The following is a 54981-nucleotide window of genomic DNA, read 5'->3' as shown; positions in this document are numbered from 1 at the left end:
CCGATGGCGGGGTAGCCGCGGGGCTCGTGCCGTCAAACACCCGGACGCCAACCAGCATCGCGCCGTTGCTGGCGGTGGTGATGCTGGCCGTTGAGACATTCGCAGTCGTTGAACCGCGGACGGTTATCCCGATGAGATGCGCCGACGCTGGGCGTCCTCGATGACCGGTGTTCCGCGGCCGGACCTGAGAGCCTCGAAGCATTCAATCATGATGCAACGATTAACCTTTGCCTGTAGGCAAAAATGCCTGATCCAACCGGCATTTTCCGTTGATATGCCCAATTCCCTGTGCCAGAATGAGCGTGGTCTCGCTTGTCCACGATTAGCTCTACCTAATTCGGATAAGAAATATAGCTCACCGTCTGGCCGCGCCTGATCCATCACAACGCGGCCAGTACCGTCCCCGGAATGTTGGGGACGTGCAGGGTTGAGGGAGGCAGCTCGGCATTCACGCGCAGCAACGCCGCTGCGCGTGATCCTGAATAAGGCGCATCAGTAATTGGAACCGGCAGTGGTGCCGTTCCAATAACGATGGGGGCTGAGGATATGACCGGTTGGTTCGTCCGCTGGAGTCTTAAGTTTCGTTTGATCGTTTTGGCCGCTGCGGCCGGCATTCTAGGGCTCGGGTTGACGAGCCTGCCGTCCATGCCAATGGATAGTCTTCCCGAATTTTCTCCACCGCATGTGGAAATTCAAACCGAGGCGTTGGGCCTCTCCGCCGTCGAAGTCGAGCAGCTCATCACGTCTCCTATGGAGGCCGACCTGCTCAACGGGGTCGCCTGGCTCGATGAAATCCGTTCCGTGTCCGTGCCGGGCCTGTCATCCATTGAGATGGTCTTTGAGCCGGGAACAGACATACTGCGTGCCCGGCAGCTCGTCGCCGAGCGCCTGACGCAGGCGTTTGCCCTGCCGAATGTGTCCACCCCACCGGTCCTGATGCAGCCGCTGTCCTCGACGAGCCGGGTGATGATGGTCCAGATGTCTTCCGAGGACGTCTCCCCGATCGACATGTCGGTGCTGGCCCGCTGGGACATCAAACCGGCGCTCATGGGCGTTCCAGGGGTAGCCAACGTTTCCATTTACGGCCAGCGTGAGCAGCAGCTGCAGGTCCAGGTCGACCCCGCGAAGCTCCGTGCGCAGAAAGTGACCCTAAACGATGTTGTGGAGACGGCGGGCAACGCTGTCTGGGTTTCACCGCTGAGCTTCCTCGAGGCATCAACCCCGGGTACCGGCGGGTTCCTGGAATCGGCGAACCAGCGCATCGGCATCCAGCACGTTCTTCCCATCCGAACTCCGGCGGACCTGGGGAAGGTCAGCGTCGAGGGAAGCACCAACAAGTCCCTGAAGCTGTCCGACGTGAGCACCCTGGTAGAGGATCACCAGCCGCTGATCGGTGACGCAGTGACCGGAAAGTCTCCGGGCCTGCTTTTGGTGATCGAGAAATTCCCGGACACCAGCGTCGCGGAGGTGACCGCAGGAGTTGAGGAAGTTCTCGACGGTCTGCGCCCTGGCCTGTCAGGCATTACGGTGGATTCCACCGTTTTCCGTCCGGCGTCCTTCCTGGAGTCGGCTGCAAGCGGGCTGGGCCTGGCTTTGCTCGTGAGCCTGCTGGTGGTGACTGCCGCGGTCGGGCTGGCCTTCCGGTCCTGGCGCTACGCGTTGCTGGCATTTGTCGCCATTTCCGTGGCCGCCATGGCTGCGGCACTGGTGCTGCAGTTCCAAGGGGCCGTCCTTAACACTATGGCCTTCGCCGGCCTGATCCTGGCGCTAGTGGTAGTCATTGGCGACATCATCACGGATCTGCACAGTTTCCGCAGGGACGCAACGGACGAGAAGATGTCCCGGGAAGATCTGCTCGCTCACGGGCTGCAGCGTTCGCGGGTTCCTGTGCTGTTTGCCGGTCTTGTGGCGTTGTTGGCGCTGGCGCCGGCGTTGTTTGTTCCCGGTGTTGACGGAGCCTTCCTGAAGCCCCTGGTGTTGTCGTATCTACTCGCAACGGCGGTGGCAATGCTGGTGGCACTGACGGTGACGCCGGCGCTGGGGAGCCTGCTGCTGCGGACTAGCCAGCGGCCACGGCGGACCACGCCTCTGGCGCAGAAGCTGGGACAGGGCTACGGCCGATCCACGGGATCCTTTGCCAAGAAGAGCTCCGTTCTGGGCGCTTCCGTCGCGGCGATACTGGCCATTGTTGCCGTGGCGCTCGTGCCGGGATTGACAAGGGACCTGCCACTCGTGGGCGCCATTCCTGACCGCACGTTGCTCGTTGAGTTGGATGCGGCGGCAGGAACGGGACCGGACGTCATGAACCGCCTAATGACCAAAGCGGGTGAGGAACTCAGCACTGTAGAAGGCGTGGCGAAAGTCGGCGGCCATACGGGCCGGGCCGTCACCTCTGACCAATCCTCCAATGTGAGTGCCGGAGAACTCTGGGTCACCATGGACGAGGGCGCCAACATCGGCGACGTCCGGGCTAACGTCCAGGAGATCGTGGCGGGCTACCCGGGGCTGAACGCAAACGTCACCACCTACCCGGAGCAGCAGGTCGCCGCGGCCAAGGCTCTTGATGAGCGTCCGTTCCGGGTCCGTGTGTACGGCGTTGACTTGGCCATCCTGCGGGAGAAAGCCAACGAAATCCGCGACATCCTGTCCCGCACGGGAGGCGTCGCCAACCCGACCGTGGAAGTCACGGCCGATCAGCCCGTGGCCGAGATCGAGGTAGACCTTGCGAAGGCTCAAAAGGAAGGGGTCAAGCCCGGCGACGTACGCCGTGCCGCCGCTACTGTTCTGCAGGGCATCGAGGTCGGGTACCTGTTTGAGCAGCAGAAGGTCTTCCAAGTCGTCGTCAAGGGCACGGCGGAAACACGCAACAGCCTGACCAGCGTCCAGAACATGCTGGTCGACAAGCCCGGAGGCGGTCAGGTCCGCCTCGGTGAGGTTGCCAGCGTCAGGCTGAGCCCCAACCAAACGGTCATCCACCACGACGACACGTCCCGGCGCATCGATGTTGTGGCTGACATCCAGGGCCGGAGCCTGGCGGACGTAACGTCCGACGTTCAGGCGGCCATCAAGGGAATGCAGTTCCCGGTCGAATACCACGCCGAGATTCCCAAGCAGTATGGCGAGCAGCAGGCAGCCGGCTCACTGATCTGGTGGCTTGCGGCGGCGGCAGCGGCGGGCATCCTGGTGCTGCTGCTGACGGTCCTCGGCAGTTGGCGGCTCGCAGGACTCGTGTTCGTGCTCCTGCCGGTGGCATTGCTGGGAGGCATCATTGCAGCCTGGCTGACGGGGGGCTTCGGATCCCAGTACGTCCTCGTGGCCCTCGCAGCCGTACTTGCTTTCGCCGTCAGAGACGCCGTCATATTGATGGGAACCTACCAGTCCCTGCAACGGGAGGCGCCAACGGAGGCTCCGGGAGTGCTGATGAAACAGGCAGCTTCGGAGCGTCTTCAGCCGACGGTGCTGTCGGCAGTTATAACGGGCCTGGCGCTGGTGCCGCTGGTGCTGCTCGGCGGGGCTGTCGGCTCCGGCATGCTGCTGCCCCTGGCGCTGATCGTGTGGGGCGGTCTGATCACGTCGGCCCTGCTCACCCTGTATGTCCTGCCGGTTCTCTTCCTGCGTTTTGGTCCGGCTGCCAACACGGACTGGGGAAGCTCATTGGTTAATAACGGACGGGTTCTGCCAGAGAGGTCGGAATTGTCATGAAAAGCAATAGTGGTTTTGGGGGCTGGCGTTCTGTTCTCGTGCTGGCCTGCGCAGCATCAATTGGCCTCTCCGGATGTGCGGCAGTGAAACCTGCCGCTGTTCCCACCGGGGAAGCTCCAGCCAGCATGGAGAAGGTAGGGGACCTGAACCGCCTGACTCTGACGGACAAGGCAGTCGAAAGGCTCGGGCTGACCACGGAGAAGGTCACCAAAGGCAGTGCCCTGGAAGTCCCCTACGGGGCACTCATATATGACGGCGCCGGCAAGACCTGGGTTTACACCAACCCCGAGCCAAAGACTTACATCCGGGCCGCGGTGATAGTGGACAAGATCACGGGCAGCAAGGTCCAGCTCCGGTCCGGTCCGCCGGCCGGAACCGACGTTGTTACCGTGGGTGCTGCGGAACTGTTCGGCGCTGAGTTCGGCACGAAGGGGCATTGACATGCGCCGGATTGTCGGGTTCAGCCTGAAATTCCGCGCCTTGGTGGTGGCCATCGCGGTGGCAATAATGGCGTTCGGCGGCGTCCAGCTCAGCACGGCTTCAGTGGATGTCTTTCCCGAGTTTGCGCCCCCGAAGGTAGAGATCCAGACCATCGCCATCGGTCTGACCGCTGCCGAAGTGGAGCAGTTGGTGAGCGTTCCGCTCGAAGACGCGCTCAACGGCGTCGAGGGCTTGGACGAGATTCGCTCCAAATCCGTGGAGCAGCTGTCCTCTATCGTGCTGATTTTCGAACCGGGAGCGGACCTGCTCAAGGCCCGCCAGCTCGTCTCGGAACGCATCGCCACCGTCACGCCGTCGTTGCCCACCTGGGCGGCACCGCCGATGATGCTGCAGCCGCTTTCGTCCACCAGCCGGGTCATGAAGATTGGGCTGAGTTCGGATGAACGCTCGCTCATGGAAATGTCCATGATCACCTACTGGAAGATCCGCGCCCACCTGCTGCGTGTCCCTGGTGTGGCCAACGTCGCCATCTGGGGTGAGCGCCTGCAGATGCTTCAGGTCCAGGCCATCCCGGACAAGATGAAGGCCCACGATGTCACCCTGAACCAGGTCATGGATGTCACAGCCAATGCTTTGGACGCAGGCCTGTTGCAGTATTCGCCGGGTTCCGTCATTGGCACAGGCGGCCACATTGAGACGCCGAACCAGAGGCTCAGCATCCAGCACGTGCTGCCGATCACCACGCCTAAAGACCTCGCGGAAGTCGTCATCGAGGAGAAGAACGGGAAGCCGCTCCGCCTCGGTGACGTGGCCAAAGTAGTGGAAGACCACCAGCCGCTCATTGGCGACGCTGTGATCAACCAGGGCCCGGGACTGATGCTCATCGTTGAGAAACTTCCATGGGGCAACACCCTGGAAGTCACCAGGGGTGTGGAGGCAGCGCTGGAGCAGATGAAGCCGGGACTCAGCGGCATCTCCATTGATACGGAGATTTTCCGTCCGGCGACCTTCATAGAGGAGTCCCTGGACAACCTCAGCCGCGCGCTCCTGCTCGGCTGCATCCTCGTCGTAATGGTGCTGGGAGCGTTCCTCTTCCAGTGGCGGACGGCGCTCATCAGCCTGATCGCCATCCCGCTCTCGCTGGTGACGGCGGCGTCCGTCCTTTATCTCACGGGCACTTCGGTCAATACCATGGTCCTGGCCGGGCTCGTGATCGCCGTCGGGGTGGTGGTGGATGACGCCATCATCGATATTGAAAACATCATCCGAAGACTCAGGCAGCACCGGGCGGAGGGCGGAACCCGCTCCACCGCTTCAGTGGTGCTGGAGGCATCCCTGGAGGTCCGCGGACCGATTATCTACGCCACACTGATCATCATCGCCGCGGCTGTGCCGATCTTCTTCCTTCAGGGACTCACGGGCGCTTTCTTCAGACCGCTGGCCATTTCCTACACACTGGCGGTGCTGGCATCAATGGCTGTGGCCCTGACAGTGACCCCGGCCCTAGCGCTGATCTTCATGCGTAAGGTCCCGTTAAAGGAGCAGGAACCACCCCTGGTCCGGGTGCTCAAGCGCGGCTATCACAAGGTCCTGAGCAAGGTCGTCCGGCGTCCAGCGGCAGGTTACGTGACCTTCGGCGCGATGGCGGCCGTGGGCGCCCTCACCGCACCGCTGTTGGGGCAGTCGTTGCTGCCTGACTTCAAGGAACGCGACTTCCTGATGCACTGGCTGACCCAGCCGGGCACGTCCGTGCAGGAGGAGTACCGCGTCAGCCAGAAGGCCTGCGAAGAACTGTTGACCATCCCAGGGGTCCAGAATTGTGGATCCCATATCGGGCAGGCTTTCAACGCGGACGAAGTGGTGGGGGTGTATTTCGGAGAGAACTGGATCAGCATCGATCCTGCTGTGGACTATGACAAGACGTTGGCCGCAATCCATGAAGTTGTGGATGGTTATCCCGGGATCGTGCGCGACGTCCAAACCTACTTGAAGGAGAGGATCCGCGAGGTTCTGACCGGCGCCAGCAACGCCGTCGTCGTGAGGCTCTACGGGGACGACCTGGGGCTCCTGCGTTCAAAGGCAGCCGAAATCCATGCGATCTTTGAAGCGACCGAAGGAGCCGTCGGCACCAACACGGCGCTGCAAAAGGACATTCCCCAACTCAATATCGAGGTCGACCTGGAAAAGGCCCAGAAACATGGGCTGAAGCCGGGCGATGTCAGGCGGGCTGCGGCGTGGCTGGTCGCCGGTGAGGAAGCTGGCGACGTCTACCGGGGCGGCAAGGCGTATGACGTCCAGGTCTGGAGCCCGCCGGAGGTCCGCTCCGATGTCACCGCCATCAGGAACCTTCCCATTGATACCCCCAGCGGAGAGAAGATCCTGTTGTCCGATGTCGCAAGCGTGCAGGTCAAGCCCACCCCGAACGTCATCCAGCGTGATGCCCACTCAAGGCGTATCGATATCCAGGCCAACGTGAAGGAAGGTCAACTGGGCGCAGTGGTTGCAGCGATGGAGGAAGGGCTCAAGAAAGTGGAGCTTCCGCCGGGCTTCCGTACGCAAATCCTGGGCGAGTTCCAGGAACGCCAAGCGGCAACTAACACGCTGCTGACCCTGGCCATCGGGGCCCTGGCTGTGATTTACCTGCTCCTGCAGGTAGCCTTCGCAAGCTGGCGCTTGGCCACACTGGTCATCCTCACGCTGCCAATCGCGCTCGTCGGCGGTGTCTTCGCCGCCTTCCTCGGCGGTGGTGTCCTGTCACTGGGCTCGATTGTCGGCTTCTTGACAGTCATGGGCATCGCGGCCAGGAACGGCATTCTGCTCATCAATCACTGCCAGCACCTGGAGAAATATGAGGGCATGAAGTTCGGGCCCGAACTGGTGCTGCGCGGTGCAGGTGAGCGGCTCTCACCGATCCTGATGACCACCCTTGCTACCGGGTTGGCCCTCGTTCCGCTGGTGGTCCTGGGTAACATTCCGGGCCACGAGATCGAGCACCCCATGGCACTGGTCATTCTCGGCGGGCTGGTGACATCCACGCTGCTTAACCTCTTCGTGGTTCCATCGCTCTACCTGAGGTTCGCCAAGTCCCGGAAGCAGCGGGAGGAGGCGCCGCCCCGGGAACCGGAGCTCGCCAGCGCCTGATTAACCGTCCATACAGTAGCTAAGCCCACCGCCGCCCACGCCCCGCCAAAAGCGGGAACGTGGGCGGCGGTGGTGCCGGCACGGTGTGGCTTTCACTTCCGGCACGGCGGCGGCGCAATTCCAGTGCGAGGCTTTGCTGGCCCCGGGCCATGGCCCACCTGTGGTTGGCTGAGAACGCGGGCTTCAGCAGCCAGCCCAGGCGGCGGAGCAGCGGCTTGCTGGCGCTGACCTGCCAGTCATATGTGATGACGGTTTCCGGGCCGTCCTGTTTGAAAATCCAGCGGCCCGTGCCGTTGAGATCCCCGGTGGCCCGAATCGTGAAACCCTTATTCGTGATGGGTGAGGTGACGGTCAACGTCCAGCGGAGGGTGTAGGGGAACCACCCTTTGGTGTGCAGCCTGGCCATCCGCCCCACCCCATTTTCCCTGCCCGCATGGAGGGGTTCCACCGACAGGTAGACGGACGGCCACCAGTCCGACAGCGTCGAGGCGTCGCCCAGGATGGTTGCCACCTCGTCCGGTGTCCCGGCCACGCGCCACACGGTCCGGAAGGCGTAGTCGGTACTCTTGGTGCGCTCGGTCCGCCGTGATTCCACAGGTTCCTCCTCATGGGTGCCGGTCTGAAGTCCATTCAAGCGCCGTTGGCCGCCGGGCTCAATGCCCGGTCTACGACCTTGTGCGGGGCGGCCTGTACTGGCTTAACACCCCGCCATAGACTGCTGACGTACGTCGCTCTCTAATGCAAGGAGAAGTCATGAACTACGCTGGGACCGGCAACGAGAAAGCCGTGGCGGCCACCGATCTCAACAGGACGCATGTCGGGCTGACAGTCAGCTTCCAGCCAGACGACGCCACCCTGGTGTTTGGCCGCATCGGGGCCATCGTGCGCAAAGACACCGGAGTGGTCATCGCCCTGGAGGGAGTGGATGGCACGGCAGGGCTGCAGACGAATTACAGCGTGTCCCCGACCCAGAACGTGTACGTGCAGCCGGACATGCTGACCAACACCGAGTCCACCATCAAGGATCTGTTTGGCAAGGTGCAGGAGAACCTCCGCGGCCACAAGGGGGACCACCGGCCCGACGCCACGTAGCGCCGGTGGTTGAACCAAGAAAAGCGGAAAAGCATGGCCTTGGTTCCCTTCAAACAGGGAACCGGGGCCTTCCTCTTTGGAGACGGGCTAAGCGCTGACTTAGCACGCTGAGTCTTCACAACCGGATGTGGTGTGGCTGGCGGACTCTCCATTGAGGCCTCGCCATCAAGCAGCCCAGGGACTGTAGCGGGTTCGGCGTCACCGGCCATCGAAAAATGGGGCTGATGACGGCCGGCCGCGGCTGCTTCACGACCGGCCGCGGATTCCGCCAACGCTGGGATGGCGGAATCCATATCCACCCGGAAAACTTGCGAGATCGTCGGTGAATACATCTGTCCGGTGCCGGTACGGCCCCTTGCCCGAACAACGGTATGACCCCTGAACCGGCCAATCGTGACGCAGCCAGTCGCAGTACGCCCCGGCAGGGCATCAAGCTGCCGGGCGTGCTGGTCAGTTTGGACTGTGGCCGTCGCAGCCTTGGATCGGGTCCCGGATAGGTATCGTGCAGTGCGCTTCCACTTCCTTGGGGAGTCGTTTGGCGCATAGGCGTACCGACTTGTGCTAGCGGATCGTGGCTTCAGTGATGGCTGATGCTCCCAGACCCCAATAGTCCAGCGACTTCTTGTATTCCGGGGTTTCCAGAACGGACTGGATGGCCTTCTGCAGGGCCGGCGTCAAAGGTGATCCCTTCTTCAGACCCATGGCGGCGTTGGTGTTCGTGCGGGTATCCACCTGTGGAGTCAGAACCGTGAAGGAGTTGGGCTGCTGGATCTGTGCCCAGGCCAGAGCACCGGCGTCGTAGAAGACACCGTCGACCCGCTTGGAGTGCAGCTGGGTCAGGGCATCCTGGACGTTGGGAAGGGTCACGCCGTTGATGGCCGGCTTGCCTTGGGAGGTGCAGGTCCACTTCGAGACGTTCGGCAGGTACTCCAGTTGCTGCGCGGAGCCCTTGGTCACGGCAATATTTTTGCCGCACAGCGTGTCGTTGGTCAGATTGAGCGGATTTCCTGCGGCTACCAACACGGATGAGCCGTCCTTAAGGTAGTCGATCATGTCCAGGACCTTCAGCCGCTCGGGCGTGGCCCACATGGTGGTGGCGGTGAAGTCGTACCGGCCGCCGTCGATTCCGGGAACGATTGTGTCGAACGCCGTGTTCTCGAACTTCAGCTTCAGGCCCAGTTTCTTGGCCACCAGGCGGGCGAGGTCCGGGTTAACGCCAATCGGCGTGACGTTGTCCTCGGCAAGGAACGTGGTCGGCGGGGAGCTCAGATCCATCGCCACGGTCAATTCACCCTTGTCCTTGAATGACTGCGGCAGCAGTGCCACCGCGGCGGGATCCGGCTGGATGCCCTCTGAGATGTCACGGGTGTTCTGTGTCTTGGGGATTTCCGTCGCTTGAGTACCCGCTGCCGTGCCGCCGCAAGCGGTCAGGGCCAGGAGGACAGCAACCCCCGCAGCGGCGGTCTGGATCTTGTATCTGGTCTTCATGGTGCTTCCTTTCAAATGGTTTCAGCTGGAGTGGTCCGGCCATATGCCGCTGGGACCAGCCGCCGGAGGAGATGATGGCGTGCTCGAAGGTCCGGGACTTCTCGCCGGAGGTGATGACGACGCTGTCGCTGGTTTCGTTGATGCTGTCGATGGGTGTGTTGGTGTGGACGGTTGCGCCGTTGGGCCTGGGTGGCGGCTGCAACTGCCTGGTCGGTGCGCAGAGCACCGTCCTGTGGGTCATAGACGGCGATGACGTCGAGGCGGAGGGTGCGCTGGGGGTAGCGTTCGGCCATTTCCTCATCGCCGAGGATTACGTGCTTGGCCCCGTTGGTGCCGATGGTGTCCAGGGGGCTGGGGATGTAGGGGTTGTTGGCTGTGCGGATGGAGAGTCCGCCGCTGCGGGTGAGGAGTTCTGTCCGGTTTCGGCTTTGAGTTCGGACCAGAGGCTGCGGGAACGTTCCAGGATGGGTAGGAGTCGGGGGTGCCGGGGTTAGATCATGCGGATGTGGGCGGGTGTTCCCGCCCACGGCGCTACGGCCGTGGGCGGGAGACGCGGCTTCGAACCCGGTGACGGAGCCGGACAGGCGCGATGCCTGCCACAGGACCGGTTAGAGGCCGAGGTGCTCGTTGACCTCGTCCAAGGACTTCAGGGTGGTGTAGTCGTAGCCTTCAGTGATGGGGTCAAAGCCACGGTCCAGCATCACCAGGTCCCTGAAGCCCATGTCGTGCATCGGCATGTGGTCGTACCGGCTGTGTGAGGAGATGTGCAGGAAGTCCTCCGGGGAGGCGTTCAGGCTATCGAGCATGTACTCGAAGGCCTGGTAGCGCGGCTTGTAGGCCTGGGCCTGCTCGGCAGTGTAGACGGCGTGGAAGTCAGCGCCGAGCTTGGGAACGCTGACGTCCAGGAAGCTGGTGTCTGCATTGGACAGGATCACCAGCTGGTAGTTGTCGCCCATGAGCTTCAGCGGGGCCGCACGTCATCGTGGGCACCCCAACCGCGTACAGCCTCAGCGAATTGTGCGCCGGCACCTTCGGTAGGCCCAATGCCAAACCGCTTGCACGCCCGGTCAAAGGAGTCCTGAAGGATCTGCTCGTAGGGCTTGTAGTCGCCGCATACCTCGTCGTACCGGTACCCCCAGAACACCTTCTCGAAGGCAGGCCACTGCTCGTCTGAGATGCGGCCATCAAGCAGCCGACGTGTGGTGGGATCGATGTCGAAGTCGATGAGCGTGCCGTAGCAGTCAAAGGAGATGTACTTCGGCCGGAAGTTCGTTGTTGCCATTATTCGTCCGTTCGTTGAGATTTTGTGCGAGGCCGGGAATGTTGGCCAATCAGCTATCGGTCGTTTGAGCTGTCGGATCTTGATTCGCCAATGAATCTGAATGCCTGAGGGGCTGGCTTCACTCTAGGCGCGGGAATTGTTGACTGTCTACGATTTTTTCCAACTATTTTAAACGAGAATCATTTGCTACGATTCGCCTTCGCTCGTCGCTTTCGTCCAGCGTCGCCTTCCCGCCACGGGTTCCGCACCGCCCTCAATTCCGCCCCCGAGGGCTACTGACGGATCTCAATTTCGACGGGGCACTGGCCGCAGGGGAAGCCTGCGAGGACGGGATCCTGCACGAAATGCACGCCAGCGCCAGGGATCTGCACCAGAGCTGTGACATGTTTGTTTGGCCCGAGCTCCTGGAAAGCCGGTCCCCGGACCGAATGGCGCGCCCAGGGGAATGGTGCGCCCAGCCCGGGTGGAGAGGCCGGTCAGGGATGCCTGTCAGCTGGAGTTTGCAGTGACCGGATGGCGCTGAATCTGAGCAGGGCTCCGTCGCACCAGGACACGCGATCTTCGGCTGACAACTCGGCCCGCATCACCGCACGCTCCCTTTTGGCTTACCGCACGCAGGCGGATCCCGCGGGCTGCTGCAGTTCCTCTCGACCAGCCTAAGATTCCGCACCGGGCGATCCAGCCGATCCGGCTTGGTGACGACCAGCGTGTCTCCGGGTCCCGGACATACTCGAGACCTGGTCATCGCGGGCCGCAGCGCAAGGACATGCAACGCGTGAAAACCGAGAACTTCAATTAAGTCAGATGTAAACAAAACAAAAAATGAAAACTGTTGACACTTTATTCAGGCCGGAACTATTGTGTTTGAAGACACACAAGCATGTGATTCAACACATAGGGTTCGACTAGACGAGGTGGGCGATTAGCGTGGTAGCTCCAATGAAGGTAGCTGTGGTGGGAGTTGGCACGATGGGCGCCCAGGTCCTGTGGCAGTTGAGCAAGCGTGGCGTGGACGTGACCGGATTCGAAACGTATGCTCCGGGCCACTCCCGCGGGGCCGCCGGTGGGGAGAACCGCCTCTTCCGCAATATCGAACTGGAAGAGCCCGGCTACAGCCCGATCGTCGCCCGGGCGGACCGCATTTGGGATGAACTCCAAAAGGAATCCGGCCGCGAGTTGCGGACCCTCACGGGCACCCTCGTCATGGGATCGCCGCAGCACGAACAGATGCAGACAGCATTGCGCAATGCCTTGGAAACGGGCATTGACCACGAAGTCCTGGATGCGGACGCATTGGCCCGCCGTTTTCCGCAGTACGGGCTCGACGACGGCGATCTCGCAATTCTGGATGTCCGCAGCGGCTTCGTCCGGCCCGAGCTCACCGTGTCAACAGCTGCCCGGCTCGCCGAGGCGCGTGGCGCCTCAGTTGTCAGTGACACCACGGTGATCGCCGTGAAGGGAACGCGAAGCGGCGCCGTGGTGACCACCACCGAGGGGGACCACCATTTCGACCGTGTCATTGTGAGCGCGGGTGGATGGACGACCAAACTTCTGCCCGAGTTCCGCGAAATAATAGAAACAAGGAGGCTGATTTCCAGCTGGCATTTTGCGGCAGACCCAAATTATGTTCCCGGAATTCTTCCTTTTATCCGGACCGAACCGACATATTGCTATGGAATTCCCACCGTCGATTACACGGCAATGAAAATAGGGCTTGGATATTCCTCCCATCTTGAGGTCGATGACCCTGACAAGGTGGAGCGGGTCGTCCGTCCCGACGAACTAGCGCCTTTCCAGGAGATTATCTCGCGTTACCTGCCCGGCCTTGACCTCCACTCGATGCGGACCGAGACGTATCTGGAAACCTACACGGCGTCGCGGCGGGAATGGATGGGCCCCCATCCGGACATGGACAACGTCATCGTCCTCTCAGGTTTCTCCGGCCACGGCTTCAAGATGTGCCCTGCCATCGGTGAAATCGGCGCCAATCTGGTTCTTGGCGAACCTTCACCTGTGGACCTGGGCTTCCTCCAAAAACTTAATACCGAAGGGCCGGTTCTTACTGAGCCGGCCTCCCGGTCATAAATTCGCGCAACGACGCGCGTCTAACCAACCCCAACTGCACCCAAAGATTTGAGGTGACGAACCATCATGACCAGTTACGAGGCACTACCCCCCATTCCACCACCCCTACAAAATATCAGCCGCCGCAGCCTGCTGAAGGCAGCCGGGTTGGCCGGCGCCACTGCTCTGTCCCTGTCCGGCTGCGCAGCACTGGGCACTCAGCGCGAAAACGCCGTCGTTTTCGTGTCCGATGGCGGCGAATACCAGGCCGCCCAGCGCAAAGCCTGGCTCACTCCCTTCCAGCAACAGAACCCTGACCTTCGTCTTGTGGAAGACGTCCCCAAGAATTACGCGAAGCTGAAGGCCATGGTCACCAGCGGCAATGTGCAATGGGACCTGATGACAGCCACCGGGGACTTCGGATACGGCAGTGACCGGGCAGTTTTGCAGGACTGGACCGACTTGGGTCTCCCAACCAACCAGCTGTTTCCCCAGTACGTCCACGATTCCGTCGTCGGCCACACGATCTTCTCCAATGTCATCGCCTACCGCACCGACCGCATCAAGGGCCCAGGCCCGCAGAGCTGGGCGGACTTCTTCGACCTGGATAAGTTTCCCGGCAAGCGAGCCTTGCGCAACCTATCGAATGGGGCGGTTCTGGAAATCGCCCTGATCGCCGATGGCGTGGCGCCCGAGGACCTGTACCCGATCGACTTCAAGCGGGCCTTCGCCAAACTCGACACCATCCGGAAGCAGACTATTTTCTGGACCACAGGCGCCCAGTCAGCCCAACTCCTGGCCGACGGCGAAGTGTCCATGGCCCAAGTCTGGAACGGGCGCGTCTACAACCTGCAGAAAACCGGCGCCCCGATCGACATCCAGTGGAACCAGCATTTCATCCAGGCCGACACCTTGGTCATTCCCCGAGGAGCCAACGTCGAATACGCCGCGAAACTGGCCAAATACATGCTCTCAGCAGAAAACAACGCCAAACTCTCCCAGTACATCCCCTACGGGCCGACAAACCAGGAGTCCCTGGCGCTTGTGGACAAGAAAATGAAGGAGCACCTTCCAACGAGCCACCTGGACATCGGCATCAACCCAAACAATGAATGGCTCAACGCCAACCGTGCAGACGTCAGCTCACGGTGGCAGAAGTGGGTGACATCTGCATGATCGAGGAAATGACGCCCCCGACAAAAACCTTGCCTGCGCCTTCCCGACGGTCGCCTTCGCGGTCCCCCTGGACTGCACTGATCTGGCCCGGCCTGGTATTTATGGCACTGCTTTTCATCCTCCCGTTCATTCAAACAGCAGTGCGGGCCCTCACGGACCCAGGTCCCCAGAACTTTGCCATCTTCTTCACCGATCCGGTCTACTCCCGTTCGCTGATCACAACATTCGTCACGGCACTTTTCGTGGCGGTTGTCGCACTCGCCATCGCCTACCCCTACGCCTACATCATGTACGCCGCTCCCAAGGCGATGACGGCGGTGATGATGGTCCTGGTCCTCCTGCCGTTCTTCACAAGCCTGCTCGTACGGACCTACGCCTGGACGGTGTGGCTGCAGGAGACAGGGATCATCAACTCGGCACTCCTGAACTTGGGAGTCATCGAGGAACCGCTCCAGCTGATGCGCAACACCCTCGGAGTCACCATCGGCATGACGCACGCACTGCTTCCTTTCATGGTCTTCCCGATCTATTCATCGATGCTGCGGATCCAACCAGACCTGGTCCCGGCAGCCCGCACCCTGGGTGCGACGCCCGCCTTGGCCTTCCGGACCGTGTTCCTGCCCCTGTCACTTCCCGGCGTCATGTCAGGATTCCTGATCGTTTTCGTGATGTCTCTGGGCTACTACGTGACCCCGGCACTGCTGGGATCACCCAGGGATTCGATGATGTCCGAGCTCGTTGTCAACCAGATCGAGCAGCAGATCCAATTCGGAACCGGCAGCGCGATCGGAATCGTATTGCTCGTGCTGACCCTCGCAATCCTCTTCGCGGGTACCCGAATCATCAGCTTCAAAGACATTGTCACGGGAGGCCGGCCATGACCAGAAACATCCCCCTGGGGCTGAAAATTTTTGGAGGCGTCGTCGGCATGCTGCTGATCATGCCAACCCTCGTGGTCATCCCCATGTCGTTCTCCGCCAGCCCCTTGCTCAAATTCCCGCCCGAGGGATTCAGCCTGCACTGGTACGGCGTCTTCTTCACCGATCCGCTCTGGAGTTCCGCGGCGCTGCGCAGCATCCAGATCGCGGCACTGACCACCGTGTTGTCACTCCTCCTGGGCACGGGCACGGCCCTGGCCATGATCCGCGGCCGCTTCCGGGGCAAGTCCCCGATCCAGGTGCTCATCCTCAGCCCCATCATCATGCCCATCGTGGTGCTGGCGGTCGGACTCTACTTCGTCTACAGCGATTGGAAGATCCTGGGATCCGTTGGCGGGCTGGTCCTGGCCCACACAGTTATCGCCTACCCGCTGGTCTACATCTCGCTGTCCACCGCCCTCAAAGCCTTGGACAGCAAGCTGGAAGACGCCTCGGCCAGCCTTGGCGCCTCGAAGGCCTACACCTTCCGACGCATCACCCTACCGCTCATCACACCCGGCCTGCTCACCGGAGCACTGTTCGCCTTCACGATGAGCTGGGATGAACTAATCCTCTCCATTTTCCTCACCGGCCCCACAGTCAAGACCCTCCCCGTGGTCATGTGGGACCAAGTACAGACCGAACTGTCCCCAACACTGGCCGTCGCCGCGACCATAGTCATGCTCGTCACCATCGTGCTGATCATGTGCGCACTACTGATCGGCACGCGCAGGAAGGCACTGAAACCATGACACAAACACAGCTCCGGCAGCCCCTCACCATGACCGCCACCGGCGGGGAACTGCGCATTGCAAACGTGCGCAAATCCTACGGAAACAGCCGCGGCGTCGAATCCGTCTCCATCGACGTCAGGCCCGGTGAGTTCCTGACGATGCTCGGACCGTCAGGATCGGGCAAGACCACTACCCTGAACCTGGTGGCCGGCTTCCTCGACCCGGACGAGGGCTCCATCACCTTGGACGGCAAGGAACTCTCCGGTGTCCCGCCACACCTACGCGGAATCGGCATGGTCTTCCAGCAATACGCCTTGTTCCCCCACATGACCATCGAGGAAAACGTGGACTACCCACTCAGGGTAAGGAAGATCCACCGGGCCGAACGGAAAAGCCTCGTGGCGGCAGCACTGGAACTGGTGCAACTCACAGACTACGCGAAGCGCAAACCCTCCGAACTCTCCGGCGGCCAGCAACAGCGCGTCGCCCTGGCACGTGCCTTCGTCTTCAAGCCCCGTCTTCTGCTGATGGACGAGCCCCTCGGCGCGCTGGACAAGAAACTGCGCGAAGCGATGCAGATCGAAATAACCCGAATCTGCAGGGAACTCGGCGCGACGGTCGTCTACGTCACCCACGACCAGGAAGAAGCCCTGGCCATGAGTGACCGCATCGCCATCTACAACGCCGGCCGGATCGAACAGCTCGGCACAGCCGAAGACCTCTACAAACGCCCCGAAACACTGTTCGTGGCCGACTTCGTGGGCGAATCCACCGTGATCAAGGGCAGCTACGCAAAGGGCGCCTTGGTCCACCACGGCCGAAGCCTCTCCACCCAAGGCGCCCACGGCTCAGTCGCCGAGGGATCCGCGGCCGCCGTCGTAATCCGCCCGGAAGACCTGACGGTCGTACCCGCGACCCAAACTGCCGCGATTCCGGAGGCCCTCAACACCCTAGAGGCAACTGTCACCAAATGCGTCTATCTCGGCCAGTCCCGGAAATGCCTGCTCACAACGGCCACCGGCCTGGTCATCAATGCCAGGATCCCCTTGCATGCCCCACCCGAGCTCTTCAATCCCGGGGACAGCGCGACCGTCACATGGGACCCTGCAAACTCGGTGCTCGTCCCCTCCGACTAGTTCCCAAGAACACCCAATTCCCAACCAAATTCCCTATCGAACAAGGAGAAAAGCAAGCATGACTACCAAACCCGTCGTCACGTTCGACTGCTATCGAACACTGGTTGACTTCGACCTCAACCGCGCCACCCTGCCCATAATCAAGGACCGGCTGGACTTGGTCGGCGTCGATCACGAGGAATTCCTGGATAACCTCCGCGTCATGCGGTTCCAAGGTGTCGCAAACCCGTACCAGCGCTACACAGACATCGTGAAGCAGACCCTGGAGACCTGCATGCTCCTGCACGGGGTGCCATTCAAGGATGAGGACCATGAGCAGCTCATGGAGGAAGCCAAGAAATTCGCCGCATTCCCGGAGGTGCCGGAAGCGTTGGAGCGGCTCAAGGCCGGCGGTTATGAAATCGCTATCATCACCAACAGCGACAACGACCTGATTCCCTACCATGTCGCCAACATCGGCGTGGAGTTCGATTATGTCGTGACCGCCGAGCAGGCCGGCGCCTACAAGCCCCGGGAGCAGGCGTTCGAATACCTCTTTAGCGTGCTCCCGCAGAAGATGGACCAGATCACTCACGCTGCCCAGGGCTGGGAGTACGACATCATGCCGACCAAGAAGTACGGCATCCGGCGCGTGTGGATCAACCGCTACAACCGCAAGGGCAGTGATTTTTACCAGCCGTACGACGAGCTGCCCGACCTGTCCGGACTGCCCGCACTGCTGGGCGTCTGAACGTTTGAGTATGGCTGTCCCTAACGCCGCAGTGCCTGCTGCGGCTCAGGGTCATGGTCCCTCCGGACCTCCACCGGTCTTAGTCCGGTTGAGGTCCGGAGGGCGGCCGTATGCTGGACCGTATTGCGAGCGAGTGCCTCGACTGGCAAGCTGCACTTTTGGACCTGGTGCTCGTATCGGTCGCTGCCGGTCATGGCAGTGAATAAGTGAATATGGCAGGCGTGTCCGGGGTTTCGATATTGATCGAAATATCAATGGCATGCTGAAGAGCGGAAGGGGAAGACGCCATGAGCCTTATCAACGGCACGGTCACGTTCCAACGGAAAGTGACCGCCGATCTCATCGCGGAATATTTGCGTGCCCGGATCCTCGACGGGACCTTCGCTCCGTCAACGAGTATCAATGAGGTCCAGCTGGCCGCGCAGCTCGAGATCAGCCGCGGACCGGTCCGTGAAGCAGTTCAACGGCTGGTGCAGGAGGGGTTGCTCGTCAGCACACGCAACCGCGGGACATCAGTGGTGGAGCTTGGGCCCGAGGACATCGAGGACGTCTACACGGCTCGCGCCGCCATTGAACGGGAAGCAGGCCGGCTCGTGCTCCAGGGTGACACGACCGAGCTGACCGGACAGCTTGATGCGCTCCTGGCCCGCATGTTCCACGCTTTGGAAAACGACAAGTGGCAGGACGTTGCCACGGCGGACCTGAAATTCCATCAAACCATCGTGCAGGCAACAGGCAGCCCCAGGCTGGAAAGAATGTTCTCGACGCTGGCCGCCGAAACGCTTCTCTGCCTACGGGAATTCCAGAACGTGTTTGAACGGAAGGAGACCATCCTGGAACAGCACCGGCGGCTCCGTGACTTTATCCAGGCCCGGGACGAGGACGGCTATCTCGCCGAAATTGAGTGGCACCTCAAGAACTCTGTCGTGACGCTGGAAGCCGCACGTAAACAGCGCGACTCCTGATCCGGCCGCCGAACGGCCGGATCTCAGACACACCCGGCCTACTTTCCGCTGCCTGGGCAATTGGCCGCACCCTAGGTGCCTTTGGTGGCCCTCCAAGAGGCCATCCCATTCCGTGCTGGTGTCGCATCACCACGGAAATGAGCCCGTCGGTCCCGCATCGGCGGGCTTTCTTCGCGCCACGCCCACGGCGAATCCTGAAAACAGTCAACCGCAGAACGCTCACCTTGCGGGTGGTCACATTTCCTTGGAACCGGGACACTCGTGGTGCGGCTAGTTCTCACAAGTCCGGCTTCCCACAAGCTTTGCTGCCCTATGCCAGGGCTGGTTCCCAGATGTCTTGGTTCTGAAGGACGTACTCAGCAGCAGCACGTCAGTGCTCGCCGTGGCCATTGATATACACATCTGCCCAAGGCCGGAGACCGGTCTCGTGCGACGTGTCGGTGAGGGTGTGGACAGTGCGCCGTTTCTTGTGGTTGGCCGATGCGGTCAGGCTTGCTTTGTGGTCAGCCATGCACTGACGCGGCCCATGGCCAGGGGGCCGGAGGTGGAGGCGACGTCCTGAACCAGATCGGCGATCGAGATAGCGCGCAGCGCTTCTCGCCAGGCCGTGTCCGCTTCGATCATGACGCGGGCGATGGGGCAGGGAGCTGTGCAGGACTCGGGCGGGGTGGCCAGCGGGCCCCGCTGGCGGATTTCCGTGCAGGTGAACGCCCGGCCAGGGCCATCGACCGCTTCGACCACATCGAGCACCGTAATCGAGGCGGGTTCCCGGGTGAGTATGTAGCCACCCGCTTTGCCCTCGGCTGAGCGCACGAGCCCGGCCCGGGATAGCGCCTGCAACTGTTTGGCCAGATAGCTCGACGAGACGTCGTGCAGTTCGGCCAGCTTGGCCGAGGAGATGGGCTCCTCGACCGACGTGAGCACAACGCAGCAATGTAGGGCCCACTCGACTCCGCCTGACATCTTCACTTGACTACTCTAAATCAGACCCCTTGACTCGGACAAGAAGTGTCCATGTATAGTTACTAGGACAGAATGTGTCCGAGTTTCACATATGCCACCAAGACGGTTCATATGCCAGAGAGCGGACATCCTCCCAACGAAAGGCATGTCATGAAGTTCGCAGTCATCGGCGGCACCGGGCTGATCGGGTCCCAGGTCGTCAAGAATCTGAACGCCGCGGGACACCAGGCGGTCCCTCACTCGCAGTCCACCGGCATCGATGTCATCAGCGGCCAGGGACTGGATGAGGCGGTGGCGGGAGCCGACGTCGTCATCAACCTGACGAATTCCCCGACCTTCGACGAAGCCTCCCCGGCCTTCTTCCAGACCTCGATGGACAACCTTCTGGCCGCGGCCCAGAAGGCGGGCGTCGGCCACTTCGTCATCCTCTCGATTGTCGGCACCGACCAGGTGCCGGAACTGGATTACTACCGGGCCAAGCTGCTCCAGGAGGACATCCTCGCAGCCGGGCCAATCCGCTACTCAATCGTCCGGGCGACGCAGTTCATGGAGTTCATCGACCCTGTCCTATCCTGGACCGCCGACGGCGACACCGTCCGGTTGCCCGCCACGCCGATCCAGCCGATCGCCTCCAAGGACGTGGCCGGTGCGGTGGCGGAGGTCGCCGCGGGCGATCCACTCAATGGCATTCGCAACATCGCCGGCCCCGAGATCTTCACCCTGGACGAGCTGGGCCGGATCACCCTGTCCCACACGGGTGACAAGCGGACCATCATCACCGACCCCACCGCCGGCATGTTCGCCGTTGTCAAGGGCGACGTCCTCACCGACAAGGACGCTCACCTCGCCCCCACCCGCTACGCCGACTGGCTCTCCTGACTCGCTCCGCCGGAGAGGGCCAAGCCCTGGTCCGTCGTGGATGATGGCAAGAATCCGACACGGCGGCCAGGGCGACCTGTGCCAGACAACAGCCAGATCGCACAGAAGACATTGGCGATCGTCTGACCCTAATGTCACAGAACTCGCGGCAAGGACGTCTTGAACCCCACAAGATGGGCAAGACAGCCGCGGTCACCCAGACGCAGACCGTTCATTTCGCCACTTCGTAGCAAGGGCGTCGATCGTGGGCTTGTTGACGTCCAGAATCTCTGCGACTTGATCAATGGTCAGGAACTTCGAGAACCGGTGTGACGGAGTGGCCCGCATTGCTTCATCGTCTTCGGCCGCTGTGCCATGGCTTCATCGTCCTCTTTCTGGTGTTCCACTTCCTTAGAACCGGGACACTCGGTGAGCATCCGTGCATGGATGCATATTTGCAGGCTGACTAGAGTCTCCTGTGTGGAGCATTTTGCATGACGCGCACGCGTCGCTGAGGAACAACGGCCCGTTGCCGGTTTGGCCGCAGGTGGCTGAAACATTGCCCTGTTTCCTCGATCAAAGGCCCACCCAATGCTTATCCGCCCTTTGCCGCTCAAGACGAGCAGCCAATTCTCGACCTAACTCTTGCTACCTTCGAGCCCTTTTATGAGGAATCCTTCCGCCCGTTGATGGGCGAGGTAATCTTCGCCGTCCAGCATTCTGACTGGCGTGAAAACTATGCCAAAGAAGTACCCTCTTACATCAGCCCGAAGCCGGCAAATACGTCGATGTCGCCGAAATCGACGGGGCCGTCGCAGGATACGTCAGCTGGCAGGTCAACGTCGGCAGGGAGCATGGGGCGATCAGTATCTTGCGGTAGCCACACACCAGCGTCGTGTACAGCTAGGCCGTCATCTGTGCGAGCACGCCATGGCCAGGATGCAGACGCTCGGCGCCAGAATCGTAGAGATCAGTACGCCGGTCCCGCTCGGGCAGGGTCATCTCGGTGCGCAGCCGTCCGAGTTTCGGTCAGCATGAGGGCCTGGGCAGGTATGTGCCTCGGCTCGGAGCCCGAGCACGTACACCCCAGGCAGAGCAGGAACGACCCCGTGTACGGCCGCCCCTCTGAATGCTTGGGTGCGGGGGTCGCTTCCCCGGCCACCCGGCAGGCTAACTGCCGGCAGGAGGCCCGGCCTCTGGCGGGGCCTCCTGAGTGTCTTGGCTCACGCGTCTGCCCGGTAGTTCACGTGAACGGTGGCCGGAGGTGGTGCTTGGAGCATTTCCGGCGTGATGCCATGTATCTCGGCTAATTTCTCACGGAGCCATTCATCGAAGGGGTCTTCGGAGTTGGCGACGATGCTGAAGGCCTTCCCAATGTCATTGCCTTCCTGGAAGATGCAGGCGAAATCCCCCTGCGGCGTGGCCATGTGGCTGACGACCTCCCGGGAAATGCCCATCCTTTGCCGGGATTGCTGATATTGATCGCGCCGGGGCCCCTGGGTCTCTGCGGCGAGCCGCTTGAAGGCTTCCAGTTTGCCGGGGAGGATGGGTGCAAACCATGTTAGGGATTCCATGACAGTTTCTCGTTTCACGTTGTGTCGGAGATGGGGCGCCATCCCCGGCCTGTAACAGGCAGAATCCTAGTCCCGCGCGGGGCGTCCCCCAACCCTTTACCGGGAAGGCCGTCTCTTCAGTCCGCGTCCCCTTCAGGAGAGGCAAGGGCCACGCGGCGACCGACCCGCCAGGATCGTCGCTGTGCGTAGCGGGACACATAGTCCGGCAGGAAATCCAGCATCGAGTACCGTCGCAGGCGGAGCAAGGGCTAAGACCGTCGTTGCCCAGCTGGGAAGCAGCCGCTTACTTGGAGCAGACATGCCGAGCACCGGCGGACCGACGTCCACCAGCAGCAACCGAACAGGAATCCCAGCCGCGACAGTGTGCGTGCATTATCGGGAGCGTAAGGAGGTCGTTGAAAACGCGGAACTCCGCGGCAGATAGTAGTCAGGCCAGCGGCCGGCAGGGTCCCCGGACCTGCCCGGCGGCGAGGTGCAGGCCCAGGTAGGCGCAGTACATCAGGGCGAAGGCGAACACCCATGAACGAGATAAAGCGGCGTACCGCTCATATCCACTGGTGCCGGGCTCACCCCATTCAACGCCGGCTGTGGCAATGACAAGAACCAGCCAGCCAAGGGAGGCCGCGCTGTGAAGTGCTCCCCTTTTTCCCTAGCGGAGGAAACCTCTACTGTATGTCCGGTTTGATCGGGGGGACAGTGGTCCCAGGCAGGCCTACAGGGACCCGCCCACGGACGGGGTACGGAGACAGCAGCACGGTCTTTGTTCCGGGGTTTTCATAGGGTCCACCAGTGACACTGGGAGTGGCCGGCGATGGCTTGAGCCCTCTGAGACCGGAGCTTATCCCCCCACCCGTCGCCGGCCACCAAGGCTCTACCGACCCAGAGCGGATGGCTGCAGGCGATGACGAAGACGTCTCCGCAGCTCAGAGCAAAGCATGTCCATGAAGCCAAAGGCGGGACTGCCCCCGGTTTTGTTGCCTCTGCACGGTAACGGTCGCTATCGACTTCTATGATCCAGAGCATCGAACGAGTCCGCACCGGTCAACATCCCGCCGACCACACAGCCGGTCTTCCGGTCGCGTGGGCGAGTCGACACCCAACTGCTCGACGAGAAGGTCGTACAGCCCAGCTGTCGTAACTTCGATTCTCCCGCCCAGCAAGGGCATTCCCGTTCTACGCGACGCTCACCCCCACCGACGTCACCGGTGGATCAGGTTCTGAGCTGCGCGCCGCCCGAAGGCCGAGCACGATGAGCCAAGCGAGCAGGCTCAGCTTGAATGATCCGGCCAGGAAGCTCAGGTCAGCGAAGATCCCCGACGATGCGGCAGCGAATCCGAGCACGCCGGTGAACACGCCCCAATAGCCGAACCATGCTGGTGCATCCAAGTCGCGCAGGAATCCCATTCCTGCCATAAGCGCGCTGAGCCCCAACACACCGAAGGCGAGCACCGACGAGGACGAGGCCACAGCCCAGAGTGCGTCGCCAGCGGCACTGTCCGATCCGCCCGAAGCGGCCATCGGCCGGATGATGCCGTCCTGGAGGCAGATCGCGAACAGGTTCTCCACTAGATGGATCGTGGCCGCCAGCGCCAGCTCGCCTGCGCCGACGGCGACCAGCGCCGAGCGGTGACCGTACCGAGCCACCAGCCACCAGGAGAATCCGGCGAGGATGACCATTGCCAGAATGAGGACCCAAGCTCCCGCAATGGCGCGATCGATGCTCACTACCCGTTCGGCCAGATCCGCCGCAGAGTGGTGGGCTTCGGGCATCTCCGCTCCGGTGAACCGGAGAGCGAGGCCGACAATAGCCGCGGCAGCGAAGCCGATTGCGGTGAGGCCGCCCCAACGCGCGACCCCTGCGGACGTCATGCCCGCATGTTACGGCAGCCCCCGCGACCGACACCAGATTCGGATCATCGAACTGGGCCGGATCGCATGAGAGGCTTTCATCTTATGAGGTGTCTCGCTGATCCGGGGCGGTGAAGGCTGCTGCCGGGGGTCGATGGCTGGCCCTGGTCAGCTGTTCCGAATGGATCGTTTCCCCTCCGATTTAGAGCGGCACTGCCCTGGTCGGACCTCCGGTGCAGCTCCCATTGAAGGGTGTCAGAGACTCTGGGATTCAGCCCTCACACTCAATGCAGTAGGCGTGACCGTCTTTCTCCCTTGCCACCTGGGAACGGTGGCGGACCAGGAAGCAGGCGTAGCAAGTGAACTCGTCGTCGCCTTGTGGAACGACCTGGACGACCAGTTCCTCGGCCACAAATTCTCCGCCGGGGATTCCGACACTGTCCATGTCATCCGCTTCGTCAAGCTCGCGCACGACACTGCGCGCATCGGGTGCGCTTGCTGACTTGAGCGCCTCCAGAGAATCGTTCTGCGATTCCTTGACTTCTGTTCGGAGCTCGTCGTAATCAGTTGCCACTGAGGTATGCATCTCTTTCTTAGCAGGGGTTGTCGTCCGACGTGCAACGTACACCATGCCGACATAATTCCCCAGCGGCAAGCCTTCCTAAAGCACCTGCTTCGCCAAGCCGTTTTTCACTCGTCGTCCCCACGGCCTGGGTGCGTAGGATGTGCCCATGACGGCGCCGCAGGTCTATATCAGTTGCCCCGGAACAGCGTGTGAAGCAGTTCGCTTCTATGCCGACGTTTTCGGCGGTGAGTTTTCCTTGCACACCTATGAGGACTTCAGCCGCAGCGACGGACCACCTGAGGCCTTAGCTCATGGAGTTCTGGACGGCACAGTCGCTTTGGCCGGATCGGATGCGGCAGCAGGCGAGAAGAGCGTCCGGCTCGAAGGCATCATGCTCTCGTTGCTGGGGACAGCCGAACCGGCAGTTCTGCACGAGTGGTTCGATAGGCTCGCGATCGGCGGCCGGGTAGTTGACCCGCTGTCCCCGAAGCCTTTGGGTGCTTCTGATGGGCAGGTCATCGACCGTCACGGGCTTCACTGGCTCATTGGATATGAGCCTGCGTCCGAGGGTCAGTGAGACAGGATGTAGCGGCGTTACCTCTCCAGGTCACCTTCCCCGTACGCCTCATGGGTTGCCCACTTGTATGCGGACTGGGAGCAAGGTCCATCAAGCGGGATGCCCAGAGCACTGCCCACCGGCTTCTGGGTTCTCAAGGGTTTCCACCCCGGGCTGGTCTGGAGGCGATCCGCAATGGACTTGAGTTCAGCAATGATCTGATTGCTCTTCCACGACGTCCAGCTTAGATAACAGTGAGAGACAGAGCCATGCCAGCCAGCACAGCGAGCCATACTTTGCGGCCCCTGCTCATTCTCTTCCTGCTCCCCACGGCATACCTCGCTGGTTGGTGAAGCTGGGAATCCACCCCGCCACCGCGCTGGACTGGTTCACCGCCCGTCTCGGCCTTCGCCACCTACCATCCCGGGCCGGGGGCATGACCGTCCTGCTGCTCAGGAGGCCGGCAGCGCCTACTGAGTCAGCTGACGCGGCGATAGCGGACGTGCGTGGCCAGCGGCGAGTGAAGCACCTCAGCTGGCTCGAAGCCAAAGGATTCAACCCCGTCGAAGATCCCCTCTCCCGAACCGAGCAGCACCGGTGCGATGTCGAGGGTGAGCTCGTCGATCACGCCGGCCATCAGCGCCTGTCGGACGGTCGAAGCGCCACCGGCGATGTCCACGCCCTTGTTGCCGGCAACCTGGCACGCTGCGGAGTAGGCCGCGTCGAAACCCTCGGTGACAAAGTGGAAGGTCGTTCCGCCGTCCATCTGGATCGGGTCATGTCCGTGATGGGTCAGCACGAACACCGGCGCGTGGTACGGCGGCTCGGCACCCCACCACCCGGTCCATTCCTCATCCCAGTCCCCGCGGATCGGGCCGAACATGTTCCGACCCATCACATACGCGCCCCGCGGACGCATGAGCCAGTCATTCGCGACCTTGTCGGCATCGTTGGCCCGCGGGTCACCGATGTGCCAGCCGTGCAGCTCCAGCCCCTGCTTGCCCAAGGGATTTTCGAGGCTTTGGTCCGGCCCGGCGACGAAGCCATCCAGCGAGATCGACATGTGGCAGGTCGTGTCCGGCACCGCGAACCTCCTGAGTAATGGCGACCTGCATGCGGTCGCGTGGGCGATCTGGCGATCGTAGCACCTCACTCGCGCACTTGGGCCAGCCTTGGCCAGAAAACGGCCAGCACCTGGCCCGCGTCACGCGCATGGCCCACTCACCGCCCACGAGTGGGTAAATTCTGGTCAAGACCAGCCACATGTGGGCCCGCAAGAAGAGCTGCGGGCGGCGCGGGACGTCTGCGGCGATCCACTCAGCTGCGCCCAGGCCGCTTTTAAACTAAGAGCCGCGGCGCCAAGTACGGCGACCACGGCTTCGCCCGCACCCACCCAGGTCCACACCAACTTTGTCCTGCTGTCGGGACTGCCCCGGCTTTTGTTGACTCGGGGTCTTAGGGTGCTGTGAGCGCGGTCCGGTTGATTGCTTCATATTCGATGGGCGTGAGTTTCCCCAGCCGTCTTTGCCGTCGCCGGCGATGGTAGGTCCCGTTCGACCCAGGTCGTGATGGCCAGCCGGAGTTCCTGTCCGGTGAGCCAGCGCTGACGGTCCAGAACGTTCTTCTGCAGCAGCGAGAAGAACGACTCCATCGCGGCGTTGTCTTAAGGCGTTTTAAGTACTTCGGAACGTCTACGTTGCAGTCGCCGTCGATGACCTCGGCTTGCCCTGCGGGTGCCAGGGTTCGTATGACCTTTTTCAAGCGATGCGGCAGCTCTGGCATCCAGTTCGAAAAAAGCCCGATGGGAGAAACCCGGAGACAGACGCAGGGCGCATTCCGCTGAGCCGAGGAACTGACGTTCAGTGTCCCGGTTTTCGTTTCTGGTGCCGCCGGCAAACAGATCAAAGTAGACCTTGGTGGACGACTTCTGGCTCGCCCGCACGAAATGGGCAAGATAGCCACCTAACGCGTCGAGTTTGACTTCGGTCCAGCCGCCCCAGCGTTACCGCCAGCCACTTGCCGAATTAAGCAAAAGGCCCTGGTTCCCTTTATTTCAAGGGAACCAGGGCCTCGCTAGCTGGCGGTGACGGTGGGATTTGAACCCACGTTGGCTTTGACACCAAACAACATTTCGAGTGTTGCACCTTCGGCCGCTCGGACACGTCACCAACCTGTATAGGGTACCGGAGCATGGCCCCCATCCCCAAAACGGCTCCTGCAGACCAGCCGCCAGCGCGTAGAACCCGCGCATCGAAGACGCATGGAAGAGTGGCCACGGCGGGTGTCCTCTTCCGCCCGCCCGCGGACGGGCACTAGATTCATAAGCAAGATGACTACTTTCGAGCACGCGGTGGAAGCAACCGCATATTGGACCACCGGCCCTGACCAGGGCGGGCTCCGCACCGAGGAGCTGCGCCGACCGGACGCCGGCGAGGCGCTGGTCCGCACGCTGTTTTCGGGCATCAGCAAGGGCACGGAACTTGTGGTGCATCATGCATCCGTTCCGCCCTGCGTCGCCGAACAGATGCGCGCCCCGTACCAGGAGGGTTCCTTTCCCTCGCCGGTGAAGTTCGGCTACCTTTCCGTGGGCATCGTGGAGGAAGGACCGGACGATTGGCCTGGCCAAACAGTCTTCTGTCTCCATCCGCACCAGGACCGGTACGTTGTTCCGGTCTCGGCACTGACGCGCGTTCCCGACGGCGTCCCTCCCCGCCGCGCGGTGCTTACCGGAACAGTGGAAACCGCCGTCAACGCCCTGTGGGAGGCGGGACCAAGGCTGGGTGACCGCATTGCGGTGATCGGCGCGGGGCTGGTGGGCGGCATGGTGGCCACGCTGCTCCGCACGTTTCCGCTGGAAAGACTCCAGCTCGTCGACCTTGACCCCGGCCGCAAGGATCTCGCCGACGCCCTGGGCGTGGACTTCGCCCTCCCGGATGGGGCCCTGCCGGACTGCGACATCGTCTTCCACTGCTCCGCCTCGCAGGGCGGGCTGGAACGCAGTCTCAAGCTCGTCGGTGACGAAGGCGAAATCATTGAGATGTCCTGGTACGCGGACCGGCCCGTCACGGTCCCGCTGGGGGAGGACTTCCATGCCCGCAGGCTGTCCCTCCGCGCGAGCCAGGTGGGAGCGGTCGCACGCGCCCGGCGCCACCGCCGCACCAATTCCGACCGCTTGAAAACGGCCGTGTCGCTGCTCAAGGACCCCGTGTTTGACGCCTTCCTGACCGGCACCTCCGCATTCAAAGAACTGCCCGACGTCGTCCGGCGGCTTTCGGATGGCACCCTCGAGGCGCTGTGCCATGTCATCGACTACACCCCTGAGAGTCCGTCAACAGAAACCAAGAGGTAACCAATGTTCAGCCTGACCGTCCGACGCCACTTCATGATCGCCCACAGCCTTCCCCGCGAGGTCTTCGGACCCGCCCGGGCCCTGCACGGGGCAACCTTCGTGGCAGAGGTGACCTTCCGCCGTCGTACGCTCAACGACGACGCCATCGTCCTGGACATCGGCGCCGCGGGCGGGATCATCGAAGAGGTGCTCGCCGGTCTCAACTACCGCAACCTGGATGAGCACGCGGACTTCACCGGAAAACTGAGCACCACGGAGGCGCTGGCCCAGTACATCGCCGAGGCCGTGGCGGTGGAGCTGCGCGACGACAACGACGGCCGCGAGCTGTCCGGCGTGGACGTCACGCTGCGGGAAAATCCCGACGCCTGGGCGTCCTACGCCCTCGACCTGGCCCGCGGCTAGCTGCTCCCATGGAACCACGCCCGGCAGCTATCCGGCTGCTCGTTCCCGGTAACATCCGCCACAATTCCGGCGGCAACGTCTACAACGCGTCGCTGGCCGACGCCCTCACCCGGTTGGGCGTCCGGGTGGACGTGGAGCCGGTGGACGGCATCTGGCCGGTGGGCAGCAGTGAAGAACGACGGCGGCTGGCCAGCCTGCTGAAGCCCGGCACCGCCAGGCCGGACCAGGGGACCGTCACCATTGTCGACGGGCTCGTCGCCTCCGGCGCACCCGAGGCGCTGGAAACGGCCGCCGCCGAAGGGGAGCGGCCGTGGGTTCTGCTGCACATGCCGCTGCTGGACCATCCGGAACTGGAAATCCGCGCGCTCGGCGCGGCCGCCGGCGTGATCTGCACAAGCGGTTCCGCAGCGGCGGAGATCACCCAGCGCCACGGCCTGGCCCGTGTCCACGTGGCACTGCCCGGAACCGACCAGGCCGATCTGGCTGAGGGTCCGGAACCGCCGCACCTGATCTCCGTGGCCGCCCTGTTGCCGAACAAGGACCAGCTCATCCTGCTCGGCGCGCTGGCCCAGGTGACGGACCTGCCGTGGACGGCAGCGCTGATCGGTTCTGATGAGGCAGACCGCGACTACGCGCGCGACGTCCGGGCGGCACTGCGGGAGTACGGGCTGGAGGGCCGGGTGCGCCTCGCCGGCCAGCTGACAGGGCAGGCGCTGGAAGCGGAATGGCATGCGGCGAACCTGAGCCTGCTTGTTTCCAAGGTGGAGGCCTTCGGCATGGCGGTCACCGAGTCGCTGGCACACGGCGTCCCCGTGGTGGTCCGCACCGGCACCGGCGCCGTGGAGGCACTGAAGCTGGGTGCGCCGGCAGGTGACGAATCCCTGCTGCCGGGGGCCGCCGTCGTCCTTGACCGGGACCCCGCGCCGCTCGCAGCAACCCTGCGGGCCTGGCTCACCACCCCGGAGCTGCAGACGGAATGGCGCCAGGCGGCGCTCGCCGGCCGGGAACTGCTGCCCGGCTGGGACTCGACCGCACGGTGGGTGCTTGACATTGTCGGCGGGGGCACGCCGCGGGGCTGACCATTCCTCGGACCGGCCTGCTGGTGGACAATGAGCAAATGACCACCCGCGTCTCGCACCCTGACAGCGTCGGCACCGAGGGCTCCACCGCTGAACGCCTCACCCCTGAATTGCTGCGGGCGTGGGCCTGGCACAAACAGGGGCTGGACGGCGCGCTGGCCGGTTGCACCTCGGAAGAGGTGCTGGCCCGCGCGGGCTGGGCGCGTTCGGTGGGCGGCGGTAATCCCTACCTCACGCTCTTTGCGCGCGCCGGGATCCGACGGGACCAGGTGGACGAGGACGTGCGGGAGCTGAGGCTCCAGGAACTGCCAACTGCACGCGGTTGCACCTACGTTCTGGGCCAGGCGGACTTCGCGTGGGCCCTGACCCTGGGAAAGAACGCCGAAGAAGCCTTCAGGGTGCTGGCCCGGCTGGGGGTCGACCGGGGTGAGATCACCCTGCTCGAAGAGCAGATCCTGCACGTGCTCTCTGAGGCTGACGGCCCGATGGATCCCAAACAGCTCAAAGACGAGCTGGGCGAATCGGTCCGGAGTCTGGGCGAGGAGGGCAAGAAAAAAGGCGTAGCCACCACCCTGCCCACGGCCCTGGGGCTGTTGCAGGCCGCCGGCCGGATCCGCCGGGTTCCCGTCAACGGGCGCCTGGACCAGCAGCGCTACGCCTATACGCTCTGGGGGTTGCCGCCCAGCACGCTGGATCCGGAGGCCGCCAGATCGGAGCTGATCCGCCGCTACCTGGGCTGGACCGGCGGGGCCAGCCTCAGGCAGTCCCAGTGGTTCACCGGTTTCACCGTGGCCCAGAGCAAGGCCGCGCTGGCGGCAGTCGGCGCCGTGGAGGTGCCCACCGCTTCAGGCGAGGTGCTCTGGATGCTGCCCGACGACGTCGAACGCCTCACCGGATTCACGGCGCCGGACCGGGAACAGATCCAGCTGCTGGCAGGAACCGATTCGCTGGTCCTGCAGCGGCGGAATTCCGGTGACCTGTTCGCCGACGCGGACAAGGGCCTGAAGCTGCTGAACTCCACCCTGGCGTTCCAGGCCGATCTGCCCGACCACGCTATCCTCGACCGGGGACGGATCATCGGGCTGTGGCAGTACGATCCCCGCAAGGCCAGGATCGCCCACTGGGTCTTCGACGGCCCCACCGCTGCTGTTGAACGGCGCATCGGCGAGGTGGAGGCCTGGATCCGGGGGGACCTGGGTGATTTCCGGTCCTTCAGCCTAGACTCACCGGCCTCCCGGCAGGAGCGGATCGACGCCCTTGATGCAGCCAACGGTTAACCTGCCAACGGCTGATGCGGGAGTAAGCGCCCAGCGCTAAACGATCCTTCGGTGCGCGGCGAAGAATTCCCGCAGCATCGCGCCGCATTCCTCCTCCTGCACCCCCGCGTAGACCTCCACCCAGTGATTGAGCCGGCGCTCGCGGAGGATGTCGAACACGGACCCGGCAGCTCCGGCCTTTTCATCCCAAGCGCCGAAGACCACGCGGTGGATCCTTGCCAGCACGATCGCCCCCGCGCACATGGCGCACGGTTCCAGCGTCACTACGAGGGTGCAGTCCTCGAGCCGCCAGCCGTCACCGCTGCCGCCCTGGAGCGCGGCCCGTTCGCGGAGCTGGGCGGCTGCCTCCCTGATGGCCACGATTTCGGCGTGGGCGGTGGGGTCGCCAAGCGCCTCCCGTTCATTGCGCCCGGAACCCAGTACAGCGCCGTCGGGACCGATGACGACGGCGCCGATGGGCACGTCCTCCGTGGCCAGCGCCCGCCGGGCTTCTTCGAGGGCAAGGCCCATCCATTCGAGGTGTTGCGGATCTGAAGGGGGCATGGCTCAATGATAGTTTCGAAGGGTACTTAGCTTCGGACAGCACCTTGCCGGGAGAAATGATGAAGTCCCTGACCGATCGGTTTGGCCGCTGGCTTGGTCCTTACGCCGCCCTGTGGATCACCCTGATTGTAGGTGGCTTCCTGATCATCACGCTGGCGCTGCTCGGAGCGGAGGTGTACCAGAGTGTCGTGGCCAAGGACGGCGTTGCCGGACTCGACCAGCCGGCCTTGGAATTGGCCAAACAATACAGAAACCCCGGTGTGGATGCGGTTGTGACTGCCTTCACCAACATCGGCGGCGGCATTGGCATGCCCATTATGACGAGTATCCTCGTGGCCTGGCTGACCTATACGAGCCGCAGCTGGCGCCCGCTCATCCTCGTGGGCGGCGCCGCGGTGGTGTCCCTTACCGCCACGACGGTGGGAAAGACGTTAATGGGCCGGACCCGCCCGCAGCACACCGACGCCGTTCCCCCCTTCGAGTTTTCCCCTTCGTTCCCCAGCGGCCACACCCTCAACACCACAGTGGTGATCGGCGTGGTGGTGTACTTGATGTGTCTTCAGATGGCCAAGATCTGGATCCGTGCATCGGTCATCGCCTCGGGCGCACTCTTCATCATCGCCATGGGCCTGAGCAGGGTGTTCCTGGGACATCACTGGATGACGGATGTGATGGCAGCATGGCTGCTGGGGCTGGCATGGGTAGGCATCGTGATTCTTGCGCATCAGCTGTTCCACACCATCAGGCGCCGTGCGCACGCCGGGCCGGCCCCGACCTTCGAGCATCCGGCCCTCACACCAGGGAACGAGACGCCGGAAAATGGCCAGGGGAGCCACAAGGCAGGCAACGGAAGCGGCGGCGGAGAGCCAACCCCCGGGTGATAGTTTTGACGCATGCGCACACTCGTCGTGGACCATCCGCTGGTCGCCCACAAGCTCACCGTCCTGCGGGATAAGAACACCCCGTCGCCGGTGTTCCGCCAGCTCACCGAGGAACTGGTCACGCTCCTAGCCTATGAAGCCACCCGCGATGTCCGCACCCATGCCGTCACCATCGAAACCCCGATTTCCAGCACCGTCGGCACCGCCTTCACCAAGCCGACACCCCTGGTGGTGCCCATCCTCCGCGCAGGCCTGGGCATGCTTGAAGGGATGACCAAGCTTGTCCCCACGGCGGAGGTCGGTTTCCTCGGCATGGCCCGTGACGAAGAGACCCTCGACATCATCACCTACGCGGAGCGGCTGCCGGAGAACCTCACGGACCGCCAGATCTTCGTCCTGGACCCGATGCTCGCTACGGGTGGAACCCTGCGCGAGGCCATCAAGTTCCTCTTCAGGCGCGGAGCCTCTGACGTCACGTGCATCTGCCTGCTGGCCGCACCGGAGGGTCTCGCCAAGCTGGAAGAGGAACTCTCCGGCGCCAATGTCACGATTGTCCTGGCTTCGATCGACGAGAAACTGAACGAGAAGTCCTACATCGTGCCTGGTCTGGGTGACGCCGGCGACCGCCTCTACGGCATCGCCCACTAAGCCGTCTCAAGGTCAGGTCTTAAAGGGAGGCCAGGGGAGACCGCACCAAAGGGAAGACGCGAGCCGATCGGTTCAGTCCGCGTCGGCCCAAGCGGCGGCTGGAGCCCGGCCGGAAGCTGCGCATGTCTTCCGGATCCTTCAATCCCCGGTTAGCCTGTCCACCATGGACTGGAAACTTGAACTTGTCTTCGTGCCCGTGTCCGACGTTGATCGCGCCAAGGACTTCTACGTCAACAAGGTCGGCTTCAACGCCGACTACGACGAGCGTCCCATGGACGGTCTCCGCTTCGTCCAGCTGACCCCGCCCGGTTCCGGCTGCTCGATCGCCATCGGCGAAGGCCTCAATGATGCCCCACCAGGCACCGCCCCAAGCCTCCAGCTTGTTGTCAGTGACATCCACAAAGCCCACGATCAGTTGAAGGCCAACGGCGTGGACGTCAGCGATGTCGATGTCCAGGCCTGGGGCCATTTTGTGTACTTCGCCGACCCCGACGGCAACAAGTGGGCCGTGCAGTACATCCCCGGGCGGGACGCTGCACCGGAGGCAGGCGGGCAGTAAGGCAAAATGGGGGCATGACTTCCAGCACGAGACCTGCTCCGGCGCGGACCCTGACGGCCCGCGCAGTCCTCTTCGACATGGACGGTACCCTGGTCGATTCCACTGCGGTGGTGGAACAGGTGTGGGGCGAGTTCGCTGCGCGCTACGGCCTGGATATCGTCGAGATCCTGCGGACGTCCCACGGCGTCCAGGCAGGGGACACGGTGCGGCGTTTTGCCCCCGAGGGCGCGGACGTCGTAGCACTCACTGCCGAACTGGGCGCCATGGAACGTGTCCGGACTGAGGGTATCGTCGCATTGCCCGGGGCTGCAGAACTGTTGCTTGCCCTGCCCGCTGACGCCGTGGCACTGGTGACGTCCGCCGACCGGATCCTCGCAGACGTCCGGATGGGGGCCGCGGGCCTGGCCATGCCCGCCACTGCCGTCACGGCTGAACTCGTCACGCGGGGCAAACCGCATCCGGAGGGATACCTGCGTGCCGCTGAACTGTTGGGCGTCGAACCCGGTGACGCAGTGGTCTTCGAGGATGCTCCGGCGGGCATCGCGGCCGGTCTGGCTGCAGGAATCCGCACGGTGGCGGTTGGCCCGAACACCGGCGTGGTCCCTGACGGCGTGCCGCACATCCCGGACTACTCCGAGGTCTCAGCATCGGTGGACGTCGATGCGGACGGCCGCCGGACCATTTCCTTCCTGCTCTAGCGCGGCTGCGGCGGCTCGGCAGGGCTGGCGCACCCAGGGCTGGCGCACTCCGAGGCTTACCCACCCCGCACGCTTTTCTGCACCACTTTCCTGCCCGCAGCTTGGTGCAGGGACGCCGAAGGGCCCCGGATCACGTGGATCCGGGGCCCTTCGGAACATTCAAAGTGGTGCAGAAAAGCGTGCCCCCAATGACTGGTGTGGCGGTCTAGTACCAGTTGTTGGCGTAGTGGAAGTTCAGCGCCTGGCAGGGGGAGCCGTAGCGTTCCTTGATGTAGTCGAGGCCCCAGTTGATCTGGGTGCGGTAGTTCGTGCGATAGTCGGCCCCGGCGGTTGCCATCTTTTCGGCAGGCAGGGACTGGACGATTCCGTAGGCGCCGCTGCTTGCGTTGGTGGCCGTGGTACGCCACTCGGACTCTTTGGTCCAGAGCTTCTTCAGGCACTGCATCTGGCCTGCCCAGCCGTAGGACGACAGCTTGCGGGCTGCGTAGGCCTGCGCACCGGCGGGATCGTTAACAGCGACGGCGGCGGCAGGCTTGGGAGCCGGAGCGGCAGCCTTGGCGTGGGCAACCTTCGCAGCTGGAGCCGCCTTGGCTGGAGCAGCAGCCTTGACGGGCGCCTTGGCGGCGGTTGCCTTGGGTGCAGCCTTAGCAGCTGCTGCAGGCTTGGCCGCGGGCTTCTCGGCCGGCTTGGCGACCGACTGGGGAGCAACTGCGGACGGTGTCGGCGCAGGCAGGGCGGAGACCAGCGACTTATCGAAGTTGAGCGTCGGCGCGGCTTCAGATGTTGCCGATGCAGCCTCAGGTGCGGCCTGCTCAGCAGCCTGGCCCGCTGCTCCGACGCCGATCACGACGGCGCAGGCGGTGGCTACAAGGGCTGTGCGGCGGCCGAATGACGGGATGCTCGCCTTAAGCTGAGCCCAGGCTGAGGTGGGTTTGGCAGGTTCGGCTCGGTGGCGGGAAATCTTCTGCCCGGACTGCTTCGGATCGCGATCAGGGCGTGGTTGTACCTTGAATTCAGACATAGTGGATTGCCTCTCAACACCTGCGGAGTTAGCTGTCGGGTTCGGATGAGGTCATCCGGCCGCACGGAACTTCACGTGTCGGCTTCACCCCAAGGGCTGATGCGTGCCCGGGACTCTGGTTCCCCCGCCTCTGCCTAATCCAGCGGAATCCGGGAAGCGGCAGAGCTGGGCGTCCATCCGGATATGCGGTCCTAGTGGCGTCCGCACCCTATCGACCGTACAGGAGGCTAGCGCTAAAGTCACATTTGGGTAACGGAGATCACGACGACGGCGCGCCGCCTTGCGCAGGAAGTCGTACCGTGAATACGGTCCGGCCAGGCTGGGACGAGACCTCCACGGTGCCGCCGTGTGCTTCGATGATCGACTGCACAATCGAGAGCCCCAGGCCGCTGGTTCCCTGCATGGAAATGTGGTCCGCTGAGTCGGCCGACCCTTCTCCGGACACGGCAGGCAACGGGGCCGCACGCGCCGCGTCTGCGCGGGCGAAGCGGGCGAAAACCCTGTCCACGAACTCCGGGGGAATGCCCGCGCCGTCGTCCGTTACCGTGACCACTGCACTGCCGTCGCCGGACTTCCTGACCCCGGTGACCACCGTGGTGCCAGGTCCCGTGTGCTTGCGCGCGTTGGAGAGCAGGTTGACCAGAACCTGGTGGAGCTGTGAGGCATCGCCATGGACCACTACCGGCTCGTCGGGAACGTCCAAATGCCAGGTGCGGTCCGGCGCCATGACCTTTTCATCGCTCACGGTCTCGACCACCAACTGGGTGAGGTCCACGTCGCTGAGCTTGAGTGGCTGGCCCTCGTCGAGCCGGGCGAGCAGCAGGAGGTCTTCCACGAGGGTGGTCATCCGCTCGGACTGGCTCTGGACACGGGCCAGGAACCGCTGGCCGTCGGGCGTGAACTTTTCGCTCATGCGCATCAGCTCGGTGTAGCCGCGGATGGCCGTGAGCGGCGTGCGGAGCTCGTGTGAAGCGTCTGCCACAAACTGTCGCACCTTCATTTCGCTCTCCTGCCGCGCCTCCAGCGCGTTGGACACGTTGTCGAGCATGAGGTTGAGGGCGTAGCCCACACTGCCCACTTCCGTTCCCGGGCGGGCGTTCGACGGCGGGACGCGGACTGCGAGTGCCACCTCGCCGGCGTCAAGCGGCAGACGGGAAACTTGCGTGGCCACTTCGGAGAGCTGCTCCAGGGGTTTCATCGTGCGGCGGATGATCACCGTGCCGGCGAGACCGATCAGCACGAGGCCGCCGAGCGACACGATGGTGATGGTCCACACGAGCGAGGTCAGGGTGTTCTGTTTTTCGGCGAGGGGGAGGCCCGAGACGATGACGTCGCCGTAAGGGGTCTGGTCTGCCACCAGCCGGTAGTCGCCGTTGGACAGGGTCCGGTCGGTCGGGATTCCATCGCGGGGCAGTCCGAGGAGGATTTCCGCGTCCTCGATGGAGAGTGAGGCCCTGGTGGCATCTGTGGTGAGGAAGCCTGCACTACTGACATCTCCGTTCTCGATCCTGGCAAACAGGGTACCCACTCGCTGGCCCCGTGCTTCCAGGGGATCGGGCCGGCGGGTCGGGTTGCCCGGCGGGGGTCTGCCGAATTCGCTGGAGCGGTGGGACGCATCGCTGAGCTGCTTGTCCAGCTGCCGTGTCAGGAACGAGTCCATGGATGCATAACTGAAAACGCCCACCGCGGCACAGATCGCCACGAGCAGGGCCATGGCCACGAGGACGAGGCGGGTGCGGAGGTGCCAGGTGCCGGGCTTCAGCCAGCTGCCGCTGTGGTCGCGGGTGGCTCCGGACAGCCGTGCCACGGCCTAGTCTGCCGGCTTGATGACGTAACCTGCGCCGCGAACTGTGTGGATCATGGGTGGGTGGACGGCGTCCACCTTCTTGCGGAGGTAGGAAATGTACAGTTCAACGATGTTGGCTTGGCCGCCGAAATCGTAGTTCCAGACGCGGTCCAGGATCTGGGCCTTACTCACCACCCGCTTGGGGTTCTCCATGAGGTAGCGCAGCAGCTCGAACTGGGTGGCCGTCAGCTGGAGTTGGTCTCCGGCCCGGGTGACTTCGCGGGTGTCGAGGTTCAGGACGAGGTCTCCCACGACGAGTTCCGCAGAATCCATCGCCGCGACGCCGGAGCGCTGCACCAGACGGTGGAGGCGGAGCAGGACTTCCTCCATGCTGAAGGGCTTGGTCACATAGTCGTCCCCACCCGCGGCGAGGCCCACAATACGGTCCTGCACTGCGTCCTTGGCGGTCAGGAACAGTGCGGGCACCTCGGGTGCGAAGGTACGGATTCTGCCCAACAGCTCAACGCCGTCGAACCCGGGAAGCATCACGTCCAGCACGAGGACGTCAGGACGGAAGTCCTTGGCGAGCTTGACCGCCGCAGGGCCGTCTGCCGCCACAGCCACGGACCAGCCTGCCATCCGCAGTCCCATGCTCATGAGTTCGGCCAGACTCGGTTCATCATCAACCACAAGGGCGCGGATAGGGGATCCATCCGGGTGGGTGAGCTGGGGAAGGTTGTTGGTCATCGAGTGCGAAGCGGACATGGGACAACTCTCCGTTCTGCTGATGAGCCAGCGCTTTGGAGTTCCTGTGCGCCCGCTGTGAATCCCAGACTAACGAGCTGGGCGCCCTCGTTTGGGCTTGACCACGAGGATCGAGAGTGCTTCGGCAAAAATTCCCGGCCCCGGGCGCGTCATAGCTGGACAACCGCCGATTCGGCGGAATGGGATTCCGGGCTATCGCATCTGACTGAACTTTTGGTGAATATATGGAGATTTTATGCAGATCATTCGGCGAAAACGCGTTTCTGAACGTTCGTTCTGTAAAAAGGTGATCAAAATTTAAGGTCTTCAGAATTGTGATTTGAACCACAATGGCGCGCTTTGTCTCACGATGCGGACCAATTGGCCCATTGTTACTTGCAAGTTCTCATTGTTACGTTGCACACTCTCATTGTGAACAAGAACTCAACAGCACCTGCAGCCGCAGATTATTGGCCCAGCACACCCGCTGCTGTCGACATGCGCTGTTGTCGAATGCACGCCTAACTTTTCCACCCCACGAAGTTTTTAGGCATTCGCCCCCCAGCCCAGCGTCGGGCGCCCTCCCCAGAACTCATTGCGGGGAACCAGCATTCGAGCCGCGATGACGGCCATTCACATTGAGGTAAGCATTCATGTCAGTTGCATCTGGATACGTCCACATCTCCGTCCGTAACGCCAACAAGCCCGGCCAGGCGTCAGGCCTCCGCCAGGGATTTGGTGCCCGTCCGGCGTTTCCGCCGGCCGGCCAGGGAAACAACTTTCCCGCCCCGGGCTATGCGCCCCAGGGCTACAACCCCAATTCCTACGGCCAGCTGCGTGCAGTTGCGCCCGAGGAAGCCGCGCCGATGACCGCTCCCACACCGCTCCTGGCCCCGGCCGCCGGTGCCGCTGTCCGGCCGGTGCCGAACGACAACGTGGCCCGCGGTTTTGTCCTCTACATGGGGATCGACGAGGAGACTGCCGCTGCTGCGGGCACCTCCATTGCCAAGCTTGCCCAGGAGATCCGGGCGTACGCCCAGTCGCTCGTTTCCGGCGCCGAGAGCTACGCTGCCGTCGCTGTGGCGCCGGCCAGCGCGCCGGGTTCCGCGCTCGACGTCGTGCGTTCCACCTTCGGTGATCCCACGGTGAACAACCGGCAGCGCACCGAGACCACGCGCCTCCAGCCGGCCCAGGATCCCCGTCCCTCGGGTGTCCTCATCGACCTCGCGCGCCGTGAGGTCCACCTCGACGGCGAGTCCCTGAACCTGACCTTCAAGGAATTCGAGCTCCTCAACTACCTCGTGGAGAACGGCACCCGCACCGTGGGCCGCGACGAACTTCTTGAGGGGCTGTGGCGCAACGCCGAAGAAGTTCCGAACGAGCGCACCATCGACGTGCACATCCGCCGCCTCCGCTCCAAGCTGGGCCGCCTCGCCAACACCGTGCGCACTGTCCGCGGCCAGGGCTACCGTTTTTACGAGCACCCCGAAGTTGTCGTCTGGGCCGCTCCGGAATACTCGATCTAGCTTTCAACGCACGAAAGCGCCCGTTCCTGTGGGACGGGCGCTTTCGCGTTTCCTGGGCCCTGTTGACTTTTCCTCCTCCGGCGTAGGCTCGGATCGTTTGATCCGACTACGAGGAGGAACCATGTCCGTCGCACGCATCACCACCTTGAGCGCCAACTCCAAAACCTCTTTTGATGACGCGATCAAGGAGGGCATTTCGCGCGCCAATAAGACGCTGCGAAATGTTTCCGGCGCCTGGGTCAAGGAGCAGAAAGTCGAAATCAGCGGCGGCAACGTGGTGGCGTGGCACGTCGTGCTGGAAGTGACCTTCATCCTGGAGGACTGATCCGGACCCTGCCCGACCGACTCGCCAGCCGGGTAGTAGGGTGAATCCATGAGCGGGCATCACAAAAAGCGGCTGGTCATCATGCGCCACGCCAAGGCTGACTGGCCTGGCGGTGTGGCGGACCACGACCGGCCGTTGGAAGAGCGCGGCCACCGTGAAGCGCCGTTAGCGGGCAAATGGCTGCTCAAGCACAACATCGTTCCCGATTTCATCCTGTGCTCGAGTGCGCTGCGGACCCGCCAGACCTGCACGTGGGTGTGTAGCGAGCTCGGCGATAAAGCGCCCACGCCCAAGCTGGAGGACGGGCTCTACGCCGCCTCCGCGCTCCGGATGCTCTCGGTGATCAATCAGGTGCCCGACACTGTCACCACGCTGATGGTGATCTCCCATATGCCCGGCGTGCAGGACCTGGCCATGCACCTGGCATCACGTGATTCGAAGCATGATGCCTACATGGACGCGGCTACGCGCTTTCCCACCAGCGGCCTGACTGTCCTCGAGACGGATAAATCCTGGGGGGAGCTGGACGGGCAGGACGCGCGGATCACGCACTTCAAGGTTCCCCGCGCCCACTAGCTGAAGGGGTTATTCCCGCGGTCGGCTTCCGCGCGGGCCTCGGACAACTGCGGGCACGCGAGTACTCTTGAACCTAGCGTCGTCTAGTGGGGAAGGGCCCGCCATGCTTGAATCTCGTTTGATGCCGTGGCGGACGTTCGCCCGGCGGTTCGCCGCCGTCGTCGTAGTCCTTGCCCTGTTCCTGGCCGGCGCACCAGCGGTCCAGGCTGCACCAGCCGGCGAGCAACTGTCGACGAACGTGGTGACAACGCCGAGCCACCCCTGGGTCCTCGTGAACAAATCCCGGCCGCTGAACCCACTGCAGTTCGTCCCGTCGGACCTGGTGCAATGGAACGGCACCAGCCACATGTTGCGGCGTTCCGTCTCCGGCGCCATCAACCAGCTCTTCTCCGGGGCGCGGGCCGCTGGGCATGCACTCGAGGTGGTCAGCGGATACAGGTCCTATGCCACCCAGAGCTCGCTGTACAACTATTACGTGCAGACATACGGCCAGGCATATGCGGACCAGATCTCTGCACGGCCGGGGTACAGCGAACATCAGACCGGCCTCGCTGTGGATGTCGGGAATGTGGGCGGCGGCTGCGGGCTCACGGCGTGCTTCGGCGACACGCCAGGCGGACGCTGGGTTGCTGCCAACGCCCACCGGTACGGCTTTATCATCCGGTATCCCCAGGGCTACACACACATCACCGGCTACACCTATGAACCCTGGCACCTGCGTTATGTCGGGGTTCAGTTGGCCGTCGACATGAAGAGCCGCGCCATTCCAACGATGGAGCAGTTCTTCTCACTCCGGCCCTCCATCAGGAGCAGTGCTGATGTGCTTGCCGCCGACTCCAGCGGGGCCCTCTGGAACTATCCCGCAAACAGGAGCGGGGGCTACGGTTCGCGCGTGAAGATCGGTGCCGGCTGGACGGGACTGAAATCCGGCTTCGTGGCTGACTGGAATTCCGACGGAATCAACGACATCGTGGCGCAGTGGAACACCGGCAGGCTGACGGTGTATCGGGGCAAAGGCTCAGGCGGATTCCTCAGCCCCATCGTCGTCGGATCGAATGGCTGGCAGTCCATGAACATCACCGTGGGCAAGTGGCACAATGGCCACCGCTACCCTGGCGTGGTGGGAACCGCTGCCGACGGCAGCATGCTTTATTACCCGAACCCTGGCGGTGGCGTCCTGGGCACTGCCCAGCGCATCGGATCCGGCTTCCAGGGCATGAAGCTGACCATGGCGGATTTCGACAATGACCGCCGGCAGGACCTGCTGGTCACCAAGTCAACAGGCGAACTCCTGTTGTTCAGGTCGGACGGTGCGGCGAGGTTCGTGACGGAGGCGCGGCAAAAGGTCGGCAACGGGTGGAATACGGTCGCCCAGTCGCACGCATCGTTCGGATTCCAAGGTGCGGGGACGCGCGGGCTCACGGCGAAAACCACGGACGGACGCCTTTTCTACTACAGCCTCGGGACCAACCAGTTCACCGGAAGCCGCCAGGTGGGCGACGGATGGGGACCGCTCAGCGTCTTCCGCTGACCCGCATCAGCCAGTCCGCCATCACCGGCCAGTCCGCCATCAGGATAAGTTGGAGAGGGCTCCCGTCCTCATATCAGCGGCGGTTCCGGCCGGCAGAGGGGCGTGGAGCCGCTGTGCGCCGGGGTGATGCTGTGCGCTGGGCGGGCTGGCGTGCTGCTGGCTGACGTTGCGACGACGATGAGCGGTTGGGCGAAGCGGCTGTCGGCCGGCGTTTCCGGACCTGAGTGCGCGACCGGCTGGGTGTGCGGCACCGCGACGGCCACACCGCCGCGGCAAACAGCACCAGCAGCGCCAGCGACGCCGAGGCCGCGGCCAGGTAGAAGTAGATGTCCGAATCCTTGCTGGTTACGGCCGCACCAAGGGCGGCGGGATCCTGGTTGAATGCGAGTCCCCACATGCGGAGAAATGCTATGGCACACCCGATGAACAGGCTTGTCCCCACGGCACCGGCCAGCAGGGCCAGGTAGCGCCGGCGGGCAAAGGCTTCCGCCAGCGAGGCCACGTATCCCACTGCCACGAGTCCGAGGAATGTGAAAAGTACGGCTTCCTCAAGGGTGATCGCGGTCAGAGCCAGCATGCCGAGGGCAGCCAAAAACGCTCCGATGGCTATCTTTCCGCCGTTACCCATGTGACTCATGGGACTAATCATCGCTGAGGATCATGCTGCTTCAGGACAGCCGCGCACGGGTGCCCCAACAGTCAGCGCGAACGGACACCTGATGCCCCCGGATCCGTGGCCGTCAGAGGCCGTACTTCTCCAGGAGCCTCAGCCACACTTCGCTGATGGTGGGGTAGGAGGGGACTGCGTGCCAGAGCCTGTCCAGCGGGACTTCACCGACGACGGCGATCGTCGCCGCGTGCAGCAGTTCGGCGACGTCGGGCCCGGCAAAGGTGGCGCCGAGCAGGACCCTGCGGTCCTCGTCGATCACGAGCTGCGCCCAGCCCTCGTAGTTTTCGGCATGCAGGGAGGAACCCGCCACGGCGATGGGAAGCTCCACAGACGTAACGTTGTAGCCGTCTTTCCTCGCCTGTTCCACTGACCGGCCGACATTGGCCACTTCCGGGTCGGTGAACACCACGTTGGGAATGGCGTGCTCGTCGGCGGTCTGCGCGTAGCGGCTCCACGGCTTGGGTGCGCCCTCCAGCTCGCCCTTCGCCCGGGCGGCGATCGCAGCGCCGGTGGCCCGGGCCTCATACTTGCCCTGATGGGTGAACAGGGCCTTGCCAGCCGCGTCCCCTATGGCGTACAGCCAGGGGCCGACATCGCTTCCGGCAGCGGAGCCGACCAAGCCGGTCGAGTCGGTGCTGAGCCTCAGGGGTTTGCCGTCGGAGGCGGCGAGCCCCACGCTTTCCAGGCCAAGTCCCTCCAGAGCTGGACGGCGGCCGGTAGACACCAGCAGCCTGTCAGCCGAAACGGTGTTGCCGTCGTCGAGCGTCAGGGTGAGGGAACCGTCGTCGTTCTGGCGGACGCTTTCGGTCTTCGTGTTGAGGTGGAGCGTCACGCCGTCAGCGCGGAGGCCGGCTGCGACCAGCCGGGCGGCCTCGTCGGGGAAATTTCCGAGCAGGCCGCTGCGGGCCACGAGCGTGACCGCCGAGCCCAGTCGCGAAAATGCCTGGGCGAGTTCGGCGCCGGCGACGCCGCCGCCCAGGACGGCGAGGCGCTCCGGCACTTCCTTGGCAGAGGTTGCCTCACGCGTGCCCCAGTACTGGATCTCGGAGAGTCCCTCAACGGGCGGTCTGTTCGGCGTTGAGCCATTGGCCAGGACGACGGCGTGACGCGCCGTGAGTGTGTAGGAGTTGCCGTCGAGGCCGGCTACTTCCACGATCCGCGGGGCAATGAGCCGGCCCTTGCCGCGCATCAGCTCGATCCCGGCACCGTCCACCCATTCCACCTGGCTGTCGTCCTGCCAGTGCGAGGTGAAGGAATCGCGCCGCTTGAGGACGGCGGCGGCGTCGAGGGTGCGGGTGACCGCTTCGGTGGCGCCGGGGACTGTTTGTGCGCCGTGGAGGGCAGTGCCGGGCCGAAGCAGGGCTTTTGATGGCATGCAGGCCCAGTAGGAGCATTCACCGCCCACCAGTGCGGCTTCCACCAGGATCGCGGTGAGGCCGCCTTGCACCACCCGGTCCGCGACGTTTTCGCCGGCAGCGCCGGCTCCGATCACAACGACATCGACTTCCCGCTCAACAGCATCTGGCGTCATGGCAACAGCCTACGCCCGGGCCGCATGGCTTTTCCGAGCGGACAAGGCGGCGTGGCATCGTGTTGGGACGTCCGTAATATGCCCCACGCGGGTTCGGAGGACATGGGACATCCGATACGGTGTGGAAAGTAGCCTCGCTAAAGGAGATCCAATGTCGCCAGCCAACACGGTTCCGCCGGCGCGGTTCAGTGCCCAGGCCCGCCTCCGCGCTCTTCAGTCGGACATTATGGAACTCATTCTGGACCGTGAGCTCGAACCCGGAGATGCCCTGCCTACCGAGAACGAGCTCTGCGTTGCCCTCGGAGTCGGCCGGAACACGCTGCGGGAATCGCTCAAGGTGTTGCAGGCCCTCGGGGTTATTGAGATCCGCCACGGCTTCGGCATGTTTGTCGCGCCCACCAACTTCGAAGCGCTCGCGGACGGACTGATCTTCCGCGGGAGGCTGTCGCTGCGGCACCACGGGCTGGAGGCACTCCAGCTCGTGGATGTGCGCCAGGCCCTGGAAGCCGGACTCATCGGGAGTTCGATGGACGTCATGACGGACGATCAGCTGGCCGCCCTGGAGGACTCGGTGATCCGGATGGAGGAGCTGGCGGAGTCCGGCGAGACATTTGTGGAGGCTGATTCCGATTTCCATAGCAGGCTTTTCGAGCCCCTGAACAATGAGCTGCTGCTCAATCTGCTGGGCGTCTTCTGGAAGGTGTACCGCAAGATCCACACGGAGATCGGGCCGGGCACCGAAAATCTGGCCGGAGTGGCCGCACTGCACCGCAATATCTATAAGGCCGTCGCCGCGGGCGACAAAGTAAAGGCGGCAGAGGAGCTGACCCGTCACTTCGACGGTATCCGCCGCCGCATTACGGAGGCAGTGGGGGAGTAGGGGGCGGTGCCCCTGTCGGCCAGCCCGGCGCGCTGCCCGCATGGCCAGATAGTGCTTTCCTGGCCCCGCCGCCAGACGGCTGTTCACTTCCATGCCGCCTGGTCTTCCCGTCCCCGTAGCCTGCGGCAGCTACCTTGGCGGTCACCACTGAAGGAAACCAACCCTGATGGAGCCTGCACGTCGGAGACATCACGGCCGGTTCAACGCAGTGCACGGATGAGTACTTTGCCGCGATTAAGGGCCAGTTTGACCGTTTCGAAGCGCCGCTCGTCTACACTCCGGGCGACAACGAATGGGTGGACTGCCACCGCACCAACAACGGCGCGTACAACCCGCTCGAGCGGCTCGACGCCCTCCGCGAGCTGTTCTTCGCCGAGCCGGGAAAAACCCTGGGCAGCAACATGCCGGTCAAGTCCGCAATGGACCAGGGATTGCCTGAGAACGTCACCTTCAACGAGCAGCGGATCGCCTTCTCCGTGGTGAACGTAGGGATCCAACAACTCCCTGCTGCCGTGGTCCGGCCTCGGCCAGACGGAGCCAACGCCGGAGCAGCTCGCTGAGGTTGAGTCGAGGACGTCGGCAGACGTCGCCCGGTTGCAGCAGACTTTCGCCGACGCTGCGAAGACCAACGCGCGGGCCGTCGTCGTCATGACCCAGGCGGATATGTTCGATCCGTCCATGCTCACGCAGGGCGTCGAGCAGAACCCTGAACTCGTGAGCGGATTCCGGCCGATTGTGGACGCCATCGCAGAAGGCTCAAGGCAGTTCGGCGGCCCGGTTTACCTCATCAATGGCGACAGCCATATGTTCAACGACGACTCGCCGCTGGAAGAAGGTTCTCCCTGGTTGGATGTCTATGGTCAGGAAAAGGTGGAGAACCTGGAGCGCGTAACAGTGGAGGGTGCAGCGACCAGCACTGAGTGGCTCCGCGTTACTGTTGCCCCCAACGCAGCCAGTGGCAGCGATGTGCTGAACTGGGAGCGCGTGCCCTACAGCGGCTCCTGAACAACCGTCGGGGTCGTTCCGCCGGCCCGCTTCAGCATCGTGGCGCCAGCAAGATGATGGCAGGTCCTTCCGTGCCCACACCGTGCATCCATGCGGCCTCGGCCCCGGTCGCCTAGGGAACTGGAGCGCCCGCCGGCACGGCGGTAATGTTTGCCCATGTCTTCCAATCCTCTTCGACACGCCATGTCCCGCATGGGTGGGCGCGACCCCCACGAGAAGCACCGCACTGCCACGCCGCTGGAGCTGTTTTTCGACCTGACGTTTGTGATCGCTTTCGGCGTGGCGGGGAGCCAGTTCGCCCACCAGATCGCCGAGGCCCACTTCGGTGCCGGGCTGCTGGCCTTTTCATTCGCGATGTTCTCGGTGATCTGGGCCTGGATCAACTTCAGCTGGTTTGCCAGCGCCTATGACACCGACGACTGGATCTTCCGCGTCGTCACGATGGTTCAGCTCCTGGGCGTGCTGATCCTCGCCATGGGCATCGAGCCCATGTTCCATTCGATCTCAGAAGGCCGCCACGTGGACAACGCCGTGATGGTGGGCGGTTATGTGATCATGCGGCTGGCCCTGGTGTTTCAGTGGCTGCGGGCGGCGAGGCAGGATCCCGACCGGCGGCTGGCCTGCCTGACCTACGCCCGGTTGCTCGTGCTGGCGCAGTTGGGCTGGATCGTGGTCCTGATCGTGCAGGCCGATGTCCTGGCCACGTTCCTCATGGCCGCGCCTTTGTTTCTCCTGGAAATGGCCGCGCCATACCTCGCCGAACGGCGGGCGAAGACCCCGTGGCACGCACACCACATTGCCGAACGCTACGGCTTGTTGGCGATCATCGCTTTGGGCGAATGCCTGATCGGCGCCATCGAGACACTGCGGGCCATCGTGGCCAACCATGGCTGGAGCGTGGACGCAGCCCTTGTGGGCCTCGGCGGCACGGGGCTCGCCTTCGCCATGTGGTGGATCTACTTCATCCTCCCGACTGGTCCGTCACTGCATCTCCAGCGGCACCGCTCCTTCGGCTTCGGTTACGGCCACATGCCCATCTTCGCCGCCATCGCCGCCGCCGGTGCAGGACTTCACGTCGTGGCGTACTACGTCGACCACGAAGCCCACATCAGCGCGGCCGTGGCCGTGGCCAGCATCGCCGTTCCGGTAGCCGTGTTCAAAGTCTCCCTGACCGCGCTCTTCACCTACATGCTTGGGGTGGACCGGGCGATCTTGGCCGGAACTGCTGGCGTTGTGGTGCTCCTCGCGGGCAGTGTTGGGCTCGCCGCCGTCGGGGTGTCTGTGCCCGTCTGCCTCCTGGTGGTCGTCCTGGCCCTGGCGATCTCGATCGTTGTTGATGAGCGTCGTGGGGTTGCCCGCAGCGAAGCCGCGCTTAGCAGGCTCCAGGCCAGGGCCGCCCAAGGCCGGGTGTAGCCTTGGGACCCGGCGGGCCGTGATGTCTTGCGGTCAGCCGACAGGGAACGAGGCCTGATCGGACTCAACTGCGTTTTTTGAATCCTTCATTCGCGCCAGTTCAGAAAGCCCTTGCGCCCTTCGGCCGGGGCGAGCACCACGTCACGTCCGTACTTCTTCAGTGATTCCCCACCGAAGAAGGCGTCCGGCGTGATGCGAACTGCCTTCGTCACCTTGCCGTCCTTGAGGAAGATAAACAAAGCCGGAGACGCCGTGTACCGCTTCTCCTTGCTGACGGGGTCACCGAAGGCTGCCTCGATGTCCGACGCCGGGGTCCCCTCGGTAACGAATCCAGCCTGGTCCCAATCGAAATCGGTGGCGTCGGCGAGCCTGAGTTCCGCACCGTGAGTGGCCGCGTCCAGGACGCGGCCGTCCAGCGTGTTGTTTCCTTCGGGCATGGCGTTTCCTCCAATTGAGCACCCGGCAAGGGCGCAGGCAAAGACAAGGCAAAGCAGGGTCAGCAGGTACGGGCGGACAGCCTCCCGCGGCAAAGTGTGCATCATGACGTGGTCCTGGACTCGTCGTTGAACTCCGGGTCCTGCCCTGGGGCCGGCGGAGCATCACCGGCATCGCCAGTCTTCTCCGCAGGAACCTGGTCCGAAGGGTGCGGAAGCAAGTCCTGGCCAACCACTACGGTGTCCCCGTTTTTCACGGCCGCCTCAATCAGGTCGGCCAGTTCCTCTTCACTGGCGTCGGGGTTGGCAACCGCAATGTTCCTGCCCACCTCGTTGTTGTACAGATCCATAGCCTCGCGGGGGCCAGGGTTTCCCGGGAGCTGTTCATGGGCAGTGGCATAATCCTCGGCCCACTCGGCACCGTACTCCTTGACCATGAGCGCATTCCAGTAAGCATGCCGGAAGGCATCGTTCTGGTCGTCATTCCGATCCGCGCTTTCGAAACGGGCATCCGCTTGCTCGAATGCGTCGTCATGGATGTCCTTGAAGGCATCCATTTCCAGTGGTCCCAGGCCGTTGAGCAGTTCCGCTTCCTTCTCAGTGACAGTTCGCTGATCGACGACCAGTCGCAGCGGGTCCCAGTCAGAGGGCCACTCCGTGGTTTCCGCGTCGCTCACCTGGTACTGCTCCAGAATTTCCTCCGGGGTCGGTCTGTCTGGCCGGGCAGGATCGGCATCCCTGGCGCCAGCGGTCTGGATTCCGATTCCCGCGGTCGTGGTATCGGGCGACCCATCAGTGGAGGTGAAAGACTGCTCGGCGGCATTCTGGAGGACCTTCTTGGCAGCCTCCTCGAGGTCCTGGGAAGCATCTACGAGCAGGGGACGGAGCCGCCCTTGCCACTCGGCAGCGAATTTTTTGGCATCTTGGCCCTGCCAGGAGGACTGGGACCGGCCGATCAGCGAATCCAGTTCTCGCGCTTTTCCCGAGAGTTGAGCCGCGCCCGCGCTCAGCGATTTAGAGAGCTGCTTGAGTTGTTGGACGTCAGCGCCATAGAAAGCCATTCTTCCCCCTAGAGATGTTCCCCACCATCGTGCTCTACAGCCGGGGCGCGATGCAATGGGTCCTCTCCTATCCCGATCTTCGACGGTCTCCTGCTCGCCGTTGGGTCTGAATCCATTGCGTCGATAGAAAGCCCATCGTTCGTCTGTGCAGAGGCGGCACACGAGGAAGGGAAAGCACCGAGGGCCGCATTCTGGCCCGTACAGCGGTTACTATATGCAAAGTTGAAAGGGGGATGGGACGGTGGAACCGATAGCGGTTGAAGGCGGTAAGTGCACAGTCGAACTCCGTGGCGACGGTGTCATCCACCTTGTCTGGAAGCCCAATGTCCGTATCGAAGCCGCCGACGCCCATGCCGCCATGGCGGCGGTTAATGAGGTTGGCAAGGGCTCGGAGTATCCGATGCTGGTGGACATGGCGAAAACGGAGTCCGTGCACCGTGATGCCCGCGCTGTCTTCTCCATCCCGTGTGCAGCATCGAGGATAGCCTTGCTGGGTTCCAGCCCTGTTGACCGGGTGCTCGCCAACTTTTTCCTCGGTGTGCACATTCCGCCGTGTCCGACCCGGTTCTTCACCTCCAGGAGCGAGGCCATGAGTTGGCTGATCCGAGAGCCCACGCCTCGACTTTGACGGTCCCGTTCTTTCCTTTCCCACGACTGGGCGGAAGCAGAGAAAAGGGCCTCGGACAATGGTCCCAACTGTCGAGTCCGGGGCCCGGAACCTTGCACAAACCTTGGCAATTCTTGTGCCGGGATGTCCTGTGCCGGGACGGCAGGAGCCGAGGCAGGTCATAGGCGCGCCCGGGGGAATGCGTGAAACACCCTTAAGGGCTGCTCACAGAACTCGCGGATTGCAGTCGCCGTTCCATAACGACCGCCATTTGGCGCGCAATTTCCTGCGCCTCGGATTGCGGTAGTCCGGCGATGTTGAACGAGATTGTCACGTCACCTACTGCCACTGCTACGCCGGCCCCGGTCCTGGATTCTTCCGCCCCGGTGATTTTCCTGAAGGTGACGCCAAGTCCATGCCGAACCTCTGGGTCAAAGGCAGTGAAGTGGCTGCACTTGCCTAGTCGGCTCACGGTTTCCTGAATAACACGACGCGCTTCTTCAGCAGAGCGGCGCTGCACCAGGTGCCAGGCATAAGGGTAAAGGGGAGAACCTCCCGTCCATCCGGCCATCCTGAAGCCGCGGATCCCAGGCGAGGTGGATTCCGGGGTGCCAAAATACGCTTCATAACAGTCCTGGAACAGTCCCGGATTTGGGGCGGCAGTGGCCGGTCGGCCGAAATCCATGGGTTCGGGTTTACTTAGAGTGATGTCCTGACGGACGGCCGTATGGATTTCCGCCGTGGTCGGGAAGAGGTCCGCCAGCTGCTGGTCGCTAAACCTTGCGAAGGACACCTCCGGGGTTGAACATGCCGCCGTTGCCGTCAGGAAGGCGGCGAGAGCTGAGGCGGCAGCGAGGCGGCGAGCCGCGCCAAAGGAAATCTTTGCTCCCATCGAGTTCTCCCCGAGCAGTAGGACTCAAACGATCCGATGCCCCCTGCGGGCAATTTTAATCCCGAGGCGGCGTCCTGCCGGATGGTCTGCTAGGAAAGCTTCTCGATTTCGACAAACCTGATCCAGGTGGAGCCGCGGTTTGCGACGGTGTGGACAACGCCTGCCGGGCGGGCGATGCTCTGGCCGATGCTGAGCTCGACGGCGATCTCGGTGCCTTCGGCGTCCGTCGCCCAAAGAGTGCCCGCAGTGAGGGGCATCTGCCCCTAACCCCCAATACCAGTGCTTAAAACACAAGATCCGCACCGGGTATCCGGTGCGGATCTTCATTCTGTGCGCCCAAAGGGATTCGAACCCCTGACCTTCTGTTCCGTAGACAGACGCTCTATCCAGCTGAGCTATGGGCGCATCTTCCGGTCCCGGCGAACTTTCCGCTCGCCCCGAACCTCGAATAACTTTACGCGAGGACGTCCGTAGTTCCAAATCGGGGCCGGTGTAATATAGGCGACTAGACCGGTCTATGTGACCTTCGTCACGAATTTAGGGGAATCTCAATCTCTAAACCTTGATTTTCCGGGTTTTTGTCCCAGAAGCCATAGACATCCCACGTCTGACTTGGAATTGGACTAGATAGATCCCAAATAACATTTAGGACACACCACTGAACCCGAAGAAGGGAACCGTAATGGGCCATCTGGCGCGACTGCCGCTGCTTGAGAAAGCACCCACCACACATGCCGGCCTGCTGGCATGGGTTGAAGAGGTCGCTGGGCTGACCCAGCCGGACCGGATTCATTGGGTCGACGGCTCTGAGGAAGAAAACACCCGCCTGACCGACGAACTCGTGGCCGCGGGCACGCTGAAGCGGCTGAACCAGGAGCTGTTCCCCAACTCCTTCGCGGCTTTTTCCGACCCCGCCGACGTGGCACGCGTCGAAGAGCAGACGTTCATCTGCTCCGAGAAGAAGCATGACGCCGGGTTCACCAACAACTGGATGGCTCCGGCCGAGATGAAGGAGAAGCTGCGCGGGCTCTTCTCCGGCTCGATGCGCGGCCGCACCATGTACGTCATCCCGTTCGTCATGGGGCACCTTGACGCGGAAGACCCCAAGTTCGGCGTGGAGATCACGGACAGCGCCTACGTCGTGGCCTCGATGCGCATCATGGCCCGCATCGGCACCGATGTGCTGAACCGGATCACCGAAACCAACGCATTCTTCGTCCCGGCTTTGCACTCCCTGGGTGCTCCGCTGGAGGCCGGCCAGGCTGACGTCCCGTGGCCGTGCAACCCGGACAAGTGGATCGTCCACTTCCCCGAGGAGCGGTCCATCTGGTCCTTCGGCTCCGGCTACGGCGGAAACGCTCTCTTGGGCAAGAAGTGCTACGCCCTGCGCATCGCCTCCGTCATGGCGCATGACGAGGGATGGCTCGCCGAGCACATGCTGATCCTCAAGCTGACCTCGCCGGAACAGAAGACCTACTACGTCTCCGCGGCTTTCCCGTCCGCCTGCGGCAAGACCAACCTCGCCCTGCTGGATCCCACGATTGAAGGCTGGAAGGTGGAGACCCTCGGGGACGACATCACCTGGATGCGCTTCGGCAAGGAAGGCGAACTCCGCGCCGTCAACCCTGAGGCGGGCCTTTTCGGCGTCGCACCAGGCACCGGCTGGGGCACCAACCCCAACGCCATGCGCGCCATCGCCAAGGGCAACAGCATCTTCACCAACGTCGCACTGACCGACGACGGCGGCGTGTGGTGGGAAGGCATGACGGAGGAAGTTCCCGCCCACCTCACCGACTGGCAGGGCAACTCCTGGACGCCGGATGCCAGCAGGCCCGCAGCCCACCCGAACTCACGCTTCTGCACGCCGATCGACCAGATCGACATGCTGGCCGAGGAATACCACAGCCCCAACGGTGTGGAGCTCTCCGCAATCCTCTTCGGCGGACGCCGCAAGACCACCATTCCGCTGGTCACCCAGGCCCGCGACTGGTCCAACGGCATCTTCATGGGCGCCACGCTGTCCTCGGAAACCACGGCTGCAGCAGCCGGGGCTGTCGGCGTCGTGCGCCGTGACCCCATGGCCATGCTTCCGTTCATCGGTTACGACGCAGGTGACTACCTGAACCACTGGGTCAACCTGTCGGCCAAGGCCAACCCGGAACGCCTGCCCAAGATCTTCCTGGTCAACTGGTTCCGCCGCACCGCCGATGGCGGCTTCGCCTGGCCCGGCTTCGGGGACAACGCACGTGTCCTAAAGTGGGCCATCGAACGCCTTGAAGGCAAGGCTGACGCCGTGGAGACACCCATCGGCTTCGTGCCCACCGGAGATTCCATCGACCTCACCGGACTGGACATGACCACGGCGCAGGTGGAGGAAGCAGTGCACGTGGACCCCGCCGAGTGGGAGACCGAACTGGCTTCCATCGAGGAATGGTTCGCGAACTTCGGCAGCTCGCTGCCGGTAGCCCTGCAGCAGGAACTTGACGGGCTGAAGTCCCGCCTCGGCTAGTCCCCACTGTCTCCCTATCTCGTGGCCCCTCGGCAGCGTGGGCCCCACAGGCCATAAGTACGACGGCGGCCCCGCACCTTTCAGCGAAAGGTGCGGGGCCGCCGTCGGTCTTTGCGCCAACGCTCCTCCGGTTTAGTTGGCCAGCCAGATGTCCGGGCCGAAAACCTCATAGTGGATATTGGTGGCGGGAATGCCGGCATCGATTGCCTCATTGCGGATTTTCATCATGAAAGGAAGCGGGCCGCAGTCGCCCATGAGCCAATAGACCTCGGTCCATGCTTCGGCGATTTCCGGCATGTACTCCTGACGTAGTGGCCCGGGGCCTTCGTCCGGAACCGCGATACAAATAGTCGTATCTGGAAATGCGAGTATTTGCATCTAAGTTCCACACTCTGTAGAAGACAACTCCAAATCCTGCCGCCGGGATGTGGGTGCGGGGCCGGAATCGGTGCGGGGCGGCCAGGCTGTGGGCCCGTAGGGCGTGGGAAGGCTCAGGCCTGGGGGCGAAGACCGATCATCTGGAACACGGGGTCCATTTGGCGTGCCAAGGGAAGCTGCGCGACCACGACGTCATCGAGCTCCCGGTAGAACGCCTCGCGGGCACGGGCCAGGGCGGATCTTAGCCGGCACTCGTTGATCAGCGGACAATTACCGGAGGGGCTGATGCATTCGGCAGGATTCTCGCGGGTGTCGAGCTGCCGGAGGACATGTCCCACGGTGACGCGACGGCCTGCTGCGCTAAGCCTTGACCCGCCGTTGCGGCCTCGTTCAACGTCTATCAGCCCGAGGATCCGCAGCTTCGCCATGGCCTTGCTGACATGGTTGTAGGGCGTGCCCACCGCGTCTGCCACGCTCTGCGTGGTCAGAAGGTCATCATCAGGCGCGGCCGCGAGCACCATGAGAGCGCGCAGGCTGACGTCCGCGAAGGCATTGATTTTCATGACTCAAGCCTAATGACACTGTGCAAATGGAGGCGCCACATGCCTGGCCTAGTCCACCCAGATGATGGGATCGTTGGTATCCGCCGCCAGCTCCCCGAATTCCCACTCGCTAGTGGACTCATTCGCCACGTACGGGAGGACGGCTGCGAAGGTGCCGCCATCGCGGTGCTCCGTTGCCACGTGAATGGCGTCCGAGTCTTCCTCGACCAGTGTGATGTCGCAGACGATCGCGGCAGCCCGGAAGTCATCGCGGTTCTGGCGCAGGAGCTCGCTGATGTCGCTGATCATCGCATCGGCGTCGAACTCGTCGCCGGAGCCGGAATCCGCATCCGCCGGCGAGACCGCCACGAGGCGGACCTCGCCGTCGTTCTCCACCACGAGCGCGAACGGAAGGAAGCCGCCGCTGCGCTCAAGCTGCTCCTGCGCGGCCCCCATGCCGGTGCCCAGCAGGTTTTCAAGATCGGTGGCGGTGGCTTCCGGAACGGAGGTCCGCCACGACGTTGCGGTCGGCGTTGATTCTGGTTCTGCCATTGCCGCTGTCCTAGCCCCGGACCAGGGCGAGTACGCGGTCGCGGATGCGTTCCATGGTCGCCTGGTCCGTGGCTTCCGCATTCAGGCGAAGGTACGGCTCGGTGTTGGAGGGGCGCAGGTTGAACCAGTAGCTACCGTCGGCGGCCGTGAACGTGCTGCCGTCCATCGTGTCGACGACGACGTCCTCGCGGGCGAAGTCGGCACGGACACGCTCCACGGCGCCGGCCTTGTCGTCGATTTCGGAGTTGATTTCGCCGGAGGAAACGTAGGGCTCGTACTCGCGGCCGAGCTCGGAAAGCGGCCCGTCCTGCTCGCCCAGGGCGGCCAGCA

General features: G+C 63.2%; 56 protein-coding genes, 2 tRNA genes, 1 pseudogene and 1 riboswitch (1 of these 60 cut by a window edge). Of the genes and pseudogenes, 31 read left to right on the top strand and 28 right to left on the bottom strand.

What is annotated here, in order from left to right; translation table 11 throughout:
- Window positions 1-531: 531 nt before the first annotated feature.
- The 3 genes from J7E80_RS07350 to J7E80_RS07340 are packed head-to-tail and all read left to right on the top strand — an operon-like array spanning window position 532 to window position 7284.
- Complete coding sequence (locus J7E80_RS07350) at window positions 532-3702, top strand: efflux RND transporter permease subunit (RefSeq protein WP_311380777.1); 3171 nt, start codon at window positions 532-534, stop codon at window positions 3700-3702.
- Window positions 3699-4142: a hypothetical protein gene (locus tag J7E80_RS07345; protein ID WP_215050820.1), complete on the top strand. Its 444-nt coding sequence runs from the start codon at window positions 3699-3701 to the stop codon at window positions 4140-4142. Before J7E80_RS07350 ends, J7E80_RS07345 begins: the two co-directional genes overlap by 4 nt.
- 1 nt (window position 4143) lies before the next feature.
- Window positions 4144-7284 carry an efflux RND transporter permease subunit gene (locus J7E80_RS07340; RefSeq protein WP_215050819.1) on the top strand — a complete coding sequence of 1047 codons (3141 nt, stop codon included), beginning with the start codon at window positions 4144-4146 and terminating at the stop codon, window positions 7282-7284.
- Between the two features lie 19 nt (window positions 7285-7303).
- On the opposite strand, the gene J7E80_RS07335 is transcribed toward J7E80_RS07340, so the two are convergent.
- Window positions 7304-7879 carry an SRPBCC family protein gene (locus tag J7E80_RS07335; protein ID WP_215050818.1) on the bottom strand — a complete coding sequence of 192 codons (576 nt, stop codon included), beginning with the start codon at window positions 7877-7879 and terminating at the stop codon, window positions 7304-7306.
- A gap of 158 nt (window positions 7880-8037) precedes the next feature.
- Between J7E80_RS07335 and J7E80_RS07330 the strand changes: the two genes are divergently transcribed.
- Window positions 8038-8376, top strand: a complete 339-nt coding sequence (locus tag J7E80_RS07330) for a hypothetical protein (protein ID WP_215050817.1) — start codon at window positions 8038-8040, stop codon at window positions 8374-8376.
- A gap of 561 nt (window positions 8377-8937) precedes the next feature.
- On the opposite strand, the gene J7E80_RS07325 is transcribed toward J7E80_RS07330, so the two are convergent.
- The 4 genes from J7E80_RS07325 to J7E80_RS23700 all read right to left on the bottom strand — a co-directional run bounded on the left by J7E80_RS07325 (window position 8938) and on the right by J7E80_RS23700 (window position 11146).
- Window positions 8938-9864, bottom strand: a complete 927-nt coding sequence (locus J7E80_RS07325) for an ABC transporter substrate-binding protein (protein ID WP_215050816.1) — start codon at window positions 9862-9864, stop codon at window positions 8938-8940.
- A gap of 11 nt (window positions 9865-9875) precedes the next feature.
- A complete protein-coding gene (locus tag J7E80_RS07320) occupies window positions 9876-10391 on the bottom strand; it encodes a hypothetical protein (protein WP_215050815.1) in 516 nt (171 codons plus the stop codon).
- Between the two features lie 81 nt (window positions 10392-10472).
- Window positions 10473-10820, bottom strand: coding sequence for an HAD hydrolase-like protein (locus tag J7E80_RS23705; protein WP_251036594.1), 348 nt, complete (start codon window positions 10818-10820; stop codon window positions 10473-10475).
- Between the two features lie 5 nt (window positions 10821-10825).
- Window positions 10826-11146, bottom strand: coding sequence for a hypothetical protein (locus J7E80_RS23700; RefSeq protein ID WP_251036593.1), 321 nt, complete (start codon window positions 11144-11146; stop codon window positions 10826-10828).
- 939 nt (window positions 11147-12085) lie between these two features.
- Between J7E80_RS23700 and solA the strand changes: the two genes are divergently transcribed.
- From solA to J7E80_RS07280, 7 genes are all read left to right on the top strand, one after another.
- A complete protein-coding gene (gene solA, locus J7E80_RS07310; protein WP_215050814.1) occupies window positions 12086-13231 on the top strand; it encodes an N-methyl-L-tryptophan oxidase in 1146 nt (381 codons plus the stop codon).
- Window positions 13232-13297: 66 nt separating this feature from the next.
- Window positions 13298-14386, top strand: a complete 1089-nt coding sequence (locus J7E80_RS07305; RefSeq protein WP_215050813.1) for an ABC transporter substrate-binding protein — start codon at window positions 13298-13300, stop codon at window positions 14384-14386.
- A gap of 101 nt (window positions 14387-14487) precedes the next feature.
- On the top strand, window positions 14488-15267 hold the full coding sequence (locus J7E80_RS07300; protein ID WP_215050812.1) for an ABC transporter permease: 780 nt from the start codon (window positions 14488-14490) through the stop codon (window positions 15265-15267).
- Window positions 15264-16055, top strand: coding sequence for an ABC transporter permease (locus J7E80_RS07295; RefSeq protein ID WP_215050811.1), 792 nt, complete (start codon window positions 15264-15266; stop codon window positions 16053-16055). Before J7E80_RS07300 ends, J7E80_RS07295 begins: the two co-directional genes overlap by 4 nt.
- Window positions 16052-17173 (top strand): ABC transporter ATP-binding protein, encoded by a 1122-nt coding sequence (locus tag J7E80_RS07290; protein ID WP_215050810.1) that lies wholly within the window; start codon window positions 16052-16054, stop codon window positions 17171-17173. Before J7E80_RS07295 ends, J7E80_RS07290 begins: the two co-directional genes overlap by 4 nt.
- A gap of 58 nt (window positions 17174-17231) precedes the next feature.
- Entirely contained in the window at window positions 17232-17903 is a 672-nt protein-coding gene (locus J7E80_RS07285) for a haloacid dehalogenase type II (protein ID WP_215050809.1), read from the top strand.
- A gap of 287 nt (window positions 17904-18190) precedes the next feature.
- On the top strand, window positions 18191-18868 hold the full coding sequence (locus tag J7E80_RS07280; RefSeq protein WP_215050808.1) for a GntR family transcriptional regulator: 678 nt from the start codon (window positions 18191-18193) through the stop codon (window positions 18866-18868).
- A 370-nt stretch (window positions 18869-19238) separates the two neighbouring features.
- Here the strand turns inward: J7E80_RS07280 and J7E80_RS07275 are convergent, their stop codons facing one another.
- Window positions 19239-19379: a hypothetical protein gene (locus tag J7E80_RS07275; RefSeq protein WP_215050807.1), complete on the bottom strand. Its 141-nt coding sequence runs from the start codon at window positions 19377-19379 to the stop codon at window positions 19239-19241.
- Entirely contained in the window at window positions 19355-19831 is a 477-nt protein-coding gene (locus J7E80_RS07270) for an Rrf2 family transcriptional regulator (protein WP_215050874.1), read from the bottom strand. Before J7E80_RS07270 ends, J7E80_RS07275 begins: the two co-directional genes overlap by 25 nt.
- A gap of 150 nt (window positions 19832-19981) precedes the next feature.
- On the opposite strand from J7E80_RS07270, the gene J7E80_RS07265 reads away from it, so the two are divergent.
- On the top strand, window positions 19982-20710 hold the full coding sequence (locus J7E80_RS07265) for an SDR family oxidoreductase (protein ID WP_215050806.1): 729 nt from the start codon (window positions 19982-19984) through the stop codon (window positions 20708-20710).
- Window positions 20711-21912: 1202 nt separating this feature from the next.
- On the opposite strand, the gene J7E80_RS07260 is transcribed toward J7E80_RS07265, so the two are convergent.
- The 3 genes from J7E80_RS07260 to J7E80_RS07250 all read right to left on the bottom strand — a co-directional run bounded on the left by J7E80_RS07260 (window position 21913) and on the right by J7E80_RS07250 (window position 24685).
- Window positions 21913-22263 carry a hypothetical protein gene (locus J7E80_RS07260; protein WP_215050805.1) on the bottom strand — a complete coding sequence of 117 codons (351 nt, stop codon included), beginning with the start codon at window positions 22261-22263 and terminating at the stop codon, window positions 21913-21915.
- Between the two features lie 1173 nt (window positions 22264-23436).
- Window positions 23437-24132 (bottom strand): hypothetical protein, encoded by a 696-nt coding sequence (locus J7E80_RS07255; protein ID WP_215050804.1) that lies wholly within the window; start codon window positions 24130-24132, stop codon window positions 23437-23439.
- 250 nt (window positions 24133-24382) lie between these two features.
- Window positions 24383-24685, bottom strand: coding sequence for a DUF4193 domain-containing protein (locus J7E80_RS07250; protein WP_215050873.1), 303 nt, complete (start codon window positions 24683-24685; stop codon window positions 24383-24385).
- A gap of 157 nt (window positions 24686-24842) precedes the next feature.
- Here J7E80_RS07250 and J7E80_RS07245 point away from each other — a divergent pair, with 157 nt between their 5' ends.
- Window positions 24843-25253: a VOC family protein gene (locus J7E80_RS07245; protein ID WP_215050803.1), complete on the top strand. Its 411-nt coding sequence runs from the start codon at window positions 24843-24845 to the stop codon at window positions 25251-25253.
- A 457-nt stretch (window positions 25254-25710) separates the two neighbouring features.
- Here the strand turns inward: J7E80_RS07245 and J7E80_RS07240 are convergent, their stop codons facing one another.
- The 3 genes and pseudogenes from J7E80_RS07240 to J7E80_RS07230 all read right to left on the bottom strand — a co-directional run bounded on the left by J7E80_RS07240 (window position 25711) and on the right by J7E80_RS07230 (window position 27400).
- Window positions 25711-26316 (bottom strand): dihydrofolate reductase family protein, encoded by a 606-nt coding sequence (locus tag J7E80_RS07240; protein ID WP_311380776.1) that lies wholly within the window; start codon window positions 26314-26316, stop codon window positions 25711-25713.
- 371 nt (window positions 26317-26687) lie between these two features.
- Window positions 26688-26895, bottom strand: a pseudogene (locus tag J7E80_RS07235) (IS3 family transposase); the annotation flags it as partial.
- Between the two features lie 415 nt (window positions 26896-27310).
- Window positions 27311-27400: transfer RNA gene (locus tag J7E80_RS07230), tRNA-Ser, on the bottom strand.
- A gap of 161 nt (window positions 27401-27561) precedes the next feature.
- Here J7E80_RS07230 and J7E80_RS07225 point away from each other — a divergent pair.
- From J7E80_RS07225 to J7E80_RS07210, 4 genes are read left to right on the top strand one after another with little or no spacing between them, the layout of a single operon-like run.
- Entirely contained in the window at window positions 27562-28581 is a 1020-nt protein-coding gene (locus tag J7E80_RS07225; RefSeq protein ID WP_215050802.1) for a zinc-binding alcohol dehydrogenase, read from the top strand.
- A 3-nt stretch (window positions 28582-28584) separates the two neighbouring features.
- A complete protein-coding gene (locus J7E80_RS07220; protein ID WP_215050801.1) occupies window positions 28585-28983 on the top strand; it encodes a 6-carboxytetrahydropterin synthase in 399 nt (132 codons plus the stop codon).
- A gap of 8 nt (window positions 28984-28991) precedes the next feature.
- A complete protein-coding gene (locus J7E80_RS07215) occupies window positions 28992-30062 on the top strand; it encodes a glycosyltransferase family 4 protein (protein ID WP_215050800.1) in 1071 nt (356 codons plus the stop codon).
- A 38-nt stretch (window positions 30063-30100) separates the two neighbouring features.
- Entirely contained in the window at window positions 30101-31339 is a 1239-nt protein-coding gene (locus J7E80_RS07210; protein WP_215050799.1) for a DNA glycosylase AlkZ-like family protein, read from the top strand.
- Between the two features lie 36 nt (window positions 31340-31375).
- Here the strand turns inward: J7E80_RS07210 and J7E80_RS07205 are convergent, their stop codons facing one another.
- Window positions 31376-31882, bottom strand: a complete 507-nt coding sequence (locus J7E80_RS07205) for a nucleoside deaminase (protein WP_215050798.1) — start codon at window positions 31880-31882, stop codon at window positions 31376-31378.
- A gap of 56 nt (window positions 31883-31938) precedes the next feature.
- On the opposite strand from J7E80_RS07205, the gene J7E80_RS07200 reads away from it, so the two are divergent.
- The 4 genes from J7E80_RS07200 to J7E80_RS07185 all read left to right on the top strand — a co-directional run bounded on the left by J7E80_RS07200 (window position 31939) and on the right by J7E80_RS07185 (window position 34668).
- On the top strand, window positions 31939-32763 hold the full coding sequence (locus J7E80_RS07200) for a phosphatase PAP2 family protein (RefSeq protein ID WP_396020729.1): 825 nt from the start codon (window positions 31939-31941) through the stop codon (window positions 32761-32763).
- Window positions 32764-32775: 12 nt separating this feature from the next.
- Complete coding sequence (gene upp / locus J7E80_RS07195; protein WP_215050797.1) at window positions 32776-33411, top strand: uracil phosphoribosyltransferase; 636 nt, start codon at window positions 32776-32778, stop codon at window positions 33409-33411.
- A gap of 163 nt (window positions 33412-33574) precedes the next feature.
- Entirely contained in the window at window positions 33575-33970 is a 396-nt protein-coding gene (locus J7E80_RS07190) for a VOC family protein (RefSeq protein ID WP_215050796.1), read from the top strand.
- Between the two features lie 14 nt (window positions 33971-33984).
- Entirely contained in the window at window positions 33985-34668 is a 684-nt protein-coding gene (locus J7E80_RS07185; RefSeq protein WP_215050795.1) for an HAD-IA family hydrolase, read from the top strand.
- A 205-nt stretch (window positions 34669-34873) separates the two neighbouring features.
- On the opposite strand, the gene J7E80_RS07180 is transcribed toward J7E80_RS07185, so the two are convergent.
- The 3 genes from J7E80_RS07180 to J7E80_RS07170 all read right to left on the bottom strand — a co-directional run bounded on the left by J7E80_RS07180 (window position 34874) and on the right by J7E80_RS07170 (window position 38240).
- Window positions 34874-35689, bottom strand: coding sequence for a hypothetical protein (locus tag J7E80_RS07180; RefSeq protein ID WP_215050794.1), 816 nt, complete (start codon window positions 35687-35689; stop codon window positions 34874-34876).
- A gap of 5 nt (window positions 35690-35694) precedes the next feature.
- A riboswitch (cyclic di-AMP (ydaO/yuaA leader) is annotated at window positions 35695-35844 on the bottom strand.
- 104 nt (window positions 35845-35948) lie between these two features.
- Entirely contained in the window at window positions 35949-37496 is a 1548-nt protein-coding gene (locus tag J7E80_RS07175) for a HAMP domain-containing sensor histidine kinase (RefSeq protein ID WP_311380775.1), read from the bottom strand.
- A gap of 3 nt (window positions 37497-37499) precedes the next feature.
- Window positions 37500-38240, bottom strand: a complete 741-nt coding sequence (locus J7E80_RS07170; RefSeq protein ID WP_215050793.1) for a response regulator transcription factor — start codon at window positions 38238-38240, stop codon at window positions 37500-37502.
- Between the two features lie 632 nt (window positions 38241-38872).
- Here J7E80_RS07170 and J7E80_RS07165 point away from each other — a divergent pair.
- The 4 genes from J7E80_RS07165 (at window position 38873) to J7E80_RS07150 (ending at window position 42177) form a co-directional block, all read left to right on the top strand.
- Complete coding sequence (locus J7E80_RS07165; RefSeq protein ID WP_215050792.1) at window positions 38873-39745, top strand: winged helix-turn-helix domain-containing protein; 873 nt, start codon at window positions 38873-38875, stop codon at window positions 39743-39745.
- Between the two features lie 121 nt (window positions 39746-39866).
- Window positions 39867-40070, top strand: coding sequence for a dodecin family protein (locus J7E80_RS07160; RefSeq protein WP_215050791.1), 204 nt, complete (start codon window positions 39867-39869; stop codon window positions 40068-40070).
- A 48-nt stretch (window positions 40071-40118) separates the two neighbouring features.
- Window positions 40119-40646 carry a histidine phosphatase family protein gene (locus J7E80_RS07155; RefSeq protein ID WP_215050790.1) on the top strand — a complete coding sequence of 176 codons (528 nt, stop codon included), beginning with the start codon at window positions 40119-40121 and terminating at the stop codon, window positions 40644-40646.
- A gap of 103 nt (window positions 40647-40749) precedes the next feature.
- Window positions 40750-42177 (top strand): D-alanyl-D-alanine carboxypeptidase family protein, encoded by a 1428-nt coding sequence (locus tag J7E80_RS07150; protein ID WP_215050789.1) that lies wholly within the window; start codon window positions 40750-40752, stop codon window positions 42175-42177.
- A gap of 73 nt (window positions 42178-42250) precedes the next feature.
- On the opposite strand, the gene J7E80_RS07145 is transcribed toward J7E80_RS07150, so the two are convergent.
- On the bottom strand, window positions 42251-42814 hold the full coding sequence (locus J7E80_RS07145; protein ID WP_251036591.1) for a hypothetical protein: 564 nt from the start codon (window positions 42812-42814) through the stop codon (window positions 42251-42253).
- Between the two features lie 103 nt (window positions 42815-42917).
- Window positions 42918-44378 carry an NAD(P)/FAD-dependent oxidoreductase gene (locus tag J7E80_RS07140; RefSeq protein WP_215050787.1) on the bottom strand — a complete coding sequence of 487 codons (1461 nt, stop codon included), beginning with the start codon at window positions 44376-44378 and terminating at the stop codon, window positions 42918-42920.
- 151 nt (window positions 44379-44529) lie between these two features.
- Here J7E80_RS07140 and J7E80_RS07135 point away from each other — a divergent pair, with 151 nt between their 5' ends.
- The 4 genes from J7E80_RS07135 (at window position 44530) to J7E80_RS07120 (ending at window position 47676) form a co-directional block, all read left to right on the top strand.
- Window positions 44530-45258 carry a FadR/GntR family transcriptional regulator gene (locus tag J7E80_RS07135; RefSeq protein ID WP_215050786.1) on the top strand — a complete coding sequence of 243 codons (729 nt, stop codon included), beginning with the start codon at window positions 44530-44532 and terminating at the stop codon, window positions 45256-45258.
- A gap of 296 nt (window positions 45259-45554) precedes the next feature.
- Window positions 45555-45818: a hypothetical protein gene (locus tag J7E80_RS07130; RefSeq protein WP_215050785.1), complete on the top strand. Its 264-nt coding sequence runs from the start codon at window positions 45555-45557 to the stop codon at window positions 45816-45818.
- Between the two features lie 34 nt (window positions 45819-45852).
- The gene (locus tag J7E80_RS07125) at window positions 45853-46263 is read left to right on the top strand and encodes a hypothetical protein (protein ID WP_215050784.1); all 411 of its coding nucleotides are present in this window, start codon (window positions 45853-45855) and stop codon (window positions 46261-46263) included.
- 156 nt (window positions 46264-46419) lie between these two features.
- The gene (locus J7E80_RS07120; protein WP_215050783.1) at window positions 46420-47676 is read left to right on the top strand and encodes a low temperature requirement protein A; all 1257 of its coding nucleotides are present in this window, start codon (window positions 46420-46422) and stop codon (window positions 47674-47676) included.
- An 86-nt stretch (window positions 47677-47762) separates the two neighbouring features.
- On the opposite strand, the gene J7E80_RS07115 is transcribed toward J7E80_RS07120, so the two are convergent.
- Together J7E80_RS07115 and J7E80_RS07110 are read right to left on the bottom strand one after the other, a co-directional pair.
- A complete protein-coding gene (locus J7E80_RS07115) occupies window positions 47763-48218 on the bottom strand; it encodes a hypothetical protein (RefSeq protein ID WP_215050782.1) in 456 nt (151 codons plus the stop codon).
- Window positions 48215-49171, bottom strand: a complete 957-nt coding sequence (locus J7E80_RS07110; RefSeq protein WP_215050781.1) for a WXG100 family type VII secretion target — start codon at window positions 49169-49171, stop codon at window positions 48215-48217. Before J7E80_RS07110 ends, J7E80_RS07115 begins: the two co-directional genes overlap by 4 nt.
- Before the next feature lie 241 nt (window positions 49172-49412).
- On the opposite strand from J7E80_RS07110, the gene J7E80_RS07105 reads away from it, so the two are divergent.
- Window positions 49413-49799, top strand: a complete 387-nt coding sequence (locus tag J7E80_RS07105; protein ID WP_215050780.1) for an STAS/SEC14 domain-containing protein — start codon at window positions 49413-49415, stop codon at window positions 49797-49799.
- A 193-nt stretch (window positions 49800-49992) separates the two neighbouring features.
- On the opposite strand, the gene J7E80_RS07100 is transcribed toward J7E80_RS07105, so the two are convergent.
- From J7E80_RS07100 to J7E80_RS07090, 3 genes are all read right to left on the bottom strand, one after another.
- Window positions 49993-50463 carry a hypothetical protein gene (locus tag J7E80_RS07100; protein ID WP_215050779.1) on the bottom strand — a complete coding sequence of 157 codons (471 nt, stop codon included), beginning with the start codon at window positions 50461-50463 and terminating at the stop codon, window positions 49993-49995.
- A 296-nt stretch (window positions 50464-50759) separates the two neighbouring features.
- Window positions 50760-50927, bottom strand: a complete 168-nt coding sequence (locus J7E80_RS07095; protein ID WP_215050778.1) for a hypothetical protein — start codon at window positions 50925-50927, stop codon at window positions 50760-50762.
- Window positions 50928-51001: 74 nt separating this feature from the next.
- Window positions 51002-51075, bottom strand: a tRNA-Arg gene (locus tag J7E80_RS07090).
- Window positions 51076-51352: 277 nt separating this feature from the next.
- Between J7E80_RS07090 and J7E80_RS07085 the strand changes: the two genes are divergently transcribed.
- Window positions 51353-53179, top strand: coding sequence for a phosphoenolpyruvate carboxykinase (GTP) (locus J7E80_RS07085; protein WP_215050777.1), 1827 nt, complete (start codon window positions 51353-51355; stop codon window positions 53177-53179).
- A gap of 132 nt (window positions 53180-53311) precedes the next feature.
- Here J7E80_RS07085 and J7E80_RS07080 read toward each other — a convergent pair whose 3' ends face one another.
- The 4 genes from J7E80_RS07080 to J7E80_RS07065 form a co-directional block, all read right to left on the bottom strand.
- On the bottom strand, window positions 53312-53476 hold the full coding sequence (locus tag J7E80_RS07080; protein ID WP_215050879.1) for a hypothetical protein: 165 nt from the start codon (window positions 53474-53476) through the stop codon (window positions 53312-53314).
- 194 nt (window positions 53477-53670) lie between these two features.
- Window positions 53671-54120 (bottom strand): Rrf2 family transcriptional regulator, encoded by a 450-nt coding sequence (locus J7E80_RS07075; RefSeq protein ID WP_215050776.1) that lies wholly within the window; start codon window positions 54118-54120, stop codon window positions 53671-53673.
- 48 nt (window positions 54121-54168) lie between these two features.
- Window positions 54169-54651: a hypothetical protein gene (locus J7E80_RS07070; protein ID WP_215050775.1), complete on the bottom strand. Its 483-nt coding sequence runs from the start codon at window positions 54649-54651 to the stop codon at window positions 54169-54171.
- 10 nt (window positions 54652-54661) lie between these two features.
- Window positions 54662-54981, bottom strand: the final stretch of a protein-coding gene (locus J7E80_RS07065) for a phosphomannomutase/phosphoglucomutase (RefSeq protein ID WP_215050774.1). The gene runs 1099 nt beyond the window's last position; 320 of the gene's 1419 nt are visible here — the last part of the coding sequence; its start codon lies beyond the right edge, outside the window; it ends in the stop codon at window positions 54662-54664.

Origin of the sequence: Arthrobacter sp. ISL-28 (assembly GCF_018613875.1) — a bacterium.
Lineage (GTDB): Bacteria > Actinomycetota > Actinomycetes > Actinomycetales > Micrococcaceae > Arthrobacter.
Note: the sequence above shows the minus strand (reverse complement) of the source record. Positions and strands in the feature narration are given on the sequence as shown.

Excerpts from the sequence above, each read along its gene's own strand:
- J7E80_RS07350 (WP_311380777.1), top strand. The coding sequence starts at position 532 with ATGGGGGCTGAGGATATGACCGGTTGGTTCGTCCGCTGGAGTCTTAAG.
- J7E80_RS07345 (WP_215050820.1), top strand. The coding sequence starts at position 3,699 with ATGAAAAGCAATAGTGGTTTTGGGGGCTGGCGTTCTGTTCTCGTGCTG.
- J7E80_RS07340 (WP_215050819.1), top strand. The coding sequence starts at position 4,144 with ATGCGCCGGATTGTCGGGTTCAGCCTGAAATTCCGCGCCTTGGTGGTG.
- J7E80_RS07330 (WP_215050817.1), top strand. The coding sequence starts at position 8,038 with ATGAACTACGCTGGGACCGGCAACGAGAAAGCCGTGGCGGCCACCGAT.
- J7E80_RS07325 (WP_215050816.1), bottom strand. The coding sequence starts at position 9,864 with ATGAAGACCAGATACAAGATCCAGACCGCCGCTGCGGGGGTTGCTGTC.
- J7E80_RS23705 (WP_251036594.1), bottom strand. The coding sequence starts at position 10,820 with ATGGGCGACAACTACCAGCTGGTGATCCTGTCCAATGCAGACACCAGC.
- J7E80_RS23700 (WP_251036593.1), bottom strand. The coding sequence starts at position 11,146 with ATGGCAACAACGAACTTCCGGCCGAAGTACATCTCCTTTGACTGCTAC.
- solA (WP_215050814.1), top strand. The coding sequence starts at position 12,086 with ATGAAGGTAGCTGTGGTGGGAGTTGGCACGATGGGCGCCCAGGTCCTG.
- J7E80_RS07305 (WP_215050813.1), top strand. The coding sequence starts at position 13,298 with ATGACCAGTTACGAGGCACTACCCCCCATTCCACCACCCCTACAAAAT.
- J7E80_RS07300 (WP_215050812.1), top strand. The coding sequence starts at position 14,488 with ATGGCACTGCTTTTCATCCTCCCGTTCATTCAAACAGCAGTGCGGGCC.
- J7E80_RS07295 (WP_215050811.1), top strand. The coding sequence starts at position 15,264 with ATGACCAGAAACATCCCCCTGGGGCTGAAAATTTTTGGAGGCGTCGTC.
- J7E80_RS07290 (WP_215050810.1), top strand. The coding sequence starts at position 16,052 with ATGACACAAACACAGCTCCGGCAGCCCCTCACCATGACCGCCACCGGC.
- J7E80_RS07285 (WP_215050809.1), top strand. The coding sequence starts at position 17,232 with ATGACTACCAAACCCGTCGTCACGTTCGACTGCTATCGAACACTGGTT.
- J7E80_RS07280 (WP_215050808.1), top strand. The coding sequence starts at position 18,191 with ATGAGCCTTATCAACGGCACGGTCACGTTCCAACGGAAAGTGACCGCC.
- J7E80_RS07275 (WP_215050807.1), bottom strand. The coding sequence starts at position 19,379 with ATGGCTGACCACAAAGCAAGCCTGACCGCATCGGCCAACCACAAGAAA.
- J7E80_RS07270 (WP_215050874.1), bottom strand. The coding sequence starts at position 19,831 with ATGTCAGGCGGAGTCGAGTGGGCCCTACATTGCTGCGTTGTGCTCACG.
- J7E80_RS07265 (WP_215050806.1), top strand. The coding sequence starts at position 19,982 with ATGAAGTTCGCAGTCATCGGCGGCACCGGGCTGATCGGGTCCCAGGTC.
- J7E80_RS07260 (WP_215050805.1), bottom strand. The coding sequence starts at position 22,263 with ATGGAATCCCTAACATGGTTTGCACCCATCCTCCCCGGCAAACTGGAA.
- J7E80_RS07255 (WP_215050804.1), bottom strand. The coding sequence starts at position 24,132 with ATGACGTCCGCAGGGGTCGCGCGTTGGGGCGGCCTCACCGCAATCGGC.
- J7E80_RS07245 (WP_215050803.1), top strand. The coding sequence starts at position 24,843 with ATGACGGCGCCGCAGGTCTATATCAGTTGCCCCGGAACAGCGTGTGAA.
- J7E80_RS07225 (WP_215050802.1), top strand. The coding sequence starts at position 27,562 with ATGACTACTTTCGAGCACGCGGTGGAAGCAACCGCATATTGGACCACC.
- J7E80_RS07220 (WP_215050801.1), top strand. The coding sequence starts at position 28,585 with ATGTTCAGCCTGACCGTCCGACGCCACTTCATGATCGCCCACAGCCTT.
- J7E80_RS07215 (WP_215050800.1), top strand. The coding sequence starts at position 28,992 with ATGGAACCACGCCCGGCAGCTATCCGGCTGCTCGTTCCCGGTAACATC.
- J7E80_RS07210 (WP_215050799.1), top strand. The coding sequence starts at position 30,101 with ATGACCACCCGCGTCTCGCACCCTGACAGCGTCGGCACCGAGGGCTCC.
- J7E80_RS07205 (WP_215050798.1), bottom strand. The coding sequence starts at position 31,882 with ATGCCCCCTTCAGATCCGCAACACCTCGAATGGATGGGCCTTGCCCTC.
- J7E80_RS07200 (WP_396020729.1), top strand. The coding sequence starts at position 31,939 with ATGATGAAGTCCCTGACCGATCGGTTTGGCCGCTGGCTTGGTCCTTAC.
- upp (WP_215050797.1), top strand. The coding sequence starts at position 32,776 with ATGCGCACACTCGTCGTGGACCATCCGCTGGTCGCCCACAAGCTCACC.
- J7E80_RS07190 (WP_215050796.1), top strand. The coding sequence starts at position 33,575 with ATGGACTGGAAACTTGAACTTGTCTTCGTGCCCGTGTCCGACGTTGAT.
- J7E80_RS07185 (WP_215050795.1), top strand. The coding sequence starts at position 33,985 with ATGACTTCCAGCACGAGACCTGCTCCGGCGCGGACCCTGACGGCCCGC.
- J7E80_RS07180 (WP_215050794.1), bottom strand. The coding sequence starts at position 35,689 with ATGTCTGAATTCAAGGTACAACCACGCCCTGATCGCGATCCGAAGCAG.
- J7E80_RS07170 (WP_215050793.1), bottom strand. The coding sequence starts at position 38,240 with ATGTCCGCTTCGCACTCGATGACCAACAACCTTCCCCAGCTCACCCAC.
- J7E80_RS07165 (WP_215050792.1), top strand. The coding sequence starts at position 38,873 with ATGTCAGTTGCATCTGGATACGTCCACATCTCCGTCCGTAACGCCAAC.
- J7E80_RS07160 (WP_215050791.1), top strand. The coding sequence starts at position 39,867 with ATGTCCGTCGCACGCATCACCACCTTGAGCGCCAACTCCAAAACCTCT.
- J7E80_RS07155 (WP_215050790.1), top strand. The coding sequence starts at position 40,119 with ATGAGCGGGCATCACAAAAAGCGGCTGGTCATCATGCGCCACGCCAAG.
- J7E80_RS07150 (WP_215050789.1), top strand. The coding sequence starts at position 40,750 with ATGCTTGAATCTCGTTTGATGCCGTGGCGGACGTTCGCCCGGCGGTTC.
- J7E80_RS07145 (WP_251036591.1), bottom strand. The coding sequence starts at position 42,814 with ATGAGTCACATGGGTAACGGCGGAAAGATAGCCATCGGAGCGTTTTTG.
- J7E80_RS07140 (WP_215050787.1), bottom strand. The coding sequence starts at position 44,378 with ATGACGCCAGATGCTGTTGAGCGGGAAGTCGATGTCGTTGTGATCGGA.
- J7E80_RS07135 (WP_215050786.1), top strand. The coding sequence starts at position 44,530 with ATGTCGCCAGCCAACACGGTTCCGCCGGCGCGGTTCAGTGCCCAGGCC.
- J7E80_RS07120 (WP_215050783.1), top strand. The coding sequence starts at position 46,420 with ATGTCTTCCAATCCTCTTCGACACGCCATGTCCCGCATGGGTGGGCGC.
- J7E80_RS07115 (WP_215050782.1), bottom strand. The coding sequence starts at position 48,218 with ATGATGCACACTTTGCCGCGGGAGGCTGTCCGCCCGTACCTGCTGACC.
- J7E80_RS07110 (WP_215050781.1), bottom strand. The coding sequence starts at position 49,171 with ATGGCTTTCTATGGCGCTGACGTCCAACAACTCAAGCAGCTCTCTAAA.
- J7E80_RS07100 (WP_215050779.1), bottom strand. The coding sequence starts at position 50,463 with ATGGATTTCGGCCGACCGGCCACTGCCGCCCCAAATCCGGGACTGTTC.
- J7E80_RS07095 (WP_215050778.1), bottom strand. The coding sequence starts at position 50,927 with ATGCCCCTCACTGCGGGCACTCTTTGGGCGACGGACGCCGAAGGCACC.
- J7E80_RS07085 (WP_215050777.1), top strand. The coding sequence starts at position 51,353 with ATGGGCCATCTGGCGCGACTGCCGCTGCTTGAGAAAGCACCCACCACA.
- J7E80_RS07080 (WP_215050879.1), bottom strand. The coding sequence starts at position 53,476 with ATGCCGGAAATCGCCGAAGCATGGACCGAGGTCTATTGGCTCATGGGC.
- J7E80_RS07075 (WP_215050776.1), bottom strand. The coding sequence starts at position 54,120 with ATGAAAATCAATGCCTTCGCGGACGTCAGCCTGCGCGCTCTCATGGTG.
- J7E80_RS07070 (WP_215050775.1), bottom strand. The coding sequence starts at position 54,651 with ATGGCAGAACCAGAATCAACGCCGACCGCAACGTCGTGGCGGACCTCC.